Origin of the sequence: Pseudomonas sp. TH04 (assembly GCF_016651355.1) — a bacterium.
In the GTDB taxonomy this organism is placed as follows: Bacteria; Pseudomonadota; Gammaproteobacteria; order Pseudomonadales; family Pseudomonadaceae; genus Aquipseudomonas; species Aquipseudomonas fluorescens.
In genome coordinates, this window is sequence record NZ_JAEKEA010000001.1 from 344,457 (window position 1) to 402,127 (window position 57,671).

A 57,671-nucleotide genomic window follows, 5' to 3' on the forward strand; every position below is an offset into this window, starting at 1 on the left:
TCGCGCACGATCAACAAGCTGTTGGCGAGCAACCCCGCCAGTTCCACAGGCTCCAGCTCCAGGTCCATCATCCCAGCCTCGACCTTGGACAGGTCGAGAATGTCGTTGATCAACGACAGTAAGTGCTGGCCGCTGGTGAAGATGTCGCCGATGTACTCGCGCTGCACCTCGCTCATGTCGCCGACCAAACCATCCTTCAACGCCTCTGAAAAGCCAATCACCGCGTTCAATGGCGTGCGCAACTCGTGGGACATGGTGGCGAGAAACTCGGACTTCATGTGGCTGGCGTGTTCCAGTTCCAGGTTCTTTTCTTCCAACGCGCGTTCAAAGCCTTTGCGCTCGGCTTCTTCTTGTTTGCGCGCGGTGTTGTCAGTGCCGATCAACAGGTAGCCGATGATCGTGTCGTGGCGATTGCGCAGCGCCGTTACCGAGACCATGGCCGACAGGCGACTGCCGTCCTTGCGGATGTAGGTGAGTTCGTAGATGTCTTCGATGCCGCGTGAGGCCTTGAACACCAGCGCTTCAAAGCCCGGCGTGATCGGCGTGTCCAGCTCCAGGCTCAAGGCGGCGGCGCGGGTAATCAGCTCGGCGGGGTCGGAGATGTCGGCGGGGGTGATGCGGTTGAGCACATCGTCGGCGGCATAGCCGAGCATGCGTTCGGCGCCAACATTGAAGATCTGGATCACGCCTTTTTCGTCAGTGGCGATGCTGGAAAAATACGCACTGTTGAAGATTGCGTCTTGCAGGGCGCCGGTCTTGAGCAGGGTCTTTTGGCGTTTGAACTCGACGATTTTTTCGGCCCGCGATTGTAATTCGGGGGCTGCGCCAGGGTTGGTATTGTCCAATGCAGTGTTTTCCGTGCATATCAGACCCGACCGTATTCAGAACACGGCCGCAGAGCATGCTCACAGAAAATCGCATGAACGCGATGAGGAGGAGATGAGGTCCTTGGACAATAGCAGATGCTGCGATCAGCACGGTACTCATACACTCAAACGAGTGTATGAGCCGTACACGCTGGCATGCCGCTCAGAGCGCCACGCTGCTGATGATTTGAGTACGGTCATCCGGGTCTGTGACGCTGTTGAAGCCCAACGCATGCGTCAGTTCACGCAGTGGCAGGTTGGTCGCCGCATCTATCGTATACATCCGTTTGAATCCATTGGCTCGCGCGGCCTTTATCAGGTGCTGCATCAAAATGCGCCCCAACCCCAGGCGTTGCCATGTGTCGGCAACCGTGACCGCACATTCGCACTCATCCTCCTTGGCGGTGGCGTAACGCGCCACGCCGATTTCGATCAGCGTGCCGTTGGCGTGCACCAGGGCGATAAACGCCATGCGTTGCTGGTTATCGACACTCATCAACTGATCGAGCAGGGCTTTACCGGGCTCGTTGATTTCGCCAAGGAAACGCGCGTGCCGCGACTCGCGGGACAAACCCTTGATGAAGGCGTATTCCCGCTCACGGTCGTCGGCGGTCAGGGGGCGCACCAGCACGTGGCGGCCGTCGTCGAGTTGTTCGATCCAGTGTTCATGCGGTATGGCCGCATAGACGGCGTCGGCTTGGCTGTTTTGTGCTGCGAGGCTAGGCATGTGATGGCTCCGAGGTGGGGTGGGCAGGGAACATCGCCCTGTCGACAACAATGTGCGTACGCAGGCCCTCGCTACGCAGTGCGCGGCGAGGGCATCAGGCGGTTAATCGACGATCTCGGGCGTCACCATCCATACACTGCACGGCATTTTATACAGCAGGGTTTCGGCGGTACTGCCCAGCAGGCGAGACAGCCCGTGATGACCGACGCGGCCCATGACGATGACATCGACGTTGTAAGCATCGGCATAGCTGGCCAACACCTTCGCCGGGTTGCCCAGAATCATATGGCGCTGCGCCGGCGGGATGCCGTTGCGCGCGGCCAGGTCATTGAAGGCCTGGCCCTGGTCATCAAACAGGCGCTTGGCGGCCACTGAAGAGAAATAGCCGGCCCCGCTGCCAAACCCATACTCCTGGGCGCTCAGGTCGGAAAGGTCGTGGGCATAGACCACCTCCACCTCAGCGTTACACAGGTCGGCCAATTTGCTCGCCTCATGCAGGATGCGGTCGTTGAGGCCCTCATAGCGATCGTCACGATGGAACGGGTCCACCGCAGCGACGATCTTGCGCGGCAATGCATGCTGCGCGTTGCTGACAAAATGCAGCGGTACCGGGCATTCGCGCAGCAGGTGCACATCCAGCGGCGTGAACAACAAGCGTGACAGCAGCGATTCATGCTCCAGTGCCTTGATCACCACGGTCATCGGCTCTTCGCGCAAACGCACCAGAATCTCTTGAAGCGGGCGTTCCACCCACGCCACTTCAGTGGTGACGGTCAGCCCGTATTTGCGCAAGGGCGCGGCCCGTTCTTCCAGCCACTGGCGATGACGCTCCACGTAGCCGATGCGCATTTGCTCCAGGGCCTGCTCGTTGACCAGACCGGCGGTCGCCAGGCCTTCCAAATAGTCGAAGGCGAGGATATGCAGGGCAGCGCCATCGGCCTTCGCCAGGGCTGCGGCGCGGTCGAAGGCGGGGCTGTGTTCCATCAGCGGCGAAACCAGCAGCAAGTAACGGTCTTGGTCAGACATGGCAATCTCCCTCGGGGTCGGTGGCAGCGGCGGTGATACCTGCCGCTGATCATGGCCTGCGCTGCGAGGTCGAGGTTGATCTGTATCAAATTGCCCGCAGGCCCAGAGCGGCACGCGATGTGCGGTCAGTTGCGCGATAGTTGATCATGATCAACCTGCCAGGCGTGATCGCGGCGCAATCTGGAGTTCCCCTGCGCAGGAGATCACCTTATGGCAACCATGAGCGCCGCTGTTTTCGTTGAAAAAAACCGCATTGTCCTGCAGGACAAGCCGATTCCCGACGTTGGCCCGCTGGACGCTTTGGTGCGCATCACCACCACGACCCTCTGCGGCACCGACGTGCATATCCTGCGCGGCGAGTACCCGGTCGCCAAAGGCCTGACCATCGGCCACGAGCCGGTTGGCGTGATTGAACGCCTGGGTGCCCAGGTGAGCGGGTTTGTCGAGGGGCAGCGGGTGATCGCCGGGGCCATCACCCCCAGCGGGCAAAGCTATGCGTGCCTGTGCGGCTGCGGTTCCCAGGACGGCCCCGACACCCGCCACGGCTTTCGGGCGGCTGGCGGCTGGAAGTTCGGCAATACCCTCGATGGCTGCCAGGCCGAGTATGTGCTGGTGCCTGATGCGCTGGCCAACCTGTGCCCGATCCCCGATGGCCTGAGCGACGAACAAGTGCTGATGTGCCCGGACATCATGTCCACCGGTTTTTCCGGCGCCGAGCGCGGCGAGGTCAACATTGGCGATACGGTGGCCGTGTTTGCGCTGGGGCCTATCGGCTTGTGTGCGGTGGCGGGCGCACGGCTCAAGGGCGCGTCGATGATCATTGGCGTCGACGGCGTGACTGAGCGCATGGGCGTGGCCCGACGCCTGGGGGCCACTCATCTCGTCGACTTCAAGCAAGGCAATGTGGTTGAGCAAATCATGGCCATCACGGACGGGCGCGGGGTGGATGTGGCGATCGAAGCCCTGGGCACCCAAGGCACGTTTGAGTCGGCATTGCGGGTGCTGCGCCCGGGCGGGCGCGTGTCCAGCCTGGGGGTGTACTCCAGTGACTTGCACATTCCCTATGATGCCTTTGGAGCAGGGCTGGGGGATTACAGCATCGTGTCGACCCTGTGCCCTGGCGGCAAGGAACGCATGCGCCGCTTGATGGCCGTGGTGGCCAGCGGCGGGGTGGACCTGTCGCCGCTGGTGACGCACCGTTTCAAGCTCGACGACATTGAGGCCGCCTATGAGCTTTTCGCTCATCAGCGCGATGGCGTCATGAAAGTCGCGATTACCCCCTGAAGGCGCCGGCCTATGACCGCCCTGGGGCTTGCCGGCGCCGCCGCCGCGCTGGGCATCGGCATGCTGGTGGGGCTGGAGCGCGAGCGCCACAAAGGGCAGGGCGAGCGCCGCGCGTTTGCCGGTTTACGCACGTACGCGATTACCGCGCTGCTCGGCTATGTCACGCAGCAAGTCGGCGGCGCGCTCTTGTTGGGGCTGCTAGCGCTGTGCCTGGCGGTGCTGGTCAGTACCGCCTACTGGAAGAGCCGGGACACCGACCCGGGAATTACCAGTGAAGTGGCGTTGTTCACCGTGCTGGTGCTGGGTGCATTGTGTGGTGTCGCCCCCGAACTGGCGGCGGCCATCGGTGTGGTCGTGGCCGGTCTGCTGATCTACCGTCATTCGCTGCACGAGTTTGCCCGCAGCCAATTGACCGATGCTGAAATGCGCGATGGCCTGTTGCTGCTGATTGTTGCGCTGGTGGTGCTGCCGCTGGCGCCGGACCGTTTTATCGGCCCTCATGGGGCGCTGAACCCGCGCACCATCTGCACCTTGACGGTACTGTTAATGGCCATCGGTGCGGTTGGGCATGTCGCCGTGCGTACCTTGGGCGCGCGTTATGGCTATGCCATCGGGGCGGTTGCTTCGGGGTTTGCGTCCAGTACCGTGACCATTGCCGCCATGGGCCATAGGGCCGCGAAAGAACCCTCGAACCTGCGCACGCTGGCAGCGGCAGCGATCTTTTCCAACCTGGCGACCGTGGCCCAGGTGGGGCTGATCCTCGGCACCGTGGAGCCGGCGCTGTTGGCCCAGATGGCCTGGTCACTGCTGGGCGGGTTTGTCACCACCGCCGCGTATGGGCTGTGTCTGATGCTGCGCACACCGACGACGTCTGCGGGTCAAGCCATCACCGTGGGCGGCGCGTTCGACCTGAAGCTGGCCCTGCTAATGGTCTTGACCCTGACGGGGATTACCTTCGTGTCGTCGATGATGCTGTTTCACTTCGGCCAGGTGGGCGTGATGTTGACCGCCACTCTGGGTGGGTTTGCCGACGCCCATGCATCGACCGCCTCCATCGCCGCCCTGGCCACCAGCGGCCAACTCGCCCTGCAGGCGGCGTCTATTCCGGTGTTGCTGGCGGTCAGTTGCAACTCGCTGAGCAAGTGCCTGGTGGCGTGGGTCAGCGGCGGCCGTCGGTTTGCGGTGTATGTGATTGCCGGTCAGGTCCTGCTGACCGGCGCGATGTGGCTGGGCCTGCTAGGCCAGTGATCCCGGGATCTGCAAGGTGGCGCGCAACCCGCCGTTGGCCAGGTTGGCCAGGCGGATCTGCCCGCCAAGGCGGTGGGCAATGGTCTGTACGATGGTCAGCCCCAAGCCTGCGCCTTCGGCATTGCCCCGGCTGTAGAACAGCTCGAACAGTCGCTCGCGCTCGTTCTCGTCAATGCCTGGCCCTTGGTCATCCACGGTCAACTCGAACCCCGCGGCCGTTTTGCACAACCCGACGGTAATCACGCCGTGTTCCGGCGAGAAATTCGCCGCATTGGTCACCAGGTTGGTCAGCGCGATATTGATCGCGGACGCGTCGGACCTCACGCCGTAGTCGGCATCATCGACGTCGAACGCCAACTCCAGGCCTTTGCTCAGCAACCAGGGTGTCAACTGAATCAGCGTTTCACGCACCGTTTTCTGCAGGTCGATGGCCTGCGCCTGGGGCTGCGCGCCGCTGGGCTCCAGGCGCGCCATGGTCAGCAACTGGTTGACCAGGCGGCTGGTGCGGTCAACACCCGTGATCAGAAACGCCAGCGACTCGCGCCGCTCGGCTTCCGTACCGGCCTCCAACAGGTTTTGCGCGTGCACCCGCAACACCGCCAGGGGCGTGCGCATTTCGTGGGCGGCGTCGGCGATGAAGCGGCGTTCGCGGCCGAGCATTTCCTGGATCTGCGCCAGCATGCGGTTCAGCGCGGCCTGCATCGGTTCCAGTTCGGTGGGCAGCGGGGTCAGTTGCATCGGTTCCAGGGAGCCGGAATGCCGTGCGCGCAAGGTCGCCGCCATATTGGCCAGCGGCTTGAGCCCCCAGCCGATGGCCAGCCAGACCATCGCGGCCAGAATCAGGCTGCCGAGTATGTTGGGCAACAGCGTGTGGCGCAGGATGCGGTCGACCAGGTCAGAGCGTACGTCGTCGCGCTCACCCACCCAGATCCGCAGCCCATTGTCTTTGTCCTTGAGCAGAAAACCGCGCCATTGACGGCCATTCAGGTCGGCGACATTGCTGTACCCCGGTTGGCCGGGAGGCTTGGCAAATGACGGTGCGCTGGCGGTAAATACCAGGCGCTCACCTTCGCTGTTCCAGACCTGAAAGGCGATTTTGCTCTCGTAGGGGTGCCCATCGACCTTGGGCATCGCTTCGCCCAAGGCTTTGTTGAAGGCGCGATACAGCTCCGTCTGATCGTTACGGGCCAGTGGCATGCTCATCACGCCCTGGAGCAATCGGGCGTTCTGCGCCAGTTGTGCGTCGTAGACTTCGGCGATTTCGTGGTTGCTGTCATGCAAGTTGAGCACGCTGATCACCAGTAGCCCCATGAACAGCAGGCCGATGATCAGGGTCAGGGTGCGCCGCCGAATAGAGCTCATCGGCGCTCCTCAACCAGGTAGCCGACGCCGCGAATGGTGCGGATCAGCTCGCTGGAGAATTTTTTGCGCAGGTGATGGATATGCACTTCCAGGGTGTTGCTTTCGGCCTCTTCGTTCCAGCCATACAGCAACTGCATCAACTGGTCACGGGTCATCACGCGGCCGGGTGGCGACAGCAGTTCGTGCAGCAACTGGTATTCCTTGGGTGTGAGCGGCACCGGCGTGCCGTGGTAGCTGACCTGTTGGGTACTGGGGTCCAGGCAAATGCCGGCGTGCTCGATCACGACCCGCGCCCGGCCGGCGCTGCGCCGCAGCAGTGCGCGCAGGCGCGCCTTGAGTTCGGCGAGGTCGAAGGGTTTGACCAGGTAATCATCGGCACCGGCGTCGAGCCCGGCGATGCGGTCTTCAGTGGCATCGCGCGCGGTGAGGATCAGCACGGGCAGGTTGGACCCGCTGTCCCGCAGACGGCGCAGTACCTCAAGCCCATCCATGCGCGGCAAGCCCAGGTCGAGCACCACCGCGTCAAAGGTTTCGCTGAGCAAGGCATGCAACGCACTGCTGCCATCCTGCAGCCAATCAACGGTATAGCCTTCACGCACCAGTGCCTGATGAATCCCTTCGCCCAGTGCAACGTCATCTTCGATCAGTAATAGCCGCACATGGACTCCTGTCAGTTGAGTTGTTTGTCGAGGTCGGCCAGCAGGCTTTCGATCTCTTTGCGCCGCCCGGCATCGGCAGTCTCCCGACCCGGCCGTGGCGCGGCCAGTAAGGCTTTGCGCAGGGCATCACGGGCCTCGCCATAGCGTTTTTGCCGGTAGAGGTGGTCGCCCCAGAAATACAGACTATCAATGCCCGTCGGGTTCAGTTGCAAGGCTTGCGTGAGCAGCTGTTCAGCCTTGTCGGCATCACCAAAGCCGATCGGCCAGCCGGGGACGCGATCGTACAGCGCCGCGAGGCTGGTGTAGGCCGAGCCTTGCAGGGCCTTGGGGTCCAGAGCGAGCGCTTTCTCAAGGTCTGCCTTGGCCGCCTTGACCTTGCTCAATGCGCCGAGCCCGCCTTGGGCGCCGGCCCAGCTGCTGGTGACAATCCCGGACCAGATCCATGCTTCGGCAGCCTGAGGGCGCGCCTGGGTGAATGCCGTCGCCTGCGTCGCGAGTTGTGCAAACGCCTGGGTACGCTGCGCTTCAGGCAGGGTGTATTGGATATCGGCCCAGCGCGTCTGGATATCACTCAGGCGCTGCTGGTCACCAGCCTCCAGCGCCCAGGTGAGTGGGCTCAAGGCGCTGAGCAGCAGCACGACAAAGAGGCGTTTCATGGGTTCAGATCCTTATTCACGGGTTTATCGCTCAGGCGACGTACCAACGGCAATTGTTTGCGCAAGCCACGGTCAACCAGGTTGGGCAACAGGCTGTTGAGGCGCACAAAAAAGCGCTCAGGCCAGCCCAGGTACAGGTCACGCCGATTATTGGCGATGGCGTGGATCACCGCCGACGCCACCGTCAGCGGGTCGTCCACATTGGACTTGAGCGCGTCGTTCAACGCCTGCGCTGCCGGGCTGTTCATCCGCGTATGGGTGGCGCGCGGCGCCACATACAACACGCCTACTCGGGTATCGGCCAGTTCCCGGCGCAAGGCTTCGGAAAACCCGCGCAAGGCGAACTTGGTGGCGCAGTAAGTGGCATAGCCGGGGTAGCCGATGGAGCCATAGGTGGAGCCGACATTCACCACCATGGCGCTCTCGGCTTGCTTGAGCAGCGGCAGCAGCAGCTTGGTCAGGCAGATGGGCGCGGTAATATTTAACGCCAGCATGCCGTTGATTTCGTTGTCGTCGAGTTGCTCAAGCATGGCGAAATGATTGATGCCGGCCGCGTTGATCAGCAGATTGACACCGCCGATGGCCTCGGCGGCGACCCTGACCTTGCGCCGATCGGCGAGGAAGGTCAGGTCGGCACTCACCCAGCACAGCTGCTGCGGGTACTGCGCAAGCAACGGCTCCAGCGGTGTGCGATGGCGTGCCACGGCCAGTACGTGCGCGCCGCTGGCACACAACGCGCCGGCAATCGCCAGGCCAATGCCACCGCTGGCGCCGGTCAGAACCACGCGGGCGTCAGACAGGCGCATGGGCAGCCTCCGCAATACGTGGCAGGTTGCGGAACATGTCGGTATAGAGCGCGTACACCACCTTGGAGGCATGGATCACGGCGGCCTGATCGTCGGCATCGTCCAGGCTGTTCATCAAGCGGCGGTAGGTTTCCATGTGCCCAATGTCCAGGGAACCGTGGGAACTCAAGTAGCTGAACGCCGTGGCCGGCAGTTGCAGGCGCTCGCGGATGCTGCCGGCGGCGTGGGTCGCCAGGGCGATACTGGTGCCTTCCAGCACATTGACCATGCCGAACAGGCCGACCGGGTTGCCCCGCGCGATCAGGTCATACAGATAGCTGACCATCAGCTCAATGGGTAAACCCGGTTGCCCGTCACGGACCGCATCCTTATCGCCGCCACAGGCCTGGATGTCATTGAGCACCCATTGCTCGTGGCCGTACTCATCCTCGATGTACTCGCAGACGGCCTTGCGCAGCCATTCCAGGCGCGAGGGCAGGCGTGCACCACAGGCCATCATCAACGGCACGGTATGACGCACGTGGTAGTAGGCCTGGGCCAGGAAGGCACGATAGCTCTCCAGGCTGACCTTGCCTTCCAGCGCATCCCGGATGATCGGCAGGCTGAACAGCGTCTGGCGTTCCTGTTGGGTGGCATCTTGCAGCGTGTCGAAAAAATTCACGATGAGGTTTCCTCGTTGAAGGCGGGGGCAAGCTGGGTGTGATAACGCGCGACGATGGCCTCGCGCCGGGGTCGGCCGTTGGCGGTGAGCATGCCGTTGGCGGCACTGAAGGGTTCATCCAGGCGCGTCCAGTGATGCACCTGGGCGTAGTCGGGCAAGCCGGCATTGACGGCGGCGACGGTGGCGGCCAGCTGGGCGTCGGTGCAATCGTTGCGGTGGGGCCAGAGCAGCGCGTGATTCGCGGGCTGAGCTTCGCCATAGACAAAGGCTTGGGCGATGACGCCGCCCTGGGTCAGTTCGGCCTCGACCCAGTCCGGGTTGACGTTGCGCCCATAACTGGTGACGAACTGATGTTTCTTGCGGCCGTTGAGGTAGAGGAATCCGTCCGCGTCGAAGGTGCCCAGGTCGCCGCTGGGCCACCACTGATCAGGGTGGTCGGCGTGGCCCAGATAGCCGAGCAAACTTGAGCCTTTGATCAGCACTTCACCGTCTTCGGCGAGGCGAATCTCCACATGGGGCAGGGGCTGGCCGACACTGCCCGGGCGCTGCGCATCCGGGCGATTAAGACACACCACCGAGGCGCATTCCGATAAGCCGTAACCTTCGTAAACCGGCAGGCCCAACTGCTGCGCCCGTTGCAGCAAGCCCTTGGCCACGCGAGCGCCGCCGACGGCGGCAAAGCGCAGGTGCTGCGGGCTGAATGCCTTCTGCTCAGCGGCGATGACCAGCATTAACAGCAATTGCGGAACCAGAATCAGGCTATGGGGCTGACGCACCGCCAGGCAGCCGAGCAATTGCGCGGCATCCACTGCGCTGGCGCCCTGGATGCCCAAGCTTTTTTGGCTGGGCACACTCAAGGTGGCGCCGGCATACAGCGCGGCATAGCACCCGAGGTTTTCCAGCAGAATCGCCAGCGGCAACAGCGCCAGATGGTGGCGTGGAGCGCTCGCGTGGCTGGCCTGGTGCAACTCGCGGGCAACCCGCAGCAGGCTGTCGGCGCTCAGGCATACGCCCTTGGGCGCCCCGGTGGTGCCGGAGGTGAATGTCACCTTGGCAGTGCCCGATGGCATCGACGGGCGGCCGGCAAAGCTTCTGCACCAGAAGTCGCCGCGTGGCTGGTAACCGGCAGCCAGTAGCTCAGCCTCCAGGTGGGGCTCGGCGATCACCCGTTCGGCCTGGCTTTGTTCCAGGCAATGGGCGCGCTGGGCGGGGCTGAAAAACGGCGGCAGGGTCAGGCAGGTCAACCCTTCGAAGAGTATCGCCAGGTCCCACAGCATGGCGTCGACGCCATTGTCCAGGGCCAGCGCCACCACCTTCACGCCTTCATCACGCAGGCGTTGCTGGCGGTACGCAACTTCGGCGAACAGTGAGGTGTAATCCATTTTCAAGCTATCGCCCCACAGGGCAATGGCGCCGTCGTTGCGTTCGGCATGGCCGCGCAGCACAGCGTGGAAACGGCGGGTTTCAGGCGACATGGCTGTTGTCCTCAAGCGTGGTCGGCAACCCAAGGCGTGAGAACAGGCCCATGTTGCGCAAGTGGATGAACCCGGCGCGGATGTTGCCGACGTGCACCCACGGTTGGCTTTCGTAGTAACTGCCCCACAGATGCCGGTCATCTCCCAGACGCTGCGGGTCGGCCGCGCACAGGGTGACCGGCTTCAAACCGAGGCGGTGGAAACTGTTGACCAGCCCGATATTGCCGGTGAATGCCACCCACTCCAGGCCGCCCATGGCCAGCAACCAAGTGATGGCGATGATGCTCAGGCGCGCACTGCCGGTATCGCTGGCGGCCAGGTTGCCGACTTCGGCAATTGCCTGGCGCTCTACTGTCTGGTCGGCAGCGGCGCTGATCAGGGGGTCGATCGGATGGTCCAGGTAACGCTCCAGAAACAGCGGCTCGGCACATGCCAGCCGTACACCGGCGACCGCACACAGGTCACCGTTGGCGTGGCTGACGCCAAATAGCTGCGGCATGAAATGTCGGATGTCGGCGCCGTGGGCAAGGCGAAAACGCTGTTGGATAAAGGCCTCGAAGGCGGGGCGCTGCGTGTCGTGGGGCAGGGCGCGAGCCAGGCGCATTTGTGCACGGTCGGCCGGGCCGAACAGCACGGGCAAGGGGATGTTCCAGTCGATATCGGGCATTGGCGCAGAGCCTCCCACGTGAAGTTGGGAGAAGTATCAAAGGCATTTCTTAACGGAGTCTGAAGGTGCTGAAAATGATCGTTGGGCCGATCTTCAGACTGCCTTAAGACTTGTTCGGCAGGGTAGCGCCACCACTCACGCAGAAGGCTTTTACCCCATGACTCAACCTCCGCAGACGCAGCGCTACGCGACACTCTCGATGACCTTGCACTGGCTGATGCTGGCGCTGTTTGTCGGCGTGTATGCCTGTATTGAAATCAAAGGCTTGTTGCCGCGCGGGCATGCGCTCAAAGGGGTGTTTCTTGGCGCCCACTCGCTGTTCGGTATCGGCATTTTCGTGCTGGTGTGGCTGCGACTGCTCGGGCGCCTGGCGCCGCGCCCGGCGATCCTGCCACGTCCGCCTCTGTGGCAAACGGCAGCCTCGCACCTGATGCACCTGGCGCTGTATGCCTTGATGGTGGTAACGCCGTTGTTGGCCTGGCTGATGCTCAATGCCGCCGGCAAACCGCTGCCGTATTTTGAGTTTGCCTTGCCGACGCTGGTGGCGCCCGACCCGGACCTGGCCAAGCAGTTCAAGCACTGGCATGAATGGTTGGGCAGCAGCGGTTACTGGTTGATCGGCCTGCATGCGGGCGCAGGGTTGTTCCACCATTACTGGGTTCGGGACAACACCCTGGTGCGCATGTTGCCCGCGCGTTTCGGGCGCTGATCGCGCAGCACACGGCCAGGCATGGGTGGCGGCAAGCATCCCCAGTGAAGCGTTCAGCCATCCATGAAACTCGCGGATTTCAGATTTATTGGCTTGATGAAACGTTTAACCACGCGATAAACGGCAGACGCAAGCGCTTGCGTAACGAAATGCAACTGGAATAGAGTCGGCAGCGTTCGACTACAAAAATAATAATTCCAGGAGCTCATGCATGAGCCTTGAACCCTTGCTTGAGATGCAGGGCATCAGCAAAACCTTTAATGGTTTGCGGGTGCTCAAGAACGTCGGCCTGAAGGTTTACCCCGGTGAAATCCACGCCTTGATGGGTGAGAACGGCGCCGGCAAATCAACCTTGATGAAAATCCTCTCCGGCGCTTACCAGGCTGACCCCGGCGGTGACATCCGCATCGACGGCCAGCGCGTCGCCACGTTTGACCCCGCCACCGCCAAAACCCTCGGCATCGCTGTGATCTACCAGGAACTGAGCCTGTGCCCGAACCTGAGCGTGGCCGAGAACATTTACCTGGGCCGTGAACTGCGGCGTGGTTGGACCATCGACCGCAAGGGCATGCAGCACGGCTGCTTCGAGGTGTTGCAGCGGCTGGGTGCCGAGTTCAAACCCACGACGCTGGTCAGCAGCCTGTCGATTGCCGAGCGCCAGTTGGTGGAAATCGCCCGTGCGCTGCATGCCCACGCCAGGATCCTGGTGATGGACGAACCGACCACGCCGCTGTCATCGCGCGAGACCGATCGGCTGTTCGCACTGATCAAACAACTGCGTAGCCAGGGCTTGGCGATCATCTATATCAGCCATCGCATGGCCGAGATCTACGCATTGTCGGACCGGGTGTCGGTGCTGCGCGACGGCCAGTACATCGGCGAGCTGACCCGCGATGCGCTGTCGGCCGAGGTGCTGGTGAAAATGATGGTCGGCCGCGATCTCTCCGGTTTCTACAAGAAGGAGCACGCCGCCTATAACCCCGGCAACGTGGTGATGCGCGTGCGCGACATGGCCGATGGCAAGCGCGTGCGCAATTGCAGCTTCGACCTGCATGCCGGCGAAGTGCTGGGCATTGCCGGGCTGGTCGGGGCAGGGCGCACCGAGCTGGCACGGCTGATCTTCGCCGCCGACCCGCGCACCTCCGGCACCCTGGAAGTGGTGGGCAAGACCGTTACCCAACTGCGCAACCCGGCGGACGCGATCCGCGCCGGCGTGGTGTACCTCACCGAAGACCGCAAGGCCCAGGGCCTGTTCCTGGACATGAGCGTCGCCGACAACATCAACGTTTGTGCCTGTGTGCCGGATGCCCACGCCGGTGGTGTGCTGGACCGCGGCCATGCTGCGCAACGCGCGAATGATGCGATCAAGTCGTTGTCGATTCGCGTGGCCTCCGGCAAGGTCAATGTCGGTGCGCTGTCGGGTGGCAATCAGCAGAAGGTACTGCTGGCGCGGCTGCTGGAGGTCAAGCCGCATGTGCTGATCCTCGACGAACCCACGCGGGGCGTCGACATCGGCTCCAAGTCCGAGATCTACCGCATCATCAATCAACTGGCGTTGGCCGGGGTTGGCATCGTGGTGATTTCCAGCGAGCTGCCGGAAATCATCGGCACCTGCGACCGTGTGCTGATCATGCGCGAAGGCCAGTTAGTGGCCGAAGTGGGCGGGGCATCCGGCCACGTTATATCCCAGGAACGTATTATTGACCTCGCCACCGGTGGCGATCAGGTGGCTGCTAATGGTTGATTCAAACAACACGATGACAATTGCCTCGGTGGGCAAGGCTGAACGCGTCCGCGAGCTGATGCGCACGGTGGGCATGTTGCCGGTACTGGTGTTGCTGCTGGTGGGCTTTGCCCTGGCCAGCGAGAACTTCCTGACCGTGCAGAACCTGTCGATCATCACCCAGCAGGCCTCGGTCAACGTGGTACTGGCGGCGGGCATGACCTTTGTGATCCTCACGGCGGGCATCGACCTGTCGGTCGGCGCGATCCTCGCGGCCTCCGCCGTGGTGGCGCTACAGGCCTCGATGTCGCCGCAGTTCGGCATGTTCGGGATCGCCGCCGGGATTGGTTTCGGCTTGTTGCTGGGCCTGGTCAACGGTGGGCTGATTGCATTCATGCGCCTGCCACCGTTCATTGTCACCCTCGGCGCACTGACTGCCATGCGTGGCCTCGCGCGTTTGCTGGCTGACGATAAAACAGTGTTCAACCCTGACCTGCCCTTTGCATTTATCGGCAATGACTCGATCCTCGGCGTACCGTGGCTGGTGGTCATCGCCGTGGCGGTGGTGGTGTTGTCGTGGTTCATCCTGCGCCGCACCGTGATGGGCGTGCAGATCTACTCGGTGGGCGGCAACCCGGAGGCCGCGCGGCTGTCGGGGATCAAGGTGTGGAAGGTGTTGCTGTTCGTCTACGCCATGTCCGGCGCATTGGCCGGGCTCGGCGCGGTGATGAGCGCCTCGCGCCTGTTTGCCGCCAATGGCCTGCAGCTGGGCCAGTCCTATGAGTTGGATGCGATCGCTGCGGTGATTCTCGGCGGCACCAGTTTTACCGGCGGCGTCGGCACCATCGGCGGCACGTTGATCGGCGCGCTGATTATCGCGGTGCTCACCAATGGCCTGGTGCTGCTGGGGGTGTCGGATATCTGGCAGTACATCATCAAGGGCATCGTGATCATTGGCGCGGTGGCGCTGGATCGCTATCGCCAATCCGGCGCTCGTACCTGATTTCACTCCCACAATAATCACAAGAGAGATCCGCATGAACCTTAAACGCCTGTTTCCCGTGCTGGCCCTGGCTGCCCTGATGTCCAACGTCGTGCAAGCCCGGGAACTCAAAGCCCTCGGCATCAGCATGGGCTCGCTCGGTAACCCGTATTTCGTGACCCTGGCCGACGGCGCTACGGCGCGGGCCAAGGAGCTCAACCCCAACGTCAAGGTCACCTCGGTGTCGGCCGACTATGACCTGAGCAAGCAGTTCTCGCAGATCGACAACTTCATTTCCTCCAAGGTCGACCTGATCCTGATCAACGCTGTCGACCCGTCGGCGATGGCCTCGGCCATCAAAAAAGCCCGTGACGCCGGGATTGTGGTGGTGGCCGTGGATGTGGACGCCAAAGGTGTCAACGCCACCGTGCAAACCGACAACGTCGAAGCCGGCAAGCTGGCCTGCCAGTTCCTGGTGGACAAACTCGCGGGCAAAGGCAATGTGATCATCCAGAACGGCCCGCAAGTCACTGCGGTGACCGACCGTGTCAAAGGCTGTAAAGCCGCGCTGGCCGCAGCACCGGCTATCAAGGTGCTGTCCGACGACCAGGACGGCAAAGGCTCGCGTGAAGGTGGCCTGAATGTGATGCAGGGTTACCTCACACGCTTCCCGAAAATCGACGGGCTGTTTGCGATCAACGATCCGCAGGCCATCGGCAGCGACCTGGCGGCCAAGCAGCTGAAACGCGGCGGCATCATCATCACCTCGGTGGACGGTGCGCCGGATATCGAGAATGCCTTGAAGACCGACACGCAGATCCAGGCCTCGGCCAGTCAAGACCCTTGGGCCATGGCCCAGACTGCGGTGAATGTCGGCAATGACATTCTCAATGACAAGGCCCCGGCCGAAGCGGTGACCCTGCTCACGCCAAAATTGATCACCCGCGACAACATCGGTACGTACAGCGGCTGGTCGAGCAAACATTGATCCACTGAAGGGGAGCGCGTCATGGTCACCATGGATGACGTGGCGAGCCGGGCGGGCGTGTCGACGTCGACGGTGTCACACGTATTGAACGGCACTCGCAAGGTCAGCCCGGCCACGGTGCAGGCGGTGCAGCGCGCGATTCAGGCATTGGGCTACATCCCCAATACCCTGGCGCGCTCGCTGGCCCGGTCCAGTACCAGCACGATTGGCGTGGCGATCTCGGCGCTGTCCAACCATTACTTCAGCGAGATGGTGCACGCGATTGAAGCCGAGTGCACCCAGCACGGCTTCATGATGCTGTTTGCCGACCCCCATGACGACCCGGAGCAAGAGCTGCGGGTGGTCACGGCGCTGCATCATCGGCGCGTCGACGGCATTCTGTTGGCACCCTCCACCGGCTCAAAGGCCCTGGCGTATCTGCAGGCCAATGACATGCCAACGGTGTTGGTGGACCGCATGATGAGCGAGCAGTTTGATCAGGTCGGGGTGGAGAATATCCAGTCGACTCGGGCACTGGTCGCCCACCTGATTGAACACGGGCACCGACGCATCGGCTTTATCGCCGGGCGGGCAGGGCTGAGCACCACCGATGAGCGCGTGGCGGGTTACCGCGATGCGCTGGAGGCGGCGGGCCTGATATTCGACCCGCAATTGCTGGTCAGTGGCGGCTCCAGCAGTGCGCCGGCACGGGCCGCTACCGTGCAGCTACTGGGCCTGGCCGCGCCACCGACAGCGATCATGGCGGGCAATAACCTGATGACGCTGGGCGCCATGCACGCCCTGCGTGATGCGCACATTGAGGTGCCGGGGCAAATGGCCCTGGTGGGTTTTGATGATTTTGACTGGGCAGATTTTTTCGTGCCGCGCCTGACGTTGATTGCCCAACCGGTCAACGAACTTGGGGCGCGCGCCGTACAAATGTTACTGCAACGCATGGCGTCGCCGGCTGCGCCTGCGCAAAGTGTGCGCCTGGCACCCAGCCTGCAATACCGTAACTCATGTGGCTGTACTTGATTGGAATGATCCGCGTATGAGCAGTCCTGTTTCCCTCGGCATAGACCTCGGCACTTCGGAACTCAAGGCGATCCTGATGGACGTTGACGGCGAGGTGCTGGCCCACGCCGGCGTGCGTTTGAGCGTGTCGCGGCGCCACAGCGGCTGGTCCGAACAAGCGCCGCAAGACTGGTGGCACGCCTGTTTGCAGGCGCTGGAGCAGTTGCGTGCCCATGAGGCGTTTGCCCGGGTGGCGTGTATCGGCCTGTCGGGGCAGATGCACGGCGCGGTGCTGCTGGGGGATGACGATCGCGTGCTGTACCCGGCGATCCTGTGGGACGACTCGCGCGCGGTGGCCGAGGCCGAACAACTCGGCGCCGGCTTTGCCGAGGTCACCGGCAGCTTGCCCATGGCCGGGCTCACGGCGCCGAAATTGCTCTGGCTGCAGCGGCACGAACCCGAGGTATTCAAGGCGATTGATTGCGTGCTGTCCCCCAAGGATTACCTGCGCTTGCGGTTGACGGGCGAGCGCATCAGCGAGATGTCGGATGCCGCCGGCACACTGTGGCTGGATGTGGCGCAGCGTGAGTGGTTTGCGCCCATGGTGGGTGCCACGGGCCTGACGCTGGCGCAGATGCCCAGGCTGGTGGAAGGCGGCGCGGCAAGTGGGTGTTTGAAGGCGAGCGGGTTGGGCCTGTCGCCCGAGGTGGTGATTGCCGGCGGTGGCGGCGATAACCCGGTGGCCGCCGTCGGTATCGGCGCAATTAACGCCGGTGACGGCTTCATTACGTTGGGCACCAGCGCGGCGATTGTGGCGATCACCGATCATGCCGCCGGGAATCCGGCCAGTGCCGTGCACAGCTTCTGTCACGCGCTGCCCAACCGCTGGTACACCATGGGCGCGATGCTCGCCGGTGCCAGTTGTTTGCGTTGGGTCACGCGGCTCACCGGTACGCCGGATGAGCAGACGTTGTTGGATCAGGTGCAGGCCCAATTGCCCATTGCACAGCTCGTGCCATTGGACACGCCGCTGTTTCTGCCGTACCTGGCCGGTGAGCGCACACCGCATAACGATCCTTTATTGCGCGGCGGCTTTATGAGCCTGGGCCACGATTGCACGCCAGCCATGCTCGGTTATGCGGTGATGGAAGGCGTCGGGTTTGGTTTGCTCGATGCCTTGCACGCCGTGCAATCGGCCGGCGCCAACGTCGCGGCATGCGCCCTGGTCGGTGGCGGCGCACGCAGCGAATACTGGGCGCAGTTGCTGGCCAATATCCTGCAGCGCGAGATAGTTACCTTGCACGGCAGTGAATTGAGCGCCTGCATTGGCGCCGCGAAGCTTGGGTTTCTGGCGATCGGGCAGGGTGCCGCCTTGTTGCAGGCGGGCATGCCGGTCAAGGCGCGGTACTTGCCGGACACCGCGCAGCAGCCAAGGCTGCAAGCGCGTTATCGCCAGTTCCAGGGGTTACACGCTGCGGCAACGGCGCTGCACGACTGATCAAGCGCCTGGTGACTGTTGTTGTGGCAAGCCCGCTCGCCACCGCTGCGGGGGCCGCACTGAATTATCCGGTTTAACTGGCCAGACTGCGCAGTACGCGGTCCAGCGAGGTGGTGCCCTTGAGCACGGCGTCGTGCTCGAAACAGATCCAGCCCTCGTTGAACCCATCGACCATGCGCATGCGCGGCATTGGGTGTTGTGCGCCTTGGGCGCGAAGCAAGCTTTCCCAGCGCTCGCGTTCGACCACTTCGGCCTTCACGTCACGGCCCAGGATGTGCCCCAGGGCCTGGGCAATGTCGTTCGGGCTCACCCATTGGCCTTCCAACTCAACCACGCGGCGGCCGGCCCAGTCTTGCTGCAACAACTGCGCGGCGAGGGTGCCGATGTCGGCCGTGGCAACCATCGGCACGCGCTTGTCGAGCGGTTGCAGGAAACTATGGATCCGCCCGGTGTCACGCGCGGTGCTGACATCGTACGCCGCGTTCTCCATGAACCAGGCCGGGCGCAGGAATGTCACGGGAATGTCCAGGGCGCTGAGCGCTTGCTCCATCAGCGTGCGCTGAGTCAGCAGGTTGAGCGCTGTGGCTTGGGCGCCGATGGTCGACAGGCACAGCACCTTGTGGGGCGCGGCGGCCTTGAGCGCCTGGCTGACGGCGGAGATCACCGCACGTGCTTCCGGAAAGCCGGGCTGCGGGTCAAATTCCGACGGCGGCAGAATGAACACGCCCGTGGCACCTTTGAACGCTTCAGTCAGTGCGTGTGCATCTTCCATCCGGGCCAAGGCGATCTCGCAACCCAGGTCGGCCCAATAAGCCGCTTTGCTGGCATCGCGAATCACCGCGCGCACCGGTTGCTGCGCTGCGAGGAGCGCATGCGCCAACGCGCCGCCGACCTTGCCTGTGATACCTGTAATGACGTACATGAGCGTTACACCTCTGGGTTCCAATGAAGGGAGCCCAGCATAAAGACCCGCCTGCGATGACAGAATAGCGATTCCGTCACTGCTTTAATGAGCCCCAGTCATTAATCAGCCAGCGGTGGCAAACGCCGTTTTACCGGGGTTTTCTTGACGATGGCGGTGTTGGTTTCGGCATACGCGTTGAGCCGGTCCAGCAGGCTGTCGAGGTGGTCCATGGTGCGCACGTGCAGGCGGGCGATAAAGCAGTCATCGCCGGTGACTTTGTCGCACTCGGTGAACTCCGGGATCGCCTGGATCTGGCGCTCCACCTCCTGCAATTGGCCAGGCAACGGCCGGATGCGCACGATGGCTTGCAACAAGTAGCCGAAGTGCCTGGGGTCGATATCGACGGTGTAGTGGGTCAGCACGCCGCGCTCTTCGAGGCGCCGCAGGCGTTCGCCGACACTCGGCGATGACAGCCCGGTGATGCCCGCCAGGGCCTTGAGGGACAGGCGCGAGTCGTCCATCAAAGCGGCGATCAGTTGCTGGTCGATGGTGTCAATCATGCGATGTGCCTAATAAGAAAAGGTGATTGCGGCGTTTTGCCTTTCTTAGTCGCTGGAGCGGCTGACACGCAGATTGCCATAATTGAGCCTCACTTGAGGAGCCTCTATCGTGGACACATCTATCCGTCGCGGGTCGTGGGAAATGGTTGCCGCCATGCTGATTTCGGGCAGCATCGGCTGGTTTGTGCTGGTGTCGGGCGTCTCGGTGATCGAAGTGGTGTTCTGGCGCTGCGTGATAGGCGCGCTGACCTTGTTGCTGGTCTGTGCGTTGCTGGGTTACCTGCGACTGAACCTGCTCACCTGGGCCAAGCTTGGCCTGGCGATGCTCAGCGGCGTGGCGATTGTGGGCAACTGGTTGCTGTTGTTCGAATCCTATTCGCGCGCGTCCATCGCCATCAGTACCGCGGTGTATAACGTGCAGCCGTTCATGCTGGTGATGCTGGCGGCGGTATTGCTCGGCGAAAAGATCACCGTGCAGAAACTCGCGTGGTTGAGCGTGGCATTCCTGGGCATGTTGGCGATTGTCACCGCCCATGGCGAGCAGCAACGCGGTGGCGGGGATTATCTGGCGGGTATCGCGTTAGCCCTGGGCGCGGCGTTCTTATATGCGATTGCGGCGCTGATCATCAAGCGCTTGAAGGAAGTGCCGCCGCACTTGATGGCGTTGATTCAAGTGATCACTGGCGCATTGCTGTTGGCGCCGCTGGTGCCTTGGAACAGCTTGCCCGCGACCACAAATGCCTGGGCTGCACTGGTTACGCTGGGCGTTGTGCACACCGGCCTGATGTATGTGTTGCTGTACGGGGCGATCCAGAAACTGCCGACCGCGATTACCGGGGCGCTGTCGTTTATCTACCCTATTGCGGCGATTTTTGTCGACTGGCTTGCCTTTGGGCATCGCCTGGGTTGGCTGCAATGGCTGGGGGTTGTTGCGATTCTGTTCGCGGCAGCGGGGTTGCAGCGGGGCTGGTGGTGGCCCCGCTCCCCAAGGGCTAGTGCGTGCCCTGAAAGATGATATTTTCCGGGTCGAAATGGCCCACGCCGCTGCCCGGCAGCGGTAAGCCAAGGATATGCCCCTTGATCTTGCCCACCACGTGCATCTCGCATGGCTTGCAGTCGAATTTCAAGGTCAGCACTTCGTCGCCGTGGATCAACTGCATCGGCGCGACTTTGGTCTTCACGCCCGTCACACCCTTGGCCTGTTTAGGGCACAGGTTGAACGAGAACCGCAGGCAATGCTTGGTGATCATCACCGGCACTTCGCCGGTTTCTTCGTGGGCTTCAAAGGCAGCGTCGATCAGCTTCACGCCGTGACGGTGGTAGAAGTCGCGGGCCTTCTGGTTGTAGACGTTGGCCAGGAATGACAGGTGCGCTTCCGGGTACACTGGCGGCGGCGTGGTCTCGGCCTTGCGCCCACCTCGTGGGTGCGCTGCAACGCGTGCGGCCGTCAGCGCTTCGATCACTTCGCGGCGCAGTGCCTTGAGTTGCGAGTTGGGGATGAAGAACGCCTGTGGCGCATCCAGCTCGATGTGCGTGGCGTGGTACTCGGTGGTGCCGAGTTGGCCGAGCAAATCGCGCAGTGTCTCCAGCGCTTGTTCCGGCTTGTTGGCCACGCCAAACGGGCCGGGCAGGGTGACGCTGGCGCGGATGCCTTCTTCGCTGGTGGCGGTGACTTCCAGCTGATCTTCTCGCAGGCGTGCCACCCACGACAGACCGATACGGCGCTCGGCCGAGGTCTTGAGCAGCGCCTGTTGCCAGTTATGGTCCAGGTTGCGGTTCAGCGGGTGATTCGGGCGCAGTTGGTGCAGCCCGGCCGGCATCTCGTTCGGCTCGACGCGGTAACGGTAGCGTTTCTCGCCGTCTTCCTCGAACTCGCCTTTGGCTTCTGCAATGTTGGCGCGGAAACCCACGACTTCGCGCTTGATCAGCACATTCAGGCCGTCGCCGTTGGACAGCGGCTCATGGGTGACCACCTGCAGGTCGCGCTTGCCGGCTTTTTCCACCACGCCCACCGGCAAACCGGTGAACGTCGGGGTGTCGAAAGCGCCGATGTCGATCTTGCGATCACTGACGAAGTAGTCGGTGCTGCCACGGTGGAAGGTTTTTTCCGGGTCGGGCAGGAAGAAATGCGCGGTGCGGCCGCTGGACGCGCGGGCCAGGTCCGGGCGGTCTTCGAGGATGTCGTCGAGACGCTGGCGGTAATAGGCGGTGATGTTCTTCACATAACCCATGTCCTTGTAGCGGCCTTCGATCTTGAACGAACGCACACCGGCTTCGACCAGTGCGCGCAGGTTGGCGCTCTGGTTATTGTCTTTCATCGACAGCAGGTGCTTTTCAAAGGCCACGACGCGGCCCTGGTCATCTTTCAAGGTGTACGGCAGGCGGCAGGCCTGGGAGCAGTCGCCACGGTTGGCACTGCGGCCATTCTGCGCGTGGGAAATGTTGCACTGCCCGGAGAACGCCACGCACAAGGCGCCGTGGATAAAGAACTCGATGGCTGCATCGGTTTCATCGGCGATCGCGCGGATTTCCTGCAGGTTCAGCTCACGGGCCAATACCAACTGCGAGAAACCGGCCTGGTCGAGAAACTTGGCGCGGCCCAGGGTGCGGATGTCGGTCTGGGTGCTGGCGTGCAGCTCAATCGGCGGAATATCCAGCTCCATCACGCCCAGGTCTTGCACGATCAGCGCATCGACACCGGCGTCGTACAGCTGATGGATCAGCTTGCGCGCAGGTTCCAGCTCGTTGTCATGCAGGATGGTGTTGATGGTGGTGAACACGCGAGCGTGGTAACGGCGGGCGAATTCGACCAGTTGAGCGATATCGCTCACCTCGTTACACGCATTGTGGCGGGCGCCGAAGCTTGGGCCGCCGATGTAGATGGCGTCGGCGCCATGCAAGATGGCCTCGCGCGCGATGGCGACATCGCGGGCAGGGCTGAGCAATTCCAGGTGATGCTTGGGCAAGGACATAGTTTTTTAGTCAGGCTTGTCACGGTTGAGGCGCGCATTGTAGCTGTGAAATGCCTGACCGGCATCTACCGCAGGGCTGTCAGGCCTTGGCGGCCATCGCGGTGACTTCCACCCGCATGCCTTCAACGGCCAGGGCCGCTACGCCGACGGCCGCGCGAACAGGCCAGGGCTTGGCAAAAAATCGCTTATAGACTTCGTTGAATGCAGCCCGATCAGCCATGTCGGTGAGGTAGATGGTCAGGTGCATGACCCGATCCATCGAACTGCCGGCCTTTTCGAGCGCCACTTTCAAGGCTTGCAACGTGCATTCGCTTTGCAGGGTGATATCACCCAGTTCCAGGCTACCGTCGGCGTGGGTCGGGATCTGTGTGGAGACCAGAATGCCGTTGAAGCCAATGACGTCGGAGGAAATGGAATCGGCATCCGGGTCGGGGGTGTAGGTCAGGTCGTGGTTGGCCATGATGGTTTCCTGGCAGGTAAAAAGGGCCGTCAATTTAAACACAGGGTCACTGCAAATCGGCGCAAAGACAGCAGAGAATTGGCGTCAATTAATAATTATTTTTCGACTATAAAGTTGCCTGTGCCCAAGTCGATAGTGCAATGAAGCAGCCCAGATTCTGCGCACAAACGAGGGTAGGTCATGTTCAATAAAACACTCAAAACAGAACTGACGGCCAGGACGGCCGAAGTTGTCGAGTATAAAGGACTGATTACTGCACTCGAGCGCTCTATGGCGGTGGTCGAATTCGACACCAATGGAAAAGTGCTGCGCGCCAACGAAAACTTTATGAACACCCTGAGCTATAGCGCCGAGCAATTGGTCGGCAAGGCTCATCGTGATTTCTGCTTGCCTGCGCTGACCAGCAGCCCGGCCTATGCGGCGTTATGGAACGACCTCAAGGCGGGAAAATTCGTCTCAGGTACGTTCAAGCGCGTAACCCGTGACGGCCGGGTCGTGTGGCTGGAGGCCAGTTACAACCCGGTGCTGGATGAGCGTGGCCAGGTCCTTAAAGTGGTCAAGTACGCGCTGGACGTTACCCGCAAAGTCGAACAGGAGGCGGCCACCCACAGCAAACTGGTCGCGCTGGACCGAGCGATGGCGGTCATCGAGTTTGACTTGAAAGGGCAAATCCTGGACGCCAATGAAAACTTCCTCAACGTGATGGGGTATTCGCTCGCCGAACTCAAAGGCAAACACCACCGCATGTTTTGCGAGCCCGAGTTGATCAACAGCAATGAATACACCGACTTCTGGCGCCGCCTTAACAATGGCGAATTCTTTACCGGGCAATTCAAGCGTCTGGGCAAGCACGGTCGCGTCGTCTGGCTGGAAGCCAGTTACAACCCGGTGTATGACGGCGATGGCACTTTGATCAAGATCGTCAAGTTTGCCAGCGACATTACCGAGCGCGTGGAAAAGTTCGAGGAAGATTCGCGCGGCGCTTCACGGGCTTACCATATTTCATCCGAAACCGAGCGATTCGCCGAGCATGGCACACAGGTGATTCAAGAAACCGCCAGTGAAATGCGCCGGATTGCCGATAACATCGGCGTCTCCGCGCGGCTGGTGGGCCAACTGGGCGATCGCTCCGAACAAATTACCGCCATCGTCAATACCATCCGTGGCATCGCTGACCAGACCAATCTGCTCGCGCTCAACGCTGCCATCGAGGCGGCGCGGGCAGGTGATCAGGGCCGTGGCTTCGCGGTGGTGGCCGATGAGGTACGGCAACTGGCAGGGCGGACCAGCGGTTCAACAGCAGAGATTGCCGAGATGATCAGCATGATCCTGTCGGAAACCCGTGATGCCGTCGCCAGCATGAATGCCACTCAGGAAGGCGCGCAGCGTGGCGTGAGCCTGGCTGACCAGGCGGGCTCGGTGATTCTGCAGATCCGCACCAGCACCAGCGATGCCGTACAAGCCGTGAGCATGTTTGCTTCAAAGTTGGATGAGTCTGAGGTGATTCCGAAAACCGCGGTCGGCTGGGTGGGATAACGGCGGAGCGCCGGCCGGCACAACAGCCGGTCGGCGCACTGACTGCCTTACAAAAGCGTGAACGGATAGTCGACGATCACCCTCAGCTCATTCAACTTGCCGTCGCGCTGATCGGCATTTGAAGAGACCATGGCGTCACGCACGCGCAGCGACAGGTTTTTCGCCGGGCCGCTCTGCAGCACGTATTTGGCCTCTACATCGGTTTCGTGGTGGTCGCCATCCGCGCCGTAGTCGCCGGCATAGGCGCTGTTGGCCGGGGTGTGGGTGCCATTGATGTCCGAGCCATTGATGTAGCGGGTCATGAAGCTCAGGCCGGGCACGCCATAACTGGCCATGTTCAGGTCATACCGCACGCCCCAGGATTGTTCCCCCGGGCCGTTGAAGTCGCCCCATTGCACCGAGTTGGCCAGCAAGACCGAGTCGCCGCCTTCGCCTGCGCCGTTGTCGCCGGTGCCGATGTAGTCGAACGGGGTGTCGCCATGCACTTTCTGGAACGACAACGTCACAGTGTGCGCGGCCAGGAACGAATAGGCCGCCGCCACCGAGTAGGTGGTGTTGTTGATTGCCCCGGCCTTGGCGCTGCCGGTGTCGAGGGTGCGGTACAGGTTGCCGTCCAGTGCCAGCGACTGGTCATGCGCCAATGGCAGCACGTAATTGAGGTTGGTGTAGTACTGGCGCCAGATATCTTCCAGCTCGCCGGCATACACGGTCGCGCTCAAAGACGGTGTGAAGGTGTATTTGCCGCCGATGAAACTGGCACTGTTGGCGGCCACGTTGGCGTAGGTCGCATAGATATCGTGGTCATGGTTGCTGGTCATGCCGCTGTTGGTGCTGGTGAAATGCCCGGCTTCCAGGTCCAGGCCGGCGATTTCGCTGCTGGTCAGGTCAAAGCCGGTGGCCGTCTGCGGCAAAATTCGTGTGCCGCCAGTGGCGAAGACCGGCGCGGTGGGCTGCATATCACCGAATTTCAGCTGAGTCTTGGAGACCTTGATCTTCACCGCAGCGCCCACCGAACCGTAGCCATTGGCAGGGTCGCCATTTCGGTCGGTGGGCAGCTCACCGGTGCCGGCATCTGCGTGGGTGGCGTCGAGCTTCATCGCGCCGTAAGCGTAGGCATCCATGCCAAACCCAATAGTGCCCTGGGTAAAGCCCGAGGCGTAATTGAGCATCGCGCCCTGGGTCCAGTCGCGGTTGTCGGCCTTGCCGCTTTGGCGATCGCGGTCGAAGTAATAGTTGCGCAACAGGCCGGTCATGCTGCTGCCCTCGATAAAGCCTTTGGAATCTGCCTGGTCGGTGACGGACTCGGCGAAGGCCAGTTGGCTGACGCTGGCACACACCGCCAACGTTAACAGGCTCCACTGTTTGATCATGTTGTTACTTCCCCGGAATAATTAACGCGTGCACAGAAACACCGCATTTTTTTGGACGGAACTTAAGCTGTAATGGGCAGATGTTTTCAGGTGAGCGACAGGCTGTTTTTATTGTGCTCGACGTGTTTGTCGAGACTGATTTTTATCATATTTTTTGCCACCTGCAGCGCGGCCGTTGATTAAACTCGATTAATTAAACTTCACCTCTTTTAATCCGCCACAGGTGTAGCGTTGATAGGGTCTTAGCCGCTCTGCTTCGACAAAACCTTTGGTTTGCCGCCGCAGGCTCTGCGGCGGATTTTTTAGATATGGTCAACTAAACTTAGCTCACTGTTTAAACTCGGAAATGGCCATTCACTAGTGGCGATATAACTCTGCGCGTCACAATTAGTCGTTTTTATCTAGACTGTTGCACCGACGCGCCAATAATCCTCTCGCTTACGTCACAGCCAGGCGACAGCTACGCGATCAACGCCGACAGTGCGCGTAACAAACAGCAAGCGGATTGGTACACAGGGCTCACGGATTAGCGCAAGGGTTTCGGCGTCACGCCGCCGCCACTCGAGGCCATCATCACGGCGAAAAATGGCGACGTTGACGTGGGTAATCCCAACACCCATTACTGACTGCAGATGGACTTTGCCAGCCACACCGTCGAAGTGGCGGCGTGGGTGTTCTCGCCGCTTGCCGCGAAAAATACATGCCCTATCATGGCGCATGCACTCCTCTTAACAAGGACCAGAGGCCTCTTGAATTGCCGGCCGATGACGGTGGCCTCAAAGGCATCGGCTACAACAATGGTCGCGGGTTTGCCCCGGATGGCTCGGGCCCCAGCTGGCGTTCCGATGGGCAAGGCGGCTATGAGGGCACCGGCGAGTACCGCAAGCGTGGGTATAAGTCTGATGGCCGTGGCGGCTATATCGGCACCGGCAATAATAGGGGAGAGCGCTGGAAACCCGATTGAAGCTGCGCTCGCCAGAGGAACGCGGTGCTGATTGTTTCAATCAGCACCGTCGCGACGCTTACTCTTTAACGTCCATGAACTCCGCAGCCCACGCCACGTAGCTCTCCGGCAGCGTGTAGGTATGCGTCAGTTCAGTCGCGCTGAGGTTTGAGGTGCTGCTGGTCATCTTGCGCTGCGCGCGCAGGCTGTCGTAAGTCGCCTTGATCGAGGCAAAGTAGGCGCCGTGGCCGGCCACCACAATGCGCACGCCCAGGCTGGCCAGGCGCTCGCTGTCATTGAGCTTCGGATTGCCGTAGGTCACCAGCATCAGTGGCACGGTGAGGTTTTCTGCGATCTGTTCAAGGTGTTCGAAGTCTTTGACGCCGACCATGCAAATGCCGTCAGCACCGGCATGTTCATAGGCCTTGGTGCGGGCGATGACATCTTCGGTCGGCAATACACCTGCGTTGGTGCGCGCGATGATTGACAGCTGCGGATCGACACGCGCCTCCAGGGCTGCCTTGACCTTGCCGATGCCTTCCTCGACAGAAATCAGGTCGGTGGATTTACGGCCAAACTGGGCGGGCAACAGCGTGTCTTCAATGGTCAGGGCGGCCACCCCGGCACGCTCAAGCTCCTCGACGGTGCGCATCACGTTCAGGGCATTGCCGTAACCGTGGTCGGCGTCAGCGATGAAAGGCAGTTGGGCGACACGGCCAATCCGGGTGGCCTGCTCGACGAACTCACTCAGCGTGATCAATGCAAAATCCGGTGCCGCCAGTACCTGCAAAGACGCGACTGAGCCACCCAGGATACCGACCTCAAACCCCAGGTCTGCCGCGATACGGGCGGACATGGGGTCGAAAACCGAGGCGGTTTCAACGCACATTTTTTTTGCAAGCAATTCACGGAAGTTGCGGCGCAACGCTGAGTGAGAAATCTTCGGCATGTTCTTTCCTGGCTCTGTCATCGTCGAGTGACGATCAATGTCTATTCATGGTGATGCCAGATTACCATGCAGGCGAACCGGGGATTATGACGTTTGAGCATGGGGTAGGCGCCCAACACATGGATTGTTGCTTCACGCTTGGCGGCTGGACACGGCGATAAGGCGCTTTCTGCGCCTAATCACCCATACGCCTGCTGCGCCGTGCCTGCCTCGTGATGGTGCGTCGCGCCAATAAACAGGTACATCGCCGGCACCATGAACAACGTCAACAGCGTGCCGATCGACAGCCCGGCGAAGATCACCAGGCCCATATCATGCCGCCCGGCGGCCCCGGCACCGGAGGCCCAAACCAGTGGCACCACGCCCAGCACCATGGCGGCGGTGGTCATCAGGATCGGGCGCAGGCGCACCGCGGCCGCTTCTTCAATCGCCTCACGCTTGCTGCGGCCTGCGCGCTGCAACTCGTTGGCGAACTGCACGATCAGAATCCCGTGCTTGGTGATCAACCCCAGCAGCGTCACCAGGCCAACCTGGGTGTACACGTTGATAGAGGCGTAGCCCATGGTGATAAAGGCCAGCGCGCCAAACAGGGCCGGCGGCACCGAGAACAGAATCACCACCGGGTCACGGAAACTCTCGAACTGGAAGGCCAGGGCCAGGTAGACGATCAGAATCGAGAACAGCAGCAGGCCGACGAACCCGCCGGACTCCTGGATGAATTGGCGCGATTCACCCGAGAAGTCGGAGGTGTAACCCGAGGGCGCAACCTGGGTCAGGATCGTGTTCAGCTTGGCCAGCAGCTCGCCTTGGGCCACGCCGCTGACGCCCGAGAGCGTGGCCGAGTTGAGTTGCTGAAAGTGGTTGATCGATTCCGGCTGTGTCGACGTCTCGATATGCGCCACCGTACGTGCCTGGATCATGGCGCCTGCGGGGGTACGAATGGAGTAATCGAGAATTTGCTCGGGGTTGAGGCGGTCGACCTGCAACACCTGGGGGATGACCTTGTAAGAGCGCCCGGCGGTGGAGAAGTAGTTGACGTAGTTACCACCCAGTGCGGCAGACAAGGCGGCACCCACGTCGGCTTGGGTCATGCCCAGCGCGGCAATTTTCTCGCGGTCCACCACCAGCTTGGCTTGTGGCTTGTCCAGCTTCAAATCCATGTCGGAAAACCAGAACAGCTGTTGTTTTTGCGCCTCGGCCATGACTGCCTGTGCGACTTCGTTGAGGTTTTCCACCGAGTCGGTGGTGGTGATCACAAATTGCACCGGCAGCCCTTGGGCGCCTGGCAGTGACGGCAGCGGAAACGCCGCGATCGTGGCGCCGGGCACCTGATTCCATTTTTGCTGCAGATCCAGGATCAGCTGAGCCTGGGAGCGCGTGCGATCTCCCCAGGTCTTGAGCAACACGCCACCCAGGCCCTGGTTCAGTGCCGGCAGGCCGGTCAGCTGGAACATTTGCGCGTATTCCGGCTCTTTGTTGGCGATCTGGAAAGCCTGGTCGGCAATCCGTTCCATTTGTTGTGGCGAGGCCGTGGGCGGGCCTTTGATCTGCATGAAGACCAGCCCCTGGTCTTCGGTGGGGGACAGCTCGCTTTTGGCCGTCATGCCGCTGGCGGCGACCAGCAGGAACAGCACAAAACCAAACGTCACCAGCACCGGCCAGATGTCCAGGCCGCCTGACAGCACACGGTGGTAACGCCCGCGCAGCCAGTCAAAGTAGTGGTCGAGCCGGCGTGCGAAACGGCCTTCTTCCTGCCCGGTCTTGAACAGCTTGGAGGTCATCATCGGTGAGAGGGTCAACGCGACCACGGCCGACACGGTCACCGCGCCCGCCAAGGAGAAACAGAACTCCTTGAACAGTGCCCCGGTGAGCCCACTGCGCAGCCCGATAGGCACATACGCAGCAATCAACACCACCGTCATCGCAATGATCGGGCCGCCCAGTTCCCGCGCCGCCAACAGCGCCGCTTCGAGCACGCCTTTGCCTTCTTCCTTGATATGACGGTCGACGTTTTCCACCACAATAATTGCATCGTCGACCACCAGGCCAATCGCCAATACCAACGCGAGCAGGGTCAACAGGTTGATGGAATACCCCAGCAGGTACATCACAAAGAATGTGCCGACCAGCGACAGCGGTATCGCCACCAGTGGCACCACCACCGCGCGGAACGAGCCGAGGAACAGGTAAATGACCACCGAGACAATAATCATCGCCTCAACCAGGGTCTTGACCACCTCGTAGATCGAGGTGTTGATGAACGCGGTGGAGTCATACACGATGTCGCCGCGCACTCCGGTAGGCAGTTGCGACTGCAGTTCGGGGAAGGCCTCGCGCACGCTGTCGGCGACGGTCAGGATGTTCGCGGTGGGCGCCACCTTGATGCCGATGAACACGGAACGCTTGCCGGAAAACGCCACGCTGCTGTCATAGCTTTCGGCGCCGAGGGTGACGGTGGCGACATCTTCCAGGTACACCAGTGCGTCGCCTTTCTGCTTGATCACCAGCCGTTTGAACTCATCCACGCTGTGCAAATCGGTCCCGGCCGTCAGGTCCACCGTCACGGTTTGCCCCCGGGTCGAACCGACGGCAGACAGGTAGTTGTTGTTGGCCAGCGCGGTGGCCACGTCCTGCGCCGTCACGTTATGCGCCGCCAGTTTGTCCGGGTCCAACCAGGCGCGCAGGGCGAACTGGCGCCCGCCGAGGATCTCTGCGGTTTGCACGCCCTGGATCGAATCCAGCTTGGGTTTGACCACCCGCACCAGGTAGTCGGTGATGTTATTGGTGGCCAGCGTGTCGCTGTAGAAGCCCAGGTACATGGCGTCTGTGGTCTGCCCGACGGCGATCGTGAGCACCGGCTCCTGGGCCTGGGCCGGCAGTTGGTTCTTGACCGAGTTGACCTGGGTATTGATCTCGGTAAGGGCCTTGCTCGCGTCGTAGTTGAGCCGCAGCGTGGCGGTGATGGTCGAGACCCCGGTGATGCTCGACGAGGACAGGTAGTCAATGCCCTGGGCCTGGGCAATCGCCGACTCGAGCGGCTGGGTAATGAAGCCTGCGACCGTGGACGCGTCTGCACCGTAGTAGGCCGTGGAGATGGTGACCACGGTATTTTCGGTACGTGGCCATTGGTTCACGGGCAATTCGAAGATCGAGCGCAGCCCCAGTATCAAGATAAACAGCGACACAACCACGGCCCAGACCGGTCGCTGAATAAAGGTATCGGTAAGTTTCATGGGGCACCTTTAATGTTCTTGGGGCGTCGGCGCCGGGTCGTTCAGCGGTGCGGTGCTGTTATCGACCTTCACTGCCGAACCGTTTTTGAGCTTCATCTGGCCACTGGTGATCAGCAGATCGCCTTCTTTCACGCCGGACAGAATGGCCACCTGATCACCACGGGTCGGCCCGGTCTTGATGAAGGTTTGCTGCGCGGTGAGTACCGTTTCGCCCTGGTCATTCTTGCTCGACGTGGCGATGAACACCGTGGTGCCGTAAGGGTTATAGGTGACCGACGTTTGGGGCACGGTGAGGTAGCGCTGGGTGGTCCCCGCGTTGACCACTGCGCGGGCAAACATGCCGGGCACCAGGGTTTGTTTGGGGTTCTCGACCGTAGCTTCGACCGTCACGTTGCGTGTGGTTGAATCGAACTGGGTATCGATGGTGCTGATCTTGCCGGTGAAGGTCTGGTTGGACAGGCCATCGGCGGTCACCGACACCGCTTGGCCGATGGCAATAGCCTCCAGTTGGGTTTGCGGCACCGTGAAATCAATGTAAATCGGGTCAAAGGTCTGCAGCGTCGCGATTTTGTCGCCGGGGTTAAGGTACTGGCCGGGGTTGACGCTGGTAATCCCGATGCGCCCGGCAAACGGTGCGCGGATGGTTTTTTTCGCCACCAGCGCGCGTTGCTGTTCGGCGGCGGCGAGCTTGGCCTTCAAGTCGGCAGTGTCGGTATCAACCTGGGCTTGGGACACCGCGTTTACCGCCAGTTGCGCCTTGTCGCGTTTGAGCACGATCACGGCCAGGTCGGCCGTGGCTTCAAGCGAGTGAAGTTGCGCGATGTCGGCGTCGGCATTCAACTGCACGAGCAGTGCCTGGGCCTCGACGCCTTGTCCGGGTTTGAAGCCGATGGTCCGCACAATGCCGCCGACTTCGGTGGTCACATCCACCCCGCGTACGGCTTTCATCGAGCCGACGGCGGTGACACTCGGTTGCCAATCGCTGAAGGGCACCTGCATGGCCGTCACCACCGCGGCGGGCAAGGGCACTTTGGACTGGGCAATCAGCGCTGAAATCTGCACGAATTTCACCCCGGCAATGATCGCGACTATCACCACGACCACCACGATCATGATCAGCATTGGCCGCCACAGTCGCCGCTTGCGTGGGCTGCCGGGCTGGGGCGGTGGGGCAGCGGCAGTGTTGACTTCAGCCATGGGGTTTCTCGCTGTTTCAGTGATTCAACTCAGTTGAGCCGCGCCGCATCGGCAGGCGCCGCCTTGCTCTTGGTCGGCATGATTTCTTGCCATGACGGCAGGCCGAAACGATCCGGACGGCCCTGGGTGGCGGGGTCCACATCCGCGCGGTTCCACCAGCCACCCCCCAAAGCCTGGAACAGCGCCGTGGTGTCGCTGTACCGCGCGGCCTGCGCCTTGACGCGCGCCAGCGCGGTGTTCTGGTAGGTTTGTTGGGCGGTCAGCAGGTTGATGTAAGCCACCGCGCCGAGGCGAAACTGCGCCTGTACCAACTTGAGGTTGGCCTGTGCGGAGCGTTCCGCCGCCACCTGCTGGTTGAGCGCATCGGCGTCAGCCTGCAGCGCCCGGAGCGCGTTGGCGACATCCTGGAACGCGGTAATCACTGTGCCGCGATAGCGCGCCGCGGATTCGTCATAGGCCGCCACGGCGGCACGTTTGCGATGTTCAAGTGCGCCGGCATCAAATAGCGGTTGGGTGATCGAACCGGCGAGGCTCCAGACGCCGGAGCCGGCTGAAAACAGCTGGGTGCCGCTGGTCACCGTAGACCCCAAAGACCCGGTGATGCTGAACTGCGGCAACTGGTTGGCGACGGCCACGCCAATGTTGGCACTGGCTTGATGCAGTTGAGCTTGTGCAGAACGCACATCCGGCCGCTGGCCAACGATGGCTGACGGCAAGCTGAGCGGCAGTGCTTGCGGGAGTTGCAGAGACGCCAGGTTGAAGCGCTCGTCCCGATCCTGGTTTGGAAAACGGCCGAGGTAAGCCATCAGCTGGTTGCGCGTTTGCGCCAATTGTTTTTGCAGCGGCGGCAAGGTGGCGCGGGTTTGCGCCAATGCCGTTTGCTGAGTGAGCACGTCGGCATCCCCGATGGCGCCCAGTCGGCGCTGCGCCTGCAGCACATCCAGTTGGCCGCTCTGGAGGCGGATGATTTCTTCGCTGGCGGCGACTTGATCCCGCACAGACGCCAGGCTGATGGCGGTATTGACCACATTGGCGGTCAACGTGAGGTACGTCGCCTCCAGTTGGAAGCGTTGGTACTCGGCTTGCGCTGTGGTCGACTCAATTTGCCGACGGGTGCCGCCGAATACGTCCGGGGCGTAGGAAACGCTCAGCGACGCGGAGCTCACCGTGAGAATCGGCGATTCGGCGAGGCCAGACGTGGCCCCGGAGACTTTCTCGCGGGCTTTCTGCACGTTGCCGCTCACCGAGGGAAACAGCGACGCCTGGTCGGCGTAGACCAGCTCGTTGGCCTGGCGCAACGCTGCTTGTGCGGCGCTCACATCAGGGTTGGCCCGTAAGGCTTCTTCGACCAGGGCGTTCAACGCCGGTGAATGGAACAGCGTCCACCATTGCCCGGGAATATCCATCCCGGCAATCAGCCGCTGCGCCGCGCCACCGACGTCAATGTCGGCCTGGGCGGTGGTGGTGAGTGTTTCCCGCGAGTAGTCGGCATTCGCCGCCACGTCGGGCCGTGCGAAATCAGGCCCGACGGTGCAGCCGGCGAGGGCAACGCACAGCAGGCTGAACGAGGCCAGAAGGTGCGAGGGTCGAAAAAGCGCACAGGCTGGCGCCACTGGGTGCGGTCCCGATGCAAGCTGCCGAGGCTGCTCTTTCATAGTCACTCTGATTGATCAGTTGGTTAACTGCTTTTTGGGTTCAGCAATGAGTGCAGGTGCATCAGGCCGGCCGGCTTGGCGTGACGCGGTTCAAGGCACGCGGGGCAGGTGGGTTGAACGTTAATTCAAGAATCGAGTAACCGCCAATAGACGCAGTCTTCAACGGGCGATGATGGGTGAGGGTTGCGCCTATCCTGCGAGTGTCGGTTGACTGCCCCATTGCGCATAACTGCTGTGCGGCGTGAGGGCTTAATCGCCTGGCGTGCGATCACTATAGTTCGAGCACCGTCGCAACGCCTTGCGAGGCGCTGTGCAATCCAGCCGAAGATTGAGGTGAACATCATGAACCGCGAATTCAAGCCTGACCACGCCCACGCCTTGTCGAGCCACTTGGTGGACGCCGAGTACTTTGAATACAGCAAGGCAGCCAATCCCATCAGCGCCAATCTGATCAGCCGAATTCCGTACCACAACTTCCCGGCATCGCTCTACGACAGCGGCCCCTCGCGGGTGGTACCGCTCGACCTCAGCGATGCACTGGGCTGCGCAGGCCCGGCCACCGGGCCGGGGCTGTGTGCCAATTTCATGCGCCTGAACGCCGGCGACGCACTGACCTTGCACCCCAACGCGACGTCGCAAGTGTTTTATGTGATTGCCGGGGAGGGCCGTGTCGTGCAGGGCGAGCACGCCATCGAATGGTCAGCCGGCTGTTTTATCGCGTTGCCTGGCATGCGGGAAGCGCGTTTCAGCGCATCACAGGATGCGCGACTGTACTACGTGCACGATGAGCCGCTGCTGCGCTATCTGGGGGTGACGCGCAGCACCGACCGTTTCGTGCCAACGCTGTACCCTGCAGCACTGGCCAACCAGAAACTGCGTGAAGCGGCAGATGATCCGCATGCCCAGGATCGCAGCCGTATCAGTATCTTGCTGGGTAATCGCAACTTCCCACAGACCCGCACGGTGACCCATGTGCTCTGGGCAATGTACGGCATTCTGCCGGCGGGCTCGATTCAAAAGCCGCACCGGCACCAGTCGATTGCGCTCGACTTCATCATCGACTGCCCCAAGGGGTGCTACTCACTGGTCGGCACTGAGCTGGATACCGATGGCCAGATCCGCCATCCGGTGCGCGTCGATTGGGCGCCTGGCCTGGCGTTTGTGACGCCACCGGGTTACTGGCACGCGCACTTTAACGAGTCCGACCAGGAAGCGTTCCTGATCCCGATCCAGGACGCCGGGCTGCAAACCTATTTACGCGCGCTGGACATCCGGTTCAGCCAATAGTCGATAACGGCGCCGCCCTGGCCTTGTTGCCGGGCGGTTTTAGCCTTTCCAGTAGGGTGTATCACCCAATTGCTCGACGATAAAGTCGATGAAACACCTGACCTTGGACGACACGATTCGCTTCGGCGGGTAGACGAACCACACCGCATACGCGTGCTCCGCGCCACGGATCTCCCATGGATCGAGCCAGGCTTGCAGTTCACCCGCTTCAAGACTCTTGGCCACCAGCCAGTCAGGCAGCAACGCAAAGCCCAGCCCTTGGCGCGCGGCGATTAACTGAGCATCCAGATCATTGATCCGCACACAGGCGTTATGCACCAGTGGCAACACCTCGTTGGCGCGGGCAAACGCAAAGTGCCCGGCGGCATGCGTACTCACAATCGCCGGCAGGCCGGCGAGGTCTGCCGGCGTTGCCGGAACCGGGTGCTCCCTGCAAAAAGCCGGGCTTGCCACCAGCCTGTACTTGCCGTCGCAGATCTTGCGGGCTTTGAGCGTCGAGTCGGCAAGGGCACCAATGCGTATGGCAAGGTCCACGCCTGAATGGATCAGGTTGACCTGCTCGTCATCCAGCACAAGCTCCAGTTTGATCTGCGGGTAGCGGGCCAGAAACAGGTTAACGACCGGAAGGATATGGTGGCGGGCAAATGCGGGCGGCAAGTTGAGTTTAAGTAACCCTCTGGGTTCCTGGTTCAGTGCCGAGGTGGCCGCTTTGGCTTGTTCAAGTTCATCCAGCACTCTGCGCGCGTGCATCAGAAATGTCTGGCCGCCTTCCGTCAGGTGCAGCATGCGTGTGGACCGGTTGAACAGGGCGATGCCCAGATCCTGCTCAAGATCCTTCACGTAGCGTGAAACCGTTGAGGCCTTGATGCCGAGCCGCTCGGCGGCACGCGAGAAGTTATTGCCTTCAGCGGCTTCGACGAAAGCGGTTAGCGCAGTGAAATAATCCAAGTGCCGCCTCGCTATTGAGGATGAGGAAGAGGCGCTCAGGTTACCGGCTCTTGTCACGCGCGACCATTTAACCCCATGGCCACACTGAAAATGGTCGCTGCAAACACGACCAAGGCTACAGGGCGATAAGCCCCTGCAGCCTTGATTGCGGTCTTACACCTTCGGCGCCAGCCACGAATCTTCGGCTTCAATACCATCTGGCTCGTAGGTCCAGGTGATTTTCTCGTAGGTGAACGCCAGGTCTTCCATGTGCCCCATTTGCTTGTTGTTCGGGTCCAGGCAGTTCGGCGTCCATGACTTCATCGACACCAGCACCGCATTTTCAAGCTTCGCTGTGTAGTACTTCTCCTCGGTGCCCTTGGGCGAAATGCGATAGAACTCCAAGGACACGGTTTTCATTTGCTCACCGGACGTCAAGGCCTGGTAGAGCTTGGGCGAAGCCTTGTCGATTTCCTTGGTCAGGGTCATTGCGCCATGCACGCGCTTGCCTGTAGGAAGCCCGGTTTGCGGGTTTTTCGGGATTTCGATGGTGTGGTCTACGGCCTGCAGGAGGATCTTTCCTTCGTGGCCCTGGACTTTGGTCGAACCTTCGATTTTGCCTTGGTTCTGGCCTTCCAGCGTGAGATAGCAGGGCATGGGCATAACGAGCACTCCAGTTCATTGAGTAAGGTGAACGTACGCGATGGCCTTCAAACCGCTTCGCGATGGAGTCAGATTACTGAGCGCGGGCAACCGCGACCCTCCGGTGAATACCTGAATCATTCTTGGGCGCACACGCCCAGTTTGAACGCCCATTGGGTCAGGTCCGCGGCGTTGTGCGCGTCGAGTTTTTTCATCAGGTTCAAGCGGTGGGTTTCAACCGTTTTCAAGCTGATGCATAACAGTTCGGCGACATCGCGGTTGCGCGCGCCTTCAGCCACCAGCTTGAGGATCTGGCGCTCGCGATCGGTCAGCGTGATGCCCGACTGTGCGCTGGCATTTGCACGCAGCGCGGCGACCTGGTCGGGGTTCAAGTCGGCATCCAGGAATGGCTTGCCCGCGAGCAACGTGGCTATCGCCGTCCTGAGCACCTCACTGGTACTGCTTTTGAGGACGTAACCGTCCGCGCCGGCATCCAGCGCCAGGGCGGCGTTTTGTTCACTAAGACGAGCAGTGAGGGTCAGCACACGGATACCCGGCCAGCGCTGGCGTATCAGCGGCAGGGCAGAAAGGCCATCCATCACCGGCATGTTCAGGTCCAGCAGCAGCAAGTCAGGCGCCAGGGCGCGGCACACATCCAGCGCCTGGCGCCCGTTCTCGGCTTCGCCGACCACTAGGATTCCAGGTGCGTCGAGAAGCAGCGCACGCAACCCCTCACGCATCAGTGGGTGGTCATCTACCAGCACAATCCGATAGTCAGCCATAGGTCATCCTGTATGAGGGGGTATCAAAAGAGCCGCGCGCACACGGTCTCAAGACTGCGTAATGCGGCTTCGCAGTCAGCCTGTTTTTGTTGTTCTGCACTGTGTTCAAGCTGACGGCCGAGGAGCTCCAGTTCGCGTTCACCGAATTGCCCGCAGGTGCCTCTGAGGGTGTGTGCCAGTTGCGCCAGCTCAGTGTAATCCGCCACGTCGTACGCCTCGCGCAGCGCACCCAGCAAGTGTTGCGTGTCGACCCGAAACAGCTCGCGCAGGCGCGGTGCCTTGAGCGGCGATACGGCTGGCGGCTCAGTGGTCTGTCCCGGTAACGCGCCAATTGCACCGGCGGGCATCGGCGCAGGTTCCATGCCGCGCTTGAGTTGCCAGGCAATCGCGGTTTCCAATGCGCGGAACAACTGCCCGGGCAGCACCGGTTTGGCCAGGTAGGCATTGGCGCCCTGGCGCAGGAAACCTTCGCGATCACCTTCCATGGCGCTCGCTGTCAGGGCGATGACCCAGACCTCGTCGTCGAGCACCCCGTTCGCCCCCGAACGCAACTTGCCGATGGTTTCCAGCCCGCCCATCACCGGCATTTGACTGTCCATCAGGACCACGTCGAAGATCACTTTGCTCATCAGTTGCAAGGCTTGTTCGCCATTGCTTGCGCACTGGAAACGGTGGCCAAACCGTTCAAGGTACAGGCAGGCGATTTCACGGTTGGTCGCGACATCATCTACCACCAGAACGTTGAGTTGGTAGGCTTGGCCAAGCAGTGTGTCCATCTCCTCGCGTACCGGCGGTACGATCACTTCATCCGGCGCCAGGGGCGGGAAGGGCAGCACCAGGGTAAACGTCGAACCATTGCCGGGCGTGCTTTTGACCCCAAGCTCGCCCCCCATGAGTTGCGCCAGGCGGTGGCTGATGGAAAGGCCCAACCCGGTGCCGCCGTATTCACGGGTGGTGGAGGCATCGGCCTGGCGAAACGCATCGAAAATCTGTGCCTGTTTGTCCTCGGCAATACCAATGCCGGTGTCTTCGACGCTAAAACCCAAGGTAATCCCCGGCCCCTTCCACACCAGTAGGCGCACTGAGCCCCCCGGGGTGAACTTGATGGCATTGCCAAGCAAATTGAGCAATATCTGCCGTAAGCGCAAAGGGTCACCCTTGACGCCCACCGGCACGTCGCTGGCCACCTGCACTGTCAGGCGCAGCCGCTTCTCTTGCGCACTCGGCACCAACACGTTGATCGCCTCGGTCACCAAGGCCACCACGTCGAACGCGGTGTGTTCGACGATGAGATTGCCCGACTCGATTTTTGACAGGTCGAGAATGTCGTTGATCAGTGCCAGCAACACATCGCCGTTATCTCGGATAGACCCCACGAAGCGCAGCTGTGGCGGGTCCAATGATGTGTCGGCGAGCAAATGGCTCATGCCGATGATCGCATTGAGCGGCGTACGGATCTCGTGGCTCATGTTCGCCAGGAACTCGCCCCGGAGCAGATTGGCCCGGTCGGCGCTCTGCAAAGCCTCGCGCAGCTCGCAGGTGCGTGTCTGCACCTGGTTTTCAAGCCCCAGACGCTCGGTGTGAAGGGTGTCGAGCAGGTCGTTATAGGCTCGGGCAAAGCGCCCCAGCTCATCGTCGTGAACCACCGGCAGGCGGCGAGTCAGGTCATCGGAGTGGCGGGTTTCTTCGATGGCCTGGGCAAAACCGGCCAACGGGCGCGCGAGTTGTTGGCGCAGTACGGTGAGCAGGCCCAGGGTCAGCAGCACCAACCCGATCAACGCAAACGGCGCTTCCTTCATGATCAGTTGCAAGGTGTTGGCCTGCAGGCGCGCTCGCGGGTAAAGCGACACCAGGTACCAGTCCAGCACATCCAGGCGCGCGACCACCGCCGTGCCATGGTTGAGCTTCAGTTGCTGGGGAAAGGTGCCTTTCATATCCAGGCCTGGCAACGGCGTCGTCAGGTAACGGTACTCTTTGGGCGCCCCTCCGGGCAGCGTGGCAATCGGCAATCCGGTGTGGTCGATGATGTAACCGTTGTAGCCGCGCAGTAACTGCGACATGCGCGCGAAACGATCGTTGAGCTGCAGGTCATAGCCGGTGATGACTTCCACCTTGCCGTCCTTGTCGCGCCCGATGGCGGCCACGGTAATCAATTGCTGCCCGGTATGGGGGTCATAGACCGGCCCGTCCCAGACTATGTCGGCCTTTGCATCCGGCAGGCGCTTGCTCAAGTCCCGCAGGTACTCAGCACGGCTGGCAGTAAAGCCCTTGACGGGGTAGGGGCCGGTGGTAAAGGCCGCGCCGATACCCGGGAAGTAGAAAAACGTGTCCACAATCATCGACTGACCCGCTGCGCCATAGGCTTCGGCAGCCACCGCGGCACGGGGTAACTGGGTCGACGGCGCGGCGCCCGGGTCCGGCAGCCAGCACAGGGTGCTGCGCGGCGTCGGTATATCGAGTTCTTCGGTCGCCGGGCTGCGCCACAGTCGCAATAACCGGCGGGCGCCATCGGCGCTTTCCTGCAAATCATCGTTATCGACGCGAGTGATCAACTCCACGCGCTGGCTGAGCTCCTGCAGCGACTCGCGCTCCAGTTGATGGTAGACGCGCCACGCGCTGAGCCCGGTTGCAACACACCAACTGCCGGCCAGAACCACGACCAGCACGCAGGTAATGCGTAAAGCCAGTGACCGGCGCCATAGCTTTCTCATTCAGGTGGGCTTTTGGTATCGGCCGACGCTACCGAGGACGGCATGCCCGACCAGCCATAGGCAATCTGCGCCGGGGGGGCCTGCGCGGCCAAACGCCGTTCGGCAACGCTGCCTTGCGCGGCTTCACCCACTGCGTTAGCGGCGTCCTGGGTATCCATGGCGGTCAGTTGATCACTGATGGTTTTCAATTGCTCATTGATCGCCTTGGACTGGCTGTCGGCAGCCTGTGCCTGTTGGTCGGTGTGTAGCAAGGTCTGCGCCCCGGTATACCGATAGGTGAGTGTCAGTTGGGTAATGTTATCGCTGGCCATCAGGTCACGCTGGTCGGGAAAGTCGTCCTGGGTCAGGGTGCGTTGGCCACTGGCAAACGCCTGCAGGAAATCGATGAAGCCATGCTCGCCGGGCCAGCGTTTAGTCAGCGTGTAGTGCGCAAAACGGACCTGCAGGCTGACATCGCCGCACGCGCCCGGCGTCCAGGTGAAGGGCGCGCTGGTGGGGAAATTGAAGTTGTCCAGGACGGTTGAATGGTTGCTGCATTGCAACGTCAGTCGGGTTTGCTGCGGTAATTGCCTGGCGCCCAGGTTGATCGACAGCGGTGTGGCCTGAATGCTGACCACCGAGGCAAGGCTGGGCAGGTTGAGTTGCGGCTGCAACACCGCCTGCTGTGCCTGCAAGGCTTTTTCAGCCGTTTGCAGATTTTGCCGTTGCGCCTGGCGTACAGCATGTTGCGCCGCGGTTTGCCGCGTGGCGGCTGCGAGGTCCGACTGAGCATGTTGCATGCGGCCAAGGTAGGCGAGAAAGGCCCTGCTCAACGGCACTTTCTGGCCCAATGCAATAACCGGTTTAAAGCCCTGCGCATCCTGCTGGATGAAGGTCTTGATGGGACCATTGAGAAACCGTGGGAGCTGGCCGCGCTCGCCATAGAGTGCGTCATTCAACAACACCGGGTCGTGCACGCCTTCTACAGCGCCCAATACCTGGCTGTTCCACGCTTGCTGCAATTGGCTGGCGGCAATCTGGCCGGCATAGGCCATCTCGACATCCAGGCCTCCGGCGGCCAGTGTCCACACGAGCGACTCGCGCGCGTCACCTTGCGTCAGTTGCTGGCGCAACCCGTCGCGCAGGTCTTGAGCATCCCACAGGGCTGCGGACTTGATCGTCGGGTCGTTGCCGAACCCCCAATTGTCGAGGGCGACCTGGAACGCCTGTGCATCGCTCTTGCGCAGGTCAGTGGCTACCGCCTGCAATGTTTGATTGAACTGGCTGAGCACCTTTGCCTGCCTCATATCAGTGTTCACGGCATCCACGCCCTGGGTGACTGAACCGCTGCTGGCGACATCCTTGATTGCGTTGCCGCCCAGTTCATTGGCGATGCGCAGGTGCCCGAGCAGGCTGCCGTTATCCGCGGCGGGGGTTTCTTGCGCCAGTTCAAACAGGCGGTTCATGCGCACGCTCAGTTGCGCCCACGGCCGACGGTTGGCCGCCGGAATCAAGGCGAAACGTTCGGCGGTGCGTTGCAACAGTTGCCGGTAAGGCGCACGTGCGGTACCGACGGTACTGAGCGCGTCGCGCCATTGAGCTTGGCTGGTCATCCGGGCTTGATCCATCGAAAGGTAACCTTCGATAAAGCGGTACCAGGCATCCTGCGTGTCATTCTGGTACTGCACAAGAAAATGCTCACGTTGATTTTTCCATAATGCCTGATTACCGGTCGCCGCGATCAGCTCATCAATGAACCCCAGAATCGCGCTGCGGCCTTCGACCGTAAATGCGCGGGGCAGCGCGGCGTCGGCGTCTTTGGGCAGCTGCGAGTAGTCAGAGTAGCGAAGCGTGGGCAATTGCGGCTGTTGGTCAGCCCAGGCTTCCAACCAGGACAATGATCGATTGGCAAGGCCCAGGCCATTCAGCTGGCGCAGCGCGTTAGCGCGATCCTCCACCAGGGCTCGCTCGTCGGTTTGCCAGTGCAGGTAAGCCTTGAAGCTGCCGCTCAAGGATTGCACCCGCGTGGCACTCGGCACCTGATCCGGCAAAAACCGCCGCAGCAGCGGTAGCAGCTCTTCGCCAGGGCCGGGCAGCGCATTCAGGGAACCACCGGCGAGGCGCGCATTGATCAGGTTGATGCGCCGAACCAACAGCTCCGTGTAGCTGGCGATCAAGGTGTCGTCGCTGCTGGTGGCAATGGCCTGTAACTGATCCGGCAGCAGCCTCATGAACAAGGGGCGCTGCAGGTTTTTGTCGAAGCTGGCCACGTAACCATCACGGTCGAACTGAATCAGTTGATTGACCCGGTTGTGGAACGGCAGCCAGCGCTTCCAGCTCGGCGTCACCTCATGCTCAAGGTTCTCAATAAACTGATGGTACTGGTCAAACCTGTGTAGATCGTGTTCCAGGCCTTTATCCAACGTGCTGGTCGGCGGCCATGTTTGCGCGATCAGGGCCAGCTCGTGACTGACATGATTGCTGGAGTAGATCAGCAGGCCGGCAAAGGCGCCGCAACCGACCAGCCACAGCACCACTGCGGCATGCGCGGACAAGCGGCGCCAGTGCCGCCAACCGTCGATCGCGCGGTACGCGAAGCGTTGTGAAGGCAGCACACGGTCGAACAGTTCATGGCTGAACCAGCCGACCGTGCTGCCATCGTCCTCAACCCCCTGGGCGGTCAAAAACAGGCCGGACAACAACGGAGGCGCGCAGTAAGGGTTGCTGGCAAAGGCGGGTAACAACAGCTGTTCCAATGCCGGGCGCAGCGCGGCGACGCGCTCGGGAAAATGCAGCGCCTGGGCAGTGGGCAGCAGCCGTTGCCCCAGGTCGACCCGTAGTTCGAAGAGGCGACGACCGATCTCACCCAGTACCTTGTCCAGAAATACACGAGCGTCTGCATCGCTGCCATCGACCAGCAGGCCGAGCGCCTGCTGGCGCTGATGCTGAGTAAGGCTGGCAGCCCATTGCGGCATGCCCTCAATGCGTTCAGCGCCGGTCAGGACCAGATACACCGGCAGGCGCGCGCCGAATACCTTCACCAGATCGTCCAGTTGGAGGCGCAAGTTCTGCCCCAGCGCGGTCAGCTGAGCCTTGTTCTGGTCTTGCAGAGACTCAATCGCAATCTCCAGAATCACGCCGTTCAGCGGTTCGCGTCGGCGTGAACGCAACAGGCGCAACAACAGGCGTTTCCAGGCACTGGCAGAATCGAGCAAGCGGCGCGAAGGGTCGAGTACCACGGCATTCTCGAAAAACCACCAGTTGAGTACGTCGCTGGGTGGGCTGCCCGCCGCATGCGGTGCTGAACGCAACGGCGTATCCAGGCCGCTACGCGCCAACAGTGTGCTGTTGGCGCGGGTGGTATCACCGAGCAGCATGAACCAGGGCAGGGCATAGAGTGCAGAGCCCAAGTGGCCCGCCTGGCCCAAACGGGACTGGCGCAGTAAACGCACACCGGTGTTCCAGCACTGATCGACATCGGGCTCGAGCGGCTCGGTGCGCCCAGGCAGGTCACGCTGCAGGCGCTGGCGCAGGCGCCAACCTTGCCAGTACCGCAGCGCCCGCAACAGCAACCAGGTGCCGAGCATCACGGCGAGGAGCATCAGTGGCATGCACCACAATGGCCAGCCCGACAGCACGGTGACGACCCAGCACACACACCCGAGCACAATCAGCGCAACCATCCAGAACACGGCGACAAGCGCTTTCATTAACATTTCAATGGGCCTCCATCAGCATTGCAGCGGCCGCTGCCAGCGGCCGGTCCAGGCCGACGTAGAGTGCCGCCAGCCCCAGCAGCGGAATCACGATCAGCAGGGTAAGCACCAGCGCGGGCACTCGCCGACGCGCGCGGCGGCGTTGCGCCGTGACGCCGAATGAGGGCTGGCTGAACAGCGTGCCGGACGCTTGCAGCGTGGCCATCTGGCCGTCCCGGGCGATGCGTTGCAGGCATTGCCGACGAAACTCGTCCAGCTCGCTGGCTGGGCGCGTTGCGTAGTGGCCGGCAAACCCGGCGAGCAAGGCCAGGCCAAACACCTCACGGACCGCACCCGCTTCTTCCGGCAACGCCTGCCAGCGCTGGAAGAATTCCACCCCGGCCCGCGTGGTAAAAAAGTAGTGGCGTTGCAACGGCGAACGCCGCCACTCAGCGGCGCCGGGCCACGCAGTGGTCATTGCGGTTTCGTCCACCCAGGCCACCACCGAAAACAGCGATTCGCGTACCCATGCCTCGACGTAACCGAGCTCACGGGCGCGACTCGCCGCCATGTCCAGCTGGTTGATGAGGCGTGCTGTGGCGGTGGCTGCCGACGCCGCGGGATCGGCGAACACGGCCCGAGTGCATTCAAAGACGCCGACCCAGCAGTCGGCCAAGCGACCTTCGTTCATGCGCGGACCACCACCAGCTCGACCAGCATGTCTGCCGGGGCGTTGGGCATAAACAATGCGGCGGCCTGGGTGCTGCAGACTGTTTCCCAGGCCTCGCTCAGTGGCTCCAGGCGGTAATAAAGCGCTCCGGGCCGACGCGGCATACCTTGCGGTGGCACTTGCAGGTAAATCAGCTCGACCCCCGGCAATGCGCGGTTGATCAGGTCGGGCATGTCCTGCGGCGCACCCAACTTGGCATCCAGTTCCAGCTGCTGCGCCAACCGCGTCGGATCACCGTCGCTGCGCACCACCAGGTAATAGCGGTGGCGCGGGCCAAGAAAGGCATCCGGCAAGCAGCTTTGAAACAACCCATCGCTGGGCAGCAACCGCACCAGAAGTTCTGAACCGACGCTGATCTCGTTAAGCAACTGGCCGATCAACCCGGCCGCCAGGGTAATCGCCTGGCCGCAGGTTTCATGCTGATAGGACGTCAGCAGCGATCGACCCTCGTGGGTTTGCCCCAGCATGTCGCAACGCTCGCTGAACACACTGAGTTCACCGATCAATTGCCGCAGCGTCCCATACACTTGCCACGGCGAGACGTGTGGCGTCTCCAGCAGGTGTGTCAACAATGGGCCATAACGGTTGAGGATCACCAATGCGAGCAAATTGTGGGTGTGCGCGGCATCGAAGTCACCGTAACGCGCATCGCCGGATTGCTTGAACACCTCCAACTGGCGGGCTCGGCCGACCAATTCGTCACGGGTGTCTCGCAGCGTTTGCATCAATGCCGGTGAGGCACCGATCATCACGCAAGGCGGGATGTAGCGATCGGCCAAATGAATCCGGTCACCGTCGTGCTCCAACCGCGCGATAGGCAGCAATTCATAGGCCCCGAGGTTGTCGAGTTCCTCTTCCCAGAACAGACGCAAAACGTAGGACATTTGCCGCACCAGCGCTTCAGGGGCGTCGCCGTGACGGTCGTCCAGCGTTTGCGGGTCAGCCCTGACGGCAAACCGCACGTTGGCTTTTTCGGCATCTTGCAGCGCTTCGAACACCTGGGCATCCGGTTCGCCCGGCTGGCTGCGCTTGAGCCCGACATACAGCGTGCGGCTGTCGCTGACAAAGTCTGCGAGCGCCAGCGGGCGACACTCCAGTAAGGCGTTGCCGGGGTATTCGACCAGGCTGCCGTCGGTAAACCGCACCGACAGTTGTTCAATCCGGCATTGACGCGACGCCAGCGCAGCATCGTTCAAACACATCGATATCAGCCCCCAGGCATGCGGCTGTTGGCAGGCAAGGGTCCTCGTCACCAGGCTTTCCAGGCGTGCATCATTCTGCTGAAAGTGCTGCGGTTGCAGGAACAGGCCTTGATGCCAGTAGAGCGGTTTGTCGATGTTCATAGGGCACCTCGACAGCGTGGGGAAACACACCAAAAAGCCATCATTGGCCGGCGTCCGTCAGGCTGACTTCGCCTTCGGCGGGTTGCTCGGCGGGCGGTTGTTGCAACTGGCTTTGCTGGCTGCGCAACAGTGCGTCAGGCCCCAGCAACAGGTTGATGGCCAGCGTTTTCGGGCGGGCGGTCCAGGTTTTACTGAAACAGCCGGTGGAGGCCACGTCTACGCCAATCCGGTAGAGCTTGACGCTGCGCTGCGGGTCCAGGTGGGCATAGCCGGCGCTGATGCCGACCATTTTTGCCCCCTCCAGGCGCGGCAAGCGCACGGTGCGGGTCTGTCCCGGCTCGATAAACAGGCGTGTCAGGCCGATCAGGTCCGGTGGCGCGCTGCTCATCAGCAACAGCTTGCTCAGTTGCTGGCTGCTGCCGGTGTAGGCACTGAACGCGTTCGGCTGCGCGAACTGAGTCACCACCAGCAGGAGTGTGTGTGCCTGGCCGTCGTATTGATTGAGGTCTTTGTCGGCGGTCAGCGTGAGTTCAATGCTGTCATCGGCGTAGTTCCACTTCAGCTCGCTCAACGCTTGTTGCTGCGGTGTCAGACCGTTACTGCTACAGGCGCTGAGCAACACACCGAGCAGCAGCACCGCGAGGGTTTTAAGTGCCACGGTGTTCATCTCAACACCAGCACTTTGGTCTGCCCAGGCGCGCTGACCATGCCCACGGTATTCTGAGGGGCACCGTTATGCCCGGTCAGGCAGGTCACCCGCACCGCCGGTTTGCCGCCGACCGTGACGCAGGTGCTGGCGTTGAGAAAGGTCATCTCGCCCATGATCCGGCCACTGAGCAGGCCGCCTGCGGCGCCGGGTTGATCGCCATTGCTGATCGTCACTTTGCTCATCAGCGTCATCGCCGGCATACCCATCACCAGCACGTTCGACATCAGGCCGGCGGGGTCGGCCATGCGCGTGTCGGCGATGTTGGGGTAGGGCACGGGCAAAGGCCCGGTCGGGCTGGGTGTATTACACATGTCAGGGGCGGTGGCGGTAGCCACTGCACCATCATTGGTCAGCATGAACATGGGAGGACTCCTAACCGAGTTTGATGCGCTGGCCATCCAGCGCGACGGTGATGTCGGCGAACAGGTCGAGGGTTTCGCCACGCAGTTGCCAATCGTTTTTGACCTGCTGGCTGACCGAGCCTGCGTAGAGGTCTTCGTGCCCTTCGACACGGCGGCGGCTGTCGCCGAACTCGGCGGTATGGACCTGCGCGGTCTGGTGAGCGTGCAACGCGCTGTCGTGGCGGTGCAGCCAATGGCTGTCGGCGCGCTCACCGCTGACCTGCAGCGTTTGGGTTGTCAGGCACGCGTGGCGGCTGTGCAGCAGGACGTCAGCGCTGCGCACGGCAAGTGCCGCGCCGGCATCCAGGCTGATGCCGTCCCGCGCTTCTATATGCAGCGCACCTGCCGGCACGTGCAGGTGCAGGTCGCCGTCCACACTCAAGCGGGCGGGCGCGCTGCTGTCGCGCTCCAGTACGCTGAGGATGTAGCCGCTCGTATCCTCCATGCAGATCAGCACCGCATCCCCGAGTGCCGGGCGCAGCAGGCAACCGGCGGCGGGCTTGAGCCAGTAACGGCGCCCGTCGGTACTGACGACACCAAAACGCTCGCCATCCTCGGCATTGACCCGCCCATGGTGCAACGTGGCCGGGGATTGACTGTGCTGCGGGGCTTGCAGTGGCATGGTGGTCTCCTTACAGCGTCGGCTGCCAACGGTCGGCGGCCAGGCGCAGTGGGTCGGCAGGGCGAATGTCGTCGAGGCGTGCGCCTTTCCACTGACAGTTGTCCAGTTCGGCGGCGTGCAGGTTGGCGCCGAACAGGTCGGCATCGGTGAAGTCGGCACCGCTGGCGCGCAGATAGATGCATTGGGCGTAGCGCAGGCGGGCCCGCAAGAACTGCGCGCCGGGCAGCACTGCGCCGTTCAGGTTGGCCTGGACCAACCCACTGTCGGTGAAGTCGGCAGCGCTCAGACGGGCGTCGGTAAAGATCGCCTGGATGAGGTTCGTGGCGATGAACCGCACTCGAGCGCCCTGGCATTGGAACAGCGACAGGGCACGGGTCTCGGCGTGGCTCAGGTCCACATCGGTCAGGCTGCTGCGATCAAAGGCACATTGCTCAAGGTGTGCGTCGATCAGGTAGAGGTTGCGCAGCAGGCTGTCGGTCACGCGCACTTGCTGCCATTGCGCTGAGCTGGCATCGGCATCACACAGGCTGACATGATCCAGTTGGCATTGGCGCATGATGCTGCCGCGCAAATTCGGCACTGAGAATGCACAGTCAATGAAACTCAGGTTGCTGGCGGTGGTTTCGTTGAGGTTCAACCCAACGGCCTCGCAGCGTAACCAGCGGCCACCGTCGAGGGTCGCGGTGGCCAGGTTTGCCCCATCGAAGTGACAGTTTCTGAAATCGACCTGACGCAACTGGCTGCGCGAAAAATGGCTGCCTGCCAGTTGGCAGTCGACCCAGGTACAGGCCTCAAGGTCGGCGTCGTTGAAGCACGCGTTGCGCGCATCGATCTGCTCCAGGCGCGCATGGCGCAGCGTCACCCCACGGAAGTCACCACCGGCCAGGCACAGGTTACGCAGTACGCCACCCTCGGCGACGCGTGCGCGCAGTTGTTCGGCGGTTATTGATTCAGACATGTTCGAGTTCCTCGGGTAATCGGCAATAGCTCAATAAAGCGCCGTCCAGGCGGGCCCCGAGGCCTCGGGCGCCTTCGCTGGTGACCGCATGCAGATTGCAGTCGCGCAGGTCGGCCTGATCCAGACGGACTTTGCGTAGGCGGGCTTGCTGCAAGTTGGCGCCGACCCACTGTATTTGGCTGAGGTCACTGCCGGTGAAGTCGGCATTGCGCGCGTCCAGGCGATAACCGTGGCTGCTGCGCAAGTTGCAGCGAATCAGCAGCGCGTTGTGCAGGTGGCTGCCACGCAGGCTTGCCCCCGGCAGTGACACGTCTTGCAGGCTGGCATTGGCAAGGTTTGCGTTATCCAGGCGAATGCCGGGCAACTGGCAACCCAGGTCCAGTTGCAGCTCGGCCGCATGGGCATCGGTCAGGTCGATGTCCTTACCGTTGACCCCAGACCAGGCCGCCGAGCCCAGGCTCGCGCCGGCCAACCGGGCCTGGTCCAGCAGGCAGTCGCGCAAACGTGTTTGCGTTAACTGCGCTTCGCGCAAGTCGATCTGCTGCAGGTCGCAATTTTTGAAGGTGCTGCCGGTCAGGTCGATACCTGGCCAATGCGCGGCAGCTAACACACAGTGATCAAACAGGCAGCGCTGCAGTACGGCGCCGGTCAAATCACTGGCAGACAGGTCCAGGCCGACAAAACGCGCGCCTTCCAGGTGGTCACCCCGGGCGTGGGCGGCTTCGAGTAACGCGCGAGTCCAGGGCCCGGCTTCAGGGATGACGCTGTGGCGGCTGGCAGCAGGCGGCGGCGATTTGTCGTTTAACGGACTGGCCGCCGGCAATTTCATCCGCAGTGCCTGCATCTTCGTATTGATCTGCTGTTCTGTCTCCCGCATCGCTTGCAAACCGGCGCTCAGTTGTGTGCGCACAGTGGCTTTGCGTGACGCCGGCAGGGGCAAGTGGTCAAGACTCGACAGTAAGTCTGTCCTGGCCGTGCGGGGCGCGTTGTGCTCAACCTGTTTGATCGCTTCGCGTAGCGCCTCAGGCTTCATGTGCAGGTGGACCGCGGTCTGGTCGATGAACTGCTCGGTTGCCGCCTGCGCGTGGTCAATGCTGGCCTGAATGCGCGCCTTGAGGGCGGCTGGGTCAAACGGCCGTGCCTCGGCCGGCGGGCGTTGCGTTAATGCGGCGAGGTTAGGCGCAGTCGCCGGGTACTCGGCCGGGTTCAACCGTTTGCCGAAGCGTTTGCCGACGTCGCCGGCACGGGCCAATACGTTGGCTTGTTCGGCCGCGAAGGCCGCGTAACGCGCATCCAGCGAGGCCTGCATACGCTGAATGATGGCGTTTTTGTCGACGGTTTCAGGCGCTATTGGCTTGGCCGCAGGCGGCGGCTTGAGCGACGGCCAGAGTTTTTCGCAGCAGGCGGCGGCGGTTGCCGTAGGTGCGTCGACGCGTTCATACACGGCGCCCAATTGCGCTATATCGGCGCCGTCAAGATCGGCCACAGCGACCTCGGCCCGGTACAGCAGCAACACCCGCTCAACGTCGGGGAATAGCCACACCGTGTCCAGGTGCACTGGCGGCTCTTCGATCTCGGGTGTCGATGCCGTGCGCTTGAGAAACACCCGGGCTCGGAAGGCGGGCAACGTCCCGCCGATTTGCGCCTGCACAGGGTGCATGCCGTCAACGCTCCAGGTTTCGTTGCCGGCCCAGTAATCTGAGTGGCATTGATCCTGAGCGACTTCATCAAACCAGCGGGCGTCGCAATCCAGAGGGGGGCAGGGTGCCCGACGTGCTGTCCAGTGTTTATCGCAAGTGCCCCACAAGCTTCGGCGTTCAAGGCACTGCGGCGGCAGCGGACGCAGGCTGGCGATTGGCAGCGTCTGGCCGGGTAGCCGCATGGGCAAGTGTGCGTTTTCGATTTGCGGCAACGGCATGCCCACGCTGCTGTCGGGGTCTGCCAGATAGCCGCTGCCTTCGGGGTTATCCGCCCAGCCGGCGCCGCCGAACGCGTGCTGCAAATCCAACGGCAAACGCAGGAGCGGGCCGGTTGGACGCGCCGTGAACCCGAGCGCCCCGCGTTCCCAGCACCTGGGTGGGTGCAGGTGCAAGGTCTTACTGACGCTCGCGATGCGCACGCGCACGGCCATGCCATTGCGTTGCTGCTCAGGCGTCAGCGGGTACGCGTCGCCCTGCACGGCGACACTGCCACGGGCCTTTTTCAAACCACTGTCGAACGGCTGTTTGTCGAAGCGCTGGCTGAGCCAGGGCAATGCATGTTCAGCGGCCAGCACCTGGTGGTCGGCACCGAACAGCAGGCCCACGGTAATTGCCAGGGTCGCAGGCCTCGGCCCCTGTTGACGGGCCAGGGTCAGCAGACTTATGTCGGAATAGGAAAGGTGCATGCTTGAACCCTCGTCAGGTAGAAACGCTTTAAGGCTCGAAGTTATCGACCACCTGGAGTGCCGCATTGGCGCCGTCGTCCAAGCCTCTGGCGAGCGCTTCGGCCATTTCGTTGAGCACCTCAAAGGCTTTGAGCCGCGCGATTTCTTCGGCCTCTATCAGCGCTTCCGTCGGCGTGGGTGGGATATACACGGCGCCCAACGTCGCATTGCTCGCACTCAGTTCGTCCAGGCTGGTGTAGGTGGCTTTCAGTTGGGAGGAAACGCTCGCGTTTTTGCAGTGGATATCGCCCACCACATCGACATTGCCCACGAACCGGGTTTTACCGGTAATGGCCACGTCGCCGTCGATCATGATCGTTTTAGGCGACTGGATCCGAATGCCATCGGGGTTGAGTACGATCGAATGCTCAGCGCATTTCAGCGTGATCGAGGTCGTTGCGGTCACCGTATAGAGATCGGCAGTCACCTTGTGCAGCTCGGCTTGAAGCTGTGAGACGGAGGCCACCGTTCTGTCGATCAGCTTCTTGTCCTCGGAAATTGCTGCGACCTTCTTCCCGATCTTCTCCCAGGCGTAAGTGAACCCGTTACACGAGAGTAAAATGCTCACGCCCGACATATTCACGGTGGTCGCTTTTCCTTGCGCAGTGAGGCTTAGCTTGGCCACGCCCAGGCTCGCCTCCGCCTGGGTTGTGGCGGTCTTGAGTGATGCCGAGAAGGTCGGCGCGTTGGTGAATTCAGCCTTGGCGCCAAGGTTGAGCCAGTTCGGGCCGCCCCAGTTGACACCAGTGTTGAGTTCCCCCGGTGTGGGTTTAGGCTCGGCGGGCGAAGCCGGTACCGGGTTATCCGCGCCCGGGTCGCTGCTATGGGCGGCCGCCGGGTCCCCGGTGCCCATCGACAATGAGTACACGCCGGGCACTTCGTGTTTGAGCGAGGACGATGTCAATTGCATGTGGGCGTTGGTGCGCAGTTGCGCGCCGGCGACTTCGCCATTGCCCAGTGTGAAGACGCTGTTGCCGCCAGGCGCACCCAGCTTCAGATGGGCAGCCCCGGGGTGGTCTTCCATCGCCAGGAAGTGCCCTCCGGCCGTGGAGAAGCCGCTCTGGGTGGCGTTACGCTCAACGACCATGCTCGGGTTTTCCGAGTTTGGTACGCAGCCAACGATAATCGGCCGGTCGGGGTCGCCCCCCAGAAATGACACCAACACTTCACTGCCTTTGAGCAGCGGAAAGTGCATGCCATGGCTGGAACCGGCAGACAACGACACCCTGCGCAGCCATGCCGAACCCCGAGTGCTGGGCTTTTGATCGCGGGTAAATGGAAAGCGCACTTTGTAGCAGCCGTGCTGGTTGAGCAGCGGCTTGCCACTGTCGTCGCCATCCACCACCGCACTCAGTACGCCAAACGCGTTGGGTTTTGGGGTGTCCAGAGGCGGGCGGAACTGCACCTCGGCGGGGATCACCAGGAAGCGTGTCTGGGTATCGCCGGCCAGATTATCCTCGCCTGTCGCGGGCAATGGTTGTTGGCCGCTGTGGTGCACTTCAAGCACTTGATAGGCCGCATTCATGCAAGGCCGCGCATGCCCGGCCAAGGCCATCAAACCGCCGGATCGCAGGCCGGTGACATGGCCGCTGCCCTGGAACAGCCGATGACGGCACCCCAGCGCCTGGGCACGGCGTTGCGCCAACCAGAGGCCCTGAGCGTGACTGCCAAAATGCTCGCCATACACGCCGAACTCGCCGCTGAATGCTGGCGAGGTGGCGGGGGCCTGGGCATTGTCGGCGACGCTGCCGGCGGCCACCGACGCTGTGCTGTGTAGCGCCAGTTGCGCATTGCTCGCGGAAAAATCCTGCAGCACCACCTGCTCCGGTTGCACCACGCTGCGCCGGCTAAAGGTGTGCGCTACCGCCTCAAGCCCGCTGTTCAGTGCGGTGTCCAGGGGCCGGTACCGCACCGGCAGCAATGCCTTGGGTTGGGCGCTGCGATCACTGCAAAAGATCAGGGCTTCCTGCTGCTCCTGCTGCTCGAAGAAGTAGTAGCAACCGCTGTATTCCAACAGGCGCGATAGAAAGTCGAAGCTGGTTTCTTCGTATTGGCAGGTGAAGTTGGCTTGCGTGTGGGGGATGTCGTCGTCGCGCAGGCGCAGGTCAAAATCGAAAGCGGCCGTGCGGGTGCTGTCGGCGCCCTGGCCTTCACGTGTCAGGTCGGCATTTTTGAGGATGTCGCGCAACAGCTCCGGCAGGTTTTTATCCAGCCAGATTTCGCTGAAGCGCTGCTGGCGCAGGCGGGTGATGCGCGGCTCCAGCACCACACGGCAATAGTGGTAGAGATCGTCGGCATCCAACAGCTCCACCGAAGTGACGATGCCGTGGTACGGGTGAGCGGCGCCGAGGGCGTCAAACAGGGTCAGGTGCGCGGGTGCACCGAGCATGGCGTCTTCGTTCAGTAACGGGTTCAGTGAAGCCAGTACGACCTCGAAGCGATAGGGCCGTGACAACACGTCTTCACCCTGCCAGCGAGCGACCAGCAGGGGCTCCAAGGCAAGCCCGTCACTCAGGAAGGTGCACAGAGGTTGCTCGGTCAATGTCATGGTCTGAACTCCTGGTTACCTGCGCAATCGAGTCACGGGGCCACTGTAGGTCGGGCGCGTTTTTTTGGCGCTCGGGTAAAGACCTGATTGTTCAGTTGTTCAAGGCTCTGCCTGAATCATTCTCCGGTCTGCGATTGAGTACCGGGACCTTGCGCCCCGACCAGGGTGAATACCGCCTCACCCTGTTCCAGCGTACGGCCCAGCCAGGTGTTGGTGCCGAGGCGCTGCCAACCGTCACCCAAACGCGTGCCACGTTGTTGGTCTGGTTTTAGGCTCAGCACCAGCCGGCATTTGACCGGGGTGTGCAGGTACAACGCGGTTAAGCGTTCGATACGTTTGTAGAGCGCGGTGCCTGGCATCAGCAGGTGAAAACGCAGGGCGTCCAACGGGCCGACCCGGATGTCCAGGGTGCTGCTGCGGTCGCTGACGTGTTGACCGAGGAGGCTGTCCTGCCCCAGCACATTGCCCTGCAGGCCCAACCGGCAGCGGGACTGGTCATCAATCGGCACTTGGGTCAGCACACAGGGCACGACCTCGACGGGGTCGCCGTCGAGTGTGCTGCTGAGCAGTTGCTCCAGGCCGAGGGCCGAGCGCGGGAACTGGTTGAAGAGGCCGGCGTAGCGCACTAATTGCGGGGCAAGCTGGCGCCACTGCGGGTCGGCATCCGCCAGGCCCACCAGCGAGCGCACCAGGTTGAGACGACCCAGGTCACGACGCTCGCCGATCGCCATCCACAGCCGGTGTTTTTCCCAGGCACGAAACAGCAGCGGGTACAGCGCGGCATGCAAAACGTCGAGAAAATCACGGCCGGCGCTGCGGCCTTGCAGTTGCTCATCGATCAGGTCTTCGGTGTAGAAGGTCGGCAGTGGTGACGTCACGCCGTACAAGCCAAAGAAGCTGGCTTGCAGGTGATAGCGCCCGCTGGCGTCCTGGTCGATGGCTAAAATATCGCTCTCGGGGAACCCCAATCCCAGGCCAGGGCGCACGCGTACACCATCGCTGAACGCGTGATCGTCTGCAAAGCGCAGCCGCAGCAAGCGCAACGCCTGGAAAAAAGCATAGTCGCGCCCGTTGGCCAGCAAGGTGTCCTGGGTCATAGCAGGCGTTGCCGACCGATTTTCGCCGGCCACGCCAGTGTTTCCTGATTAACGCTGTCGTACAGGTTGAGGGCTACGAAGCTGTTGACCGCGACACTGCCGGCAAAGAACTCATCGAGCACCACGCCAAACAGGTAAAGCCCTCCGGCCCCCAGAAAATGATCGCCACGGCACTCCAGGTGGACCACCGTACCTTCGATGGGCAGCCCGTTGATGAAGCGCCGCTCGTGCGTGGCAACGACCTTCTCAATGCCGTTGATACGCCGATTATTGGCGTCCTGCCCACCTTCATCGGCGCTTGGCAAGTAGAGTTTGAGCAGGCTCTTGAGGTAATCGGCGTCGAGCAGTTTGAAGTGGTTGGCATTCAGTTGGGAAAGCATGCGCCACAGCAACCGGTCCTGGTATTTGGGCGGATGGCAGGGGGTGATCCCACGAATGTTGCGCAGCGTGACGCGCGCCGGGGTGTTGTCCATCGGCTGGTTGAGGTCCCCGGGGTGCAGGCTTTCAGGCAGTGGGCCGTCAGTGCACAGCAACGAGATCGACAGGGTGACGTCTTGCGGCGATTGGCGGTCGACATACGGCAGGCTGATGAAGTGCTCGTAATCACGCGGGTCATTGCTGCCCTGGCGAATGCGCAAATTGAACGCATCGCGCTGGTAAATGGTGTGGAAGGGGTTTAAGGTTTTTTCGTTGCCGGTGCCCGAATAGGCGCTGACACTCAGCACCGAATGAATGCGCAGACGTTGGCGTTGGGACTGGTTCGCAGGCTGGATGCGATATTCAGCCTGGCGGTGATCGACCCTGAGTGGGTGAGCGTCCTGGGTGAACAGGTTGACCGCGGGCGTCACCCCGAGCATGAAGCTGTTTTCGGTCAGGGCAGGGGCCCACGACGGCACGTTGTCGAACACCAGCTTTACGCTCATGCGGGTGTGTTCGCCGCGATGGCGCCAACGCTGCAAACCGCTCAAGCGCACGAACAGGAATTTTTCCGGTAACGCGAAATACTCCTGCAAACCCCGGTAGGCCGGGTGTGCTGCATCCGGGTAGGGCAACAATGCGTGCGCCCGATCAAATCCGCACGACTGGATGTGGTTGGCCGACAGCAGCGTTATCGGCTGGCCTTCACCCTGGATGCGTATTTCGCGCACATGCTGGTCCAGCAGGCGGAGCAGGGCACAGGCTTCGCTGAAGGTATCCCCCAGGTAAAAGGTCAGGCTGTCGGCCTTGAAGTCATCGGGCGCGACGGTCAGCGCAAGGTCCAGCACCAGGCTGCGGCGCTCTGCGGTTCCACCGTCCCAGCGCGCACCGGTCAGCGTGACCGGTTCAAGGTCGACCGGCATCGTGCTGCGAAAGCTCGCGCGATGGCCGTCAATGGGCACCGAAGCCACTTCGCAGCCGGTCGCGATAGGTTGTGTCTGCGAAAGCGCTGTTCGCGGCGCGAACTGCAGCAGCGTCATGCACGGCAGCGGCTGCAAATATTGCGGATACAGCAACTGCGCCAGCTCTTGGACAAATTCGGGAAACTCGTCATCCAACCGCTGGCGCACCATGCCTGTCAGGAACGCCACGCCTTCAAGCAGGCGCTCCACATCCGGATCGCTGGCCGAGCCACTGCCCAGCAATGGCGCCAGGGCCGGGTTGCGCTGGGCAAACTCATCGGCCAGATGCCGCAGGTTATTCAGTTCACTTTGGTAGTAGAGGTTCTGCACAAGTCCACCTAGCGCATTGACAGCGAGACACGCCCGTCGCAGGAGACGAGGGTCGATAAGTGGATGGGGATGTCGCGGTCATTGATCGCGACCAATCCGTCGAGCATGAAGCGCAACGACAACACCTCGCGGCCATGTTCGGCCAAGGTGATGCAGGGGGATTTAAGGCGCGGTTCGTAACGCGCAACCATGCGTGTCATGTGCTCGATGATTTGCGCCGTTTCCCCGGTGGCGAAACTGCCGGCCAGGTTGGTGAAGTCGGGCACCCCGAAATCCGGGTCGATTGGCACGCTGCCTTGGCGAGTGTTGAGAATTCGGCTCAGGTGCGCCATCAGTGAGTCCAGCAACACTTCAGCCTGGGTCAGGTGCGAGCGTTCGCTGCCCACTTGCAGGGCACCAATGCGTTCCAGCAGGCGTTTTTCTTTCATCACCGGTCCCTCAAGTACTCAGGATGCCACGGGTGCGGCCATCGCCACGGCCATCGCCACGGCGATGGCCGCAGGGTTCAGCTCTTGTCCAGCTTGCCGACCAGCGACAAAGTGAACGAAGCGCCCATGTATTTGAAATGCGGCCGCACCTTGAGGCTCACGCGGTACCAGCCTGGATCGCCTTCGACGTCGTGCACCGCAATATCCGCCTGGCGCAATGGCCGACGGCTGCGCACGCCCACGGCGGGGTTGTCCATGTCGGCGACGTATTGACGGATCCAGCCATTGAGCTCCGACTCCAGGTCGCCGCGCTCTTTCCAGGTGCCAATGTTTTCGCGCTGGATGACCTTGATGTAGTGAGCCAGGCGACTGACCACGAAGATGTAGGGCAACTGAGTGCCGAGTTTGTAGTTCAACTCCGCTTCCTTGCCTTCTTTGTCATTGCCAAAATACTTGGGTTTCTGACAAGAGTTGGCGGAGAAGAACGCGGCATTGTCGGTGTTCTTGCGCATGGTCAGGGCAATAAAACCTTGCTCGGCCAGCTCGAATTCCCGTCGCTCGGAGATCAG

General features: G+C 61.9%; 47 protein-coding genes and 2 pseudogenes (2 of these 49 cut by a window edge). 13 read left to right on the top strand and 36 right to left on the bottom strand.

The window, feature by feature from the left end; all coding sequences use genetic code 11:
• From JFT85_RS01445 to JFT85_RS01455, 3 genes are all read right to left on the bottom strand, one after another.
• Nucleotides 1-845, bottom strand: partial view of a sensor histidine kinase gene (locus JFT85_RS01445; protein WP_053256138.1) — the 5' portion only. It extends 505 nt beyond the left edge of the window; the window shows 845 of its 1,350 coding nt (coding positions 1-845); the start codon lies at nucleotides 843-845; its stop codon lies beyond the left edge, outside the window.
• A 184-nt stretch (nucleotides 846-1,029) separates the two neighbouring features.
• Nucleotides 1,030-1,593: a GNAT family N-acetyltransferase gene (locus tag JFT85_RS01450; RefSeq protein WP_053256137.1), complete on the bottom strand. Its 564-nt coding sequence runs from the start codon at nucleotides 1,591-1,593 to the stop codon at nucleotides 1,030-1,032.
• A gap of 102 nt (nucleotides 1,594-1,695) precedes the next feature.
• Complete coding sequence (locus tag JFT85_RS01455; protein ID WP_201228931.1) at nucleotides 1,696-2,619, bottom strand: universal stress protein; 924 nt, start codon at nucleotides 2,617-2,619, stop codon at nucleotides 1,696-1,698.
• A gap of 210 nt (nucleotides 2,620-2,829) precedes the next feature.
• Between JFT85_RS01455 and JFT85_RS01460 the strand changes: the two genes are divergently transcribed.
• Nucleotides 2,830-3,903 carry an NAD(P)-dependent alcohol dehydrogenase gene (locus tag JFT85_RS01460; RefSeq protein ID WP_053256135.1) on the top strand — a complete coding sequence of 358 codons (1,074 nt, stop codon included), beginning with the start codon at nucleotides 2,830-2,832 and terminating at the stop codon, nucleotides 3,901-3,903.
• Nucleotides 3,904-3,915: 12 nt separating this feature from the next.
• Nucleotides 3,916-5,151, top strand: a complete 1,236-nt coding sequence (locus JFT85_RS01465) for an MgtC/SapB family protein (RefSeq protein WP_201228933.1) — start codon at nucleotides 3,916-3,918, stop codon at nucleotides 5,149-5,151.
• On the opposite strand, the gene JFT85_RS01470 is transcribed toward JFT85_RS01465, so the two are convergent.
• Genes JFT85_RS01470 through JFT85_RS01500 form a run of 7 tightly spaced genes read right to left on the bottom strand, consistent with a single transcriptional unit; the run spans nucleotide 5,140 to nucleotide 11,437 of the window.
• Nucleotides 5,140-6,513, bottom strand: coding sequence for an ATP-binding protein (locus JFT85_RS01470; RefSeq protein WP_201228935.1), 1,374 nt, complete (start codon nucleotides 6,511-6,513; stop codon nucleotides 5,140-5,142). The two genes, JFT85_RS01465 and JFT85_RS01470, sit on opposite strands and share 12 nt — an antisense overlap.
• Nucleotides 6,510-7,172: a response regulator gene (locus JFT85_RS01475; RefSeq protein ID WP_053256132.1), complete on the bottom strand. Its 663-nt coding sequence runs from the start codon at nucleotides 7,170-7,172 to the stop codon at nucleotides 6,510-6,512. Before JFT85_RS01475 ends, JFT85_RS01470 begins: the two co-directional genes overlap by 4 nt.
• Before the next feature lie 11 nt (nucleotides 7,173-7,183).
• Nucleotides 7,184-7,828 carry a tetratricopeptide repeat protein gene (locus JFT85_RS01480; protein ID WP_069551574.1) on the bottom strand — a complete coding sequence of 215 codons (645 nt, stop codon included), beginning with the start codon at nucleotides 7,826-7,828 and terminating at the stop codon, nucleotides 7,184-7,186.
• Nucleotides 7,825-8,634: an SDR family oxidoreductase gene (locus JFT85_RS01485; RefSeq protein ID WP_069551575.1), complete on the bottom strand. Its 810-nt coding sequence runs from the start codon at nucleotides 8,632-8,634 to the stop codon at nucleotides 7,825-7,827. The genes JFT85_RS01480 and JFT85_RS01485 overlap by 4 nt, the downstream gene beginning before the upstream one ends.
• Nucleotides 8,621-9,295, bottom strand: a complete 675-nt coding sequence (locus tag JFT85_RS01490; RefSeq protein WP_069551576.1) for a TenA family transcriptional regulator — start codon at nucleotides 9,293-9,295, stop codon at nucleotides 8,621-8,623. The genes JFT85_RS01485 and JFT85_RS01490 overlap by 14 nt, the downstream gene beginning before the upstream one ends.
• Nucleotides 9,292-10,770 carry an AMP-binding protein gene (locus tag JFT85_RS01495; protein WP_201228937.1) on the bottom strand — a complete coding sequence of 493 codons (1,479 nt, stop codon included), beginning with the start codon at nucleotides 10,768-10,770 and terminating at the stop codon, nucleotides 9,292-9,294. The genes JFT85_RS01490 and JFT85_RS01495 overlap by 4 nt, the downstream gene beginning before the upstream one ends.
• Complete coding sequence (locus JFT85_RS01500; protein ID WP_053256127.1) at nucleotides 10,760-11,437, bottom strand: thermostable hemolysin; 678 nt, start codon at nucleotides 11,435-11,437, stop codon at nucleotides 10,760-10,762. The genes JFT85_RS01495 and JFT85_RS01500 overlap by 11 nt, the downstream gene beginning before the upstream one ends.
• Nucleotides 11,438-11,594: 157 nt before the next feature.
• Here JFT85_RS01500 and JFT85_RS01505 point away from each other — a divergent pair, with 157 nt between their 5' ends.
• The 6 genes from JFT85_RS01505 to xylB all read left to right on the top strand — a co-directional run bounded on the left by JFT85_RS01505 (nucleotide 11,595) and on the right by xylB (nucleotide 18,330).
• On the top strand, nucleotides 11,595-12,146 hold the full coding sequence (locus tag JFT85_RS01505; RefSeq protein ID WP_053256126.1) for a cytochrome b: 552 nt from the start codon (nucleotides 11,595-11,597) through the stop codon (nucleotides 12,144-12,146).
• Nucleotides 12,147-12,357: 211 nt separating this feature from the next.
• A complete protein-coding gene (locus tag JFT85_RS01510) occupies nucleotides 12,358-13,890 on the top strand; it encodes a sugar ABC transporter ATP-binding protein (protein WP_169875405.1) in 1,533 nt (510 codons plus the stop codon).
• Nucleotides 13,891-13,903: 13 nt separating this feature from the next.
• Nucleotides 13,904-14,872 carry an ABC transporter permease subunit gene (locus JFT85_RS01515; protein ID WP_053256520.1) on the top strand — a complete coding sequence of 323 codons (969 nt, stop codon included), beginning with the start codon at nucleotides 13,904-13,906 and terminating at the stop codon, nucleotides 14,870-14,872.
• Between the two features lie 34 nt (nucleotides 14,873-14,906).
• Nucleotides 14,907-15,839 carry an ABC transporter substrate-binding protein gene (locus JFT85_RS01520; RefSeq protein WP_053256124.1) on the top strand — a complete coding sequence of 311 codons (933 nt, stop codon included), beginning with the start codon at nucleotides 14,907-14,909 and terminating at the stop codon, nucleotides 15,837-15,839.
• 21 nt (nucleotides 15,840-15,860) lie between these two features.
• The gene (locus tag JFT85_RS01525) at nucleotides 15,861-16,853 is read left to right on the top strand and encodes a LacI family DNA-binding transcriptional regulator (RefSeq protein WP_069551579.1); all 993 of its coding nucleotides are present in this window, start codon (nucleotides 15,861-15,863) and stop codon (nucleotides 16,851-16,853) included.
• Between the two features lie 16 nt (nucleotides 16,854-16,869).
• A complete protein-coding gene (gene xylB / locus JFT85_RS01530; protein WP_078828303.1) occupies nucleotides 16,870-18,330 on the top strand; it encodes a xylulokinase in 1,461 nt (486 codons plus the stop codon).
• A 73-nt stretch (nucleotides 18,331-18,403) separates the two neighbouring features.
• On the opposite strand, the gene JFT85_RS01535 is transcribed toward xylB, so the two are convergent.
• Both JFT85_RS01535 and JFT85_RS01540 read right to left on the bottom strand, forming a co-directional pair.
• Nucleotides 18,404-19,252: an NmrA family NAD(P)-binding protein gene (locus JFT85_RS01535; protein WP_201228939.1), complete on the bottom strand. Its 849-nt coding sequence runs from the start codon at nucleotides 19,250-19,252 to the stop codon at nucleotides 18,404-18,406.
• A gap of 101 nt (nucleotides 19,253-19,353) precedes the next feature.
• Complete coding sequence (locus tag JFT85_RS01540) at nucleotides 19,354-19,794, bottom strand: Lrp/AsnC family transcriptional regulator (RefSeq protein ID WP_053256120.1); 441 nt, start codon at nucleotides 19,792-19,794, stop codon at nucleotides 19,354-19,356.
• Nucleotides 19,795-19,903: 109 nt separating this feature from the next.
• Between JFT85_RS01540 and JFT85_RS01545 the strand changes: the two genes are divergently transcribed.
• Complete coding sequence (locus tag JFT85_RS01545) at nucleotides 19,904-20,809, top strand: DMT family transporter (protein WP_053256119.1); 906 nt, start codon at nucleotides 19,904-19,906, stop codon at nucleotides 20,807-20,809.
• Here JFT85_RS01545 and JFT85_RS01550 read toward each other — a convergent pair.
• Together JFT85_RS01550 and JFT85_RS01555 are read right to left on the bottom strand one after the other, a co-directional pair.
• Nucleotides 20,787-22,766, bottom strand: a complete 1,980-nt coding sequence (locus JFT85_RS01550) for a peptidase U32 family protein (RefSeq protein ID WP_053256118.1) — start codon at nucleotides 22,764-22,766, stop codon at nucleotides 20,787-20,789. The two genes, JFT85_RS01545 and JFT85_RS01550, sit on opposite strands and share 23 nt — an antisense overlap.
• A gap of 79 nt (nucleotides 22,767-22,845) precedes the next feature.
• Nucleotides 22,846-23,226 (bottom strand): RidA family protein, encoded by a 381-nt coding sequence (locus tag JFT85_RS01555; RefSeq protein ID WP_053256117.1) that lies wholly within the window; start codon nucleotides 23,224-23,226, stop codon nucleotides 22,846-22,848.
• 180 nt (nucleotides 23,227-23,406) lie between these two features.
• Here JFT85_RS01555 and JFT85_RS28625 point away from each other — a divergent pair.
• Both JFT85_RS28625 and JFT85_RS28630 read left to right on the top strand, forming a co-directional pair.
• Nucleotides 23,407-24,174 (top strand): annotated as a pseudogene (locus JFT85_RS28625) (PAS domain-containing protein); the annotation flags it as partial.
• Between the two features lie 111 nt (nucleotides 24,175-24,285).
• Nucleotides 24,286-24,762 (top strand): annotated as a pseudogene (locus JFT85_RS28630) (methyl-accepting chemotaxis protein); the annotation flags it as partial.
• Between the two features lie 47 nt (nucleotides 24,763-24,809).
• Here the strand turns inward: JFT85_RS28630 and JFT85_RS01565 are convergent.
• Entirely contained in the window at nucleotides 24,810-26,132 is a 1,323-nt protein-coding gene (locus tag JFT85_RS01565) for an OprD family porin (protein WP_069551583.1), read from the bottom strand.
• A gap of 754 nt (nucleotides 26,133-26,886) precedes the next feature.
• On the opposite strand from JFT85_RS01565, the gene JFT85_RS01570 reads away from it, so the two are divergent.
• Nucleotides 26,887-27,096 carry a hypothetical protein gene (locus JFT85_RS01570; protein WP_201230942.1) on the top strand — a complete coding sequence of 70 codons (210 nt, stop codon included), beginning with the start codon at nucleotides 26,887-26,889 and terminating at the stop codon, nucleotides 27,094-27,096.
• Nucleotides 27,097-27,154: 58 nt separating this feature from the next.
• Here JFT85_RS01570 and JFT85_RS01575 read toward each other — a convergent pair whose 3' ends face one another.
• The 4 genes from JFT85_RS01575 to JFT85_RS01590 all read right to left on the bottom strand — a co-directional run bounded on the left by JFT85_RS01575 (nucleotide 27,155) and on the right by JFT85_RS01590 (nucleotide 34,067).
• A complete protein-coding gene (locus JFT85_RS01575; protein ID WP_064452377.1) occupies nucleotides 27,155-28,024 on the bottom strand; it encodes an isocitrate lyase/PEP mutase family protein in 870 nt (289 codons plus the stop codon).
• 179 nt (nucleotides 28,025-28,203) lie between these two features.
• Nucleotides 28,204-31,257, bottom strand: coding sequence for an efflux RND transporter permease subunit (locus tag JFT85_RS01580; protein ID WP_073637527.1), 3,054 nt, complete (start codon nucleotides 31,255-31,257; stop codon nucleotides 28,204-28,206).
• Nucleotides 31,258-31,266: 9 nt separating this feature from the next.
• Nucleotides 31,267-32,379 carry an efflux RND transporter periplasmic adaptor subunit gene (locus tag JFT85_RS01585; protein ID WP_201230858.1) on the bottom strand — a complete coding sequence of 371 codons (1,113 nt, stop codon included), beginning with the start codon at nucleotides 32,377-32,379 and terminating at the stop codon, nucleotides 31,267-31,269.
• Nucleotides 32,380-32,483: 104 nt separating this feature from the next.
• Nucleotides 32,484-34,067, bottom strand: a complete 1,584-nt coding sequence (locus JFT85_RS01590; RefSeq protein ID WP_201228941.1) for an efflux transporter outer membrane subunit — start codon at nucleotides 34,065-34,067, stop codon at nucleotides 32,484-32,486.
• Nucleotides 34,068-34,451: 384 nt separating this feature from the next.
• On the opposite strand from JFT85_RS01590, the gene JFT85_RS01595 reads away from it, so the two are divergent.
• Nucleotides 34,452-35,396, top strand: a complete 945-nt coding sequence (locus JFT85_RS01595; protein WP_201228943.1) for a cupin — start codon at nucleotides 34,452-34,454, stop codon at nucleotides 35,394-35,396.
• Between the two features lie 39 nt (nucleotides 35,397-35,435).
• Here the strand turns inward: JFT85_RS01595 and JFT85_RS01600 are convergent, their stop codons facing one another.
• The 17 genes from JFT85_RS01600 to tssC form a co-directional block, all read right to left on the bottom strand.
• Nucleotides 35,436-36,344, bottom strand: a complete 909-nt coding sequence (locus JFT85_RS01600; RefSeq protein ID WP_053256109.1) for a LysR family transcriptional regulator — start codon at nucleotides 36,342-36,344, stop codon at nucleotides 35,436-35,438.
• A gap of 153 nt (nucleotides 36,345-36,497) precedes the next feature.
• Nucleotides 36,498-36,986 (bottom strand): Hcp family type VI secretion system effector, encoded by a 489-nt coding sequence (locus JFT85_RS01605; protein ID WP_053256108.1) that lies wholly within the window; start codon nucleotides 36,984-36,986, stop codon nucleotides 36,498-36,500.
• 116 nt (nucleotides 36,987-37,102) lie between these two features.
• Nucleotides 37,103-37,747, bottom strand: a complete 645-nt coding sequence (locus tag JFT85_RS01610) for a response regulator (RefSeq protein ID WP_069551586.1) — start codon at nucleotides 37,745-37,747, stop codon at nucleotides 37,103-37,105.
• A gap of 23 nt (nucleotides 37,748-37,770) precedes the next feature.
• Entirely contained in the window at nucleotides 37,771-40,458 is a 2,688-nt protein-coding gene (locus JFT85_RS01615; protein WP_201228945.1) for an ATP-binding protein, read from the bottom strand.
• A complete protein-coding gene (locus JFT85_RS01620; protein ID WP_201228947.1) occupies nucleotides 40,455-44,147 on the bottom strand; it encodes a type VI secretion protein IcmF/TssM N-terminal domain-containing protein in 3,693 nt (1,230 codons plus the stop codon). The genes JFT85_RS01615 and JFT85_RS01620 overlap by 4 nt, the downstream gene beginning before the upstream one ends.
• A 7-nt stretch (nucleotides 44,148-44,154) precedes the next feature.
• On the bottom strand, nucleotides 44,155-44,823 hold the full coding sequence (locus JFT85_RS01625; RefSeq protein ID WP_053256104.1) for a DotU family type IV/VI secretion system protein: 669 nt from the start codon (nucleotides 44,821-44,823) through the stop codon (nucleotides 44,155-44,157).
• On the bottom strand, nucleotides 44,820-46,205 hold the full coding sequence (tssK, locus tag JFT85_RS01630; RefSeq protein ID WP_069551589.1) for a type VI secretion system baseplate subunit TssK: 1,386 nt from the start codon (nucleotides 46,203-46,205) through the stop codon (nucleotides 44,820-44,822). Before tssK ends, JFT85_RS01625 begins: the two co-directional genes overlap by 4 nt.
• A gap of 40 nt (nucleotides 46,206-46,245) precedes the next feature.
• Nucleotides 46,246-46,872 (bottom strand): type VI secretion system lipoprotein TssJ, encoded by a 627-nt coding sequence (gene tssJ / locus JFT85_RS01635; RefSeq protein ID WP_201228949.1) that lies wholly within the window; start codon nucleotides 46,870-46,872, stop codon nucleotides 46,246-46,248.
• Nucleotides 46,869-47,276, bottom strand: coding sequence for a DUF4150 domain-containing protein (locus JFT85_RS01640; protein WP_053256101.1), 408 nt, complete (start codon nucleotides 47,274-47,276; stop codon nucleotides 46,869-46,871). Before JFT85_RS01640 ends, tssJ begins: the two co-directional genes overlap by 4 nt.
• Nucleotides 47,277-47,286: 10 nt before the next feature.
• Entirely contained in the window at nucleotides 47,287-47,937 is a 651-nt protein-coding gene (locus JFT85_RS01645; RefSeq protein ID WP_201228951.1) for a DUF3540 domain-containing protein, read from the bottom strand.
• Between the two features lie 10 nt (nucleotides 47,938-47,947).
• On the bottom strand, nucleotides 47,948-48,895 hold the full coding sequence (locus JFT85_RS01650; RefSeq protein WP_073637522.1) for a pentapeptide repeat-containing protein: 948 nt from the start codon (nucleotides 48,893-48,895) through the stop codon (nucleotides 47,948-47,950).
• Complete coding sequence (locus JFT85_RS01655) at nucleotides 48,888-51,281, bottom strand: DUF2169 family type VI secretion system accessory protein (protein ID WP_201228952.1); 2,394 nt, start codon at nucleotides 51,279-51,281, stop codon at nucleotides 48,888-48,890. Before JFT85_RS01655 ends, JFT85_RS01650 begins: the two co-directional genes overlap by 8 nt.
• A gap of 28 nt (nucleotides 51,282-51,309) precedes the next feature.
• Nucleotides 51,310-53,868, bottom strand: coding sequence for a type VI secretion system Vgr family protein (locus JFT85_RS01660; protein WP_201228962.1), 2,559 nt, complete (start codon nucleotides 53,866-53,868; stop codon nucleotides 51,310-51,312).
• A 116-nt stretch (nucleotides 53,869-53,984) separates the two neighbouring features.
• Entirely contained in the window at nucleotides 53,985-54,998 is a 1,014-nt protein-coding gene (tssG, locus tag JFT85_RS01665; protein ID WP_073637519.1) for a type VI secretion system baseplate subunit TssG, read from the bottom strand.
• A complete protein-coding gene (tssF, locus tag JFT85_RS01670) occupies nucleotides 54,962-56,674 on the bottom strand; it encodes a type VI secretion system baseplate subunit TssF (RefSeq protein WP_201228964.1) in 1,713 nt (570 codons plus the stop codon). Before tssF ends, tssG begins: the two co-directional genes overlap by 37 nt.
• Before the next feature lie 8 nt (nucleotides 56,675-56,682).
• Nucleotides 56,683-57,102: a type VI secretion system baseplate subunit TssE gene (gene tssE / locus JFT85_RS01675; RefSeq protein ID WP_053256094.1), complete on the bottom strand. Its 420-nt coding sequence runs from the start codon at nucleotides 57,100-57,102 to the stop codon at nucleotides 56,683-56,685.
• A gap of 77 nt (nucleotides 57,103-57,179) precedes the next feature.
• Nucleotides 57,180-57,671: the 3' end of a type VI secretion system contractile sheath large subunit gene (gene tssC / locus JFT85_RS01680; protein ID WP_053256093.1), read on the bottom strand. 996 nt of this gene lie beyond the right edge of the window; 492 of the gene's 1,488 nt are visible here — the last part of the coding sequence; the start codon falls outside the window, past its right edge — the gene reads right to left on this strand; its stop codon occupies nucleotides 57,180-57,182.

What these genes read in the sequence shown, in the direction of transcription:
- JFT85_RS01480 (WP_069551574.1), bottom strand. Translation starts at nt 7,828, where the DNA reads ATGAAACGCCTCTTTGTCGTGCTGCTGCTCAGCGCCTTGAGCCCACTC.
- JFT85_RS01650 (WP_073637522.1), bottom strand. Translation starts at nt 48,895, where the DNA reads ATGTCTGAATCAATAACCGCCGAACAACTGCGCGCACGCGTCGCCGAG.
- JFT85_RS01655 (WP_201228952.1), bottom strand. Translation starts at nt 51,281, where the DNA reads ATGCACCTTTCCTATTCCGACATAAGTCTGCTGACCCTGGCCCGTCAA.
- JFT85_RS01640 (WP_053256101.1), bottom strand. Translation starts at nt 47,276, where the DNA reads ATGTTCATGCTGACCAATGATGGTGCAGTGGCTACCGCCACCGCCCCT.
- JFT85_RS01515 (WP_053256520.1), top strand. Translation starts at nt 13,904, where the DNA reads ATGACAATTGCCTCGGTGGGCAAGGCTGAACGCGTCCGCGAGCTGATG.
- JFT85_RS01510 (WP_169875405.1), top strand. Translation starts at nt 12,358, where the DNA reads ATGAGCCTTGAACCCTTGCTTGAGATGCAGGGCATCAGCAAAACCTTT.
- JFT85_RS01455 (WP_201228931.1), bottom strand. Translation starts at nt 2,619, where the DNA reads ATGTCTGACCAAGACCGTTACTTGCTGCTGGTTTCGCCGCTGATGGAA.
- JFT85_RS01525 (WP_069551579.1), top strand. Translation starts at nt 15,861, where the DNA reads ATGGTCACCATGGATGACGTGGCGAGCCGGGCGGGCGTGTCGACGTCG.
- JFT85_RS01485 (WP_069551575.1), bottom strand. Translation starts at nt 8,634, where the DNA reads ATGCGCCTGTCTGACGCCCGCGTGGTTCTGACCGGCGCCAGCGGTGGC.
- xylB (WP_078828303.1), top strand. Translation starts at nt 16,870, where the DNA reads ATGAGCAGTCCTGTTTCCCTCGGCATAGACCTCGGCACTTCGGAACTC.
- JFT85_RS01615 (WP_201228945.1), bottom strand. Translation starts at nt 40,458, where the DNA reads ATGAGAAAGCTATGGCGCCGGTCACTGGCTTTACGCATTACCTGCGTG.
- JFT85_RS01505 (WP_053256126.1), top strand. Translation starts at nt 11,595, where the DNA reads ATGACTCAACCTCCGCAGACGCAGCGCTACGCGACACTCTCGATGACC.
- JFT85_RS01575 (WP_064452377.1), bottom strand. Translation starts at nt 28,024, where the DNA reads ATGCCGAAGATTTCTCACTCAGCGTTGCGCCGCAACTTCCGTGAATTG.
- JFT85_RS01645 (WP_201228951.1), bottom strand. Translation starts at nt 47,937, where the DNA reads ATGCCACTGCAAGCCCCGCAGCACAGTCAATCCCCGGCCACGTTGCAC.
- JFT85_RS01565 (WP_069551583.1), bottom strand. Translation starts at nt 26,132, where the DNA reads ATGATCAAACAGTGGAGCCTGTTAACGTTGGCGGTGTGTGCCAGCGTC.
- JFT85_RS01595 (WP_201228943.1), top strand. Translation starts at nt 34,452, where the DNA reads ATGAACCGCGAATTCAAGCCTGACCACGCCCACGCCTTGTCGAGCCAC.
- JFT85_RS01580 (WP_073637527.1), bottom strand. Translation starts at nt 31,257, where the DNA reads ATGAAACTTACCGATACCTTTATTCAGCGACCGGTCTGGGCCGTGGTT.
- JFT85_RS01660 (WP_201228962.1), bottom strand. Translation starts at nt 53,868, where the DNA reads ATGACATTGACCGAGCAACCTCTGTGCACCTTCCTGAGTGACGGGCTT.
- tssK (WP_069551589.1), bottom strand. Translation starts at nt 46,205, where the DNA reads ATGAACATCGACAAACCGCTCTACTGGCATCAAGGCCTGTTCCTGCAA.
- tssE (WP_053256094.1), bottom strand. Translation starts at nt 57,102, where the DNA reads ATGAAAGAAAAACGCCTGCTGGAACGCATTGGTGCCCTGCAAGTGGGC.
- JFT85_RS01535 (WP_201228939.1), bottom strand. Translation starts at nt 19,252, where the DNA reads ATGTACGTCATTACAGGTATCACAGGCAAGGTCGGCGGCGCGTTGGCG.
- JFT85_RS01520 (WP_053256124.1), top strand. Translation starts at nt 14,907, where the DNA reads ATGAACCTTAAACGCCTGTTTCCCGTGCTGGCCCTGGCTGCCCTGATG.
- JFT85_RS01465 (WP_201228933.1), top strand. Translation starts at nt 3,916, where the DNA reads ATGACCGCCCTGGGGCTTGCCGGCGCCGCCGCCGCGCTGGGCATCGGC.
- JFT85_RS01460 (WP_053256135.1), top strand. Translation starts at nt 2,830, where the DNA reads ATGGCAACCATGAGCGCCGCTGTTTTCGTTGAAAAAAACCGCATTGTC.
- JFT85_RS01450 (WP_053256137.1), bottom strand. Translation starts at nt 1,593, where the DNA reads ATGCCTAGCCTCGCAGCACAAAACAGCCAAGCCGACGCCGTCTATGCG.
- JFT85_RS01500 (WP_053256127.1), bottom strand. Translation starts at nt 11,437, where the DNA reads ATGCCCGATATCGACTGGAACATCCCCTTGCCCGTGCTGTTCGGCCCG.
- JFT85_RS01585 (WP_201230858.1), bottom strand. Translation starts at nt 32,379, where the DNA reads ATGCTGATCATGATCGTGGTGGTCGTGGTGATAGTCGCGATCATTGCC.
- JFT85_RS01540 (WP_053256120.1), bottom strand. Translation starts at nt 19,794, where the DNA reads ATGATTGACACCATCGACCAGCAACTGATCGCCGCTTTGATGGACGAC.
- JFT85_RS01605 (WP_053256108.1), bottom strand. Translation starts at nt 36,986, where the DNA reads ATGCCCATGCCCTGCTATCTCACGCTGGAAGGCCAGAACCAAGGCAAA.
- JFT85_RS01550 (WP_053256118.1), bottom strand. Translation starts at nt 22,766, where the DNA reads ATGTCCTTGCCCAAGCATCACCTGGAATTGCTCAGCCCTGCCCGCGAT.
- JFT85_RS01620 (WP_201228947.1), bottom strand. Translation starts at nt 44,147, where the DNA reads ATGAAAGCGCTTGTCGCCGTGTTCTGGATGGTTGCGCTGATTGTGCTC.
- JFT85_RS01625 (WP_053256104.1), bottom strand. Translation starts at nt 44,823, where the DNA reads ATGAACGAAGGTCGCTTGGCCGACTGCTGGGTCGGCGTCTTTGAATGC.
- tssJ (WP_201228949.1), bottom strand. Translation starts at nt 46,872, where the DNA reads ATGAACACCGTGGCACTTAAAACCCTCGCGGTGCTGCTGCTCGGTGTG.
- JFT85_RS01495 (WP_201228937.1), bottom strand. Translation starts at nt 10,770, where the DNA reads ATGTCGCCTGAAACCCGCCGTTTCCACGCTGTGCTGCGCGGCCATGCC.
- JFT85_RS01555 (WP_053256117.1), bottom strand. Translation starts at nt 23,226, where the DNA reads ATGGCCAACCACGACCTGACCTACACCCCCGACCCGGATGCCGATTCC.
- JFT85_RS01470 (WP_201228935.1), bottom strand. Translation starts at nt 6,513, where the DNA reads ATGAGCTCTATTCGGCGGCGCACCCTGACCCTGATCATCGGCCTGCTG.
- JFT85_RS01610 (WP_069551586.1), bottom strand. Translation starts at nt 37,747, where the DNA reads ATGGCTGACTATCGGATTGTGCTGGTAGATGACCACCCACTGATGCGT.